A 57026-nucleotide genomic window follows, 5' to 3' on the forward strand; every position below is an offset into this window, starting at 1 on the left:
GTGGAGCCGGAACGGGGGGATGTGGCGGCGGGGCCGCAGCAGCGGCCGTCGCCGAGCGTCGAAGCCGTGACGTTCGCCGAACGCCCGTCGTCGGCCGACGCTCCCGTGGCGGCGAAAACGATCCGGCATGACGACGATGCTTGGGACGAGGCTGATCCCAAGGACGACGACGAAGGCTGGGCGGACGACTCGGCCAACCCCGTGACCGTCCCGGAGCCCGCGCCCGGTGACCGGCTCGACACGTTCCTGGCCCGTATCGCGGTCGAACGCGCCGAGAACGGGCTCACCACCAAGCCGGCGACCACGCGCGACCGTCAGGCGATCCGTCGTCTCGCCGACCGGCTCGAACACGCTGGCATGGACCCGTGGCCGCGCATGGCCGAAGTGCTCGAACACGCTCTCGGCAACGACTTCCAAGCAAAGCGGGTCGACAGCGGGCGCCGGTTCGCCCGCCTGTACGACGAGCTCGCCAACGACCTGACCCTGGACCGCCGTCACGCCATGCGAGTCAAGCTCAAGACAGCCGCCAGCAGTCCGCAACCGTCCGGACCCGACGTCAAGCCGGTCCCGTCGGACGAACGCCCCGACCACCGGCACACGGCCCGTTGCCGTCACGTGCGGGACCTGGTCGACTCGGCGGCGGCGCGCGCCGTGGAACCCTCGTACCCGAACCGGCACGAGCACGACGACCAGGTCGCCGCATGGCTTGCCGGACACACGCCCCGCGAGACCCTTGACCTGCTTACCGCGACACTGCAACACGAACGCGCCCAACACGACCGGGACATGGCCCGACTGGCCGAGATCCGCCGCGCCAACGGCGGCACCATGGCTCGGGTCAACTAGTGCGGAGGCAGGGGATCATCATGAACGCGAACACCAGCCGCACACCGCAGAAGCCCGCCAACGACATGCCGTTCGACCGGATCCCGCCCCACGACGACCAGGCCGAACAGGCCACGCTCGGCGGCATGCTCATCAGCCAGGACGCCATCGGGGAAGCGTGCGCCATCATCGGCACAAGCGACTTCTACCAGCCCCGGCACCAGACCATCCACGACGCGATCATGACCCTGTACGCGAAAGGGCATCCGGTCGACGCGGTCACCGTCGCCAACGAGCTCACCCGCACGGGCCGGCTCGACGCGGTCGGCGGCGTCGACTACCTGCATACGCTCGTCGCCACGGTGCCCACGGCCGCGAACGTCGCCTACTACGCCGACATCGTCCACCAGCGCGCCATCCTGCGCCGTGTCATCCAGGCCGGCACCAAGATCGCGCAACTCGGCTACAACGCCGAACAATCCCACGCCACCGCCGAAGACGTCGTCAACCTCGCCCAGGCAGCGGTCTACGCGACAGCCGACGACAAAAGCCAGGAGGACTACCAGCCCATCCAAAGCATCGTCGGCGACGTGCTCAAGATGATCGACGACGCCCAAAAGCACAAGAACAAGCCGGGCGTACCCACAGGGTTCCATGACATCGACCAGGCCATCCAAGGCCTCCAACCCGGACAAATGGTCGTCGTAGCAGGGCGGCCGGCCATGGGCAAATCCACGCTCGGCATCGACTTCGCCCGCGCCGCCGCCCTGCACCACCACATGACCACGATCGTGTTCAGCCTCGAGATGAGCCGAAGCGAACTGGGCCAGCGCATCATCAGCGCCGAAGCGAGCGTGCCATTGACCGCCTTGCGTCGCGCCGACGAGATCACCGACGAGCAATGGCATCGCATGAACACCCTGCTCTATGACATCGAGAACGCACCCCTGTTCCTGGACGACAGCCCGAACATGAGCCTCATGGAGATCCGCGCGAAATGCCGACGGCTCAAACAGAACAACGACCTCAAGCTCGTCGTCATCGACTACCTGCAGCTCATGACCACCGGACGGCACCTGGACAGCCGCCAACAGGAGGTCTCCGAGATGTCCCGTGCGCTCAAACTCCTCGCCCGAGAACTGAACGTGCCGGTCGTGGCCCTCTCGCAACTGAACCGCGGACCCGAGATGCGGGCCGACAAACGACCGCAGCTCTCCGACCTGCGTGAATCAGGGTCGATCGAACAGGACGCCGACGTCGTATTCCTCGTGCACCGACCCGGCTACTACGACAAGGACGACCGCAAGAACGAGGCCGACATCATCATGGCCAAATGCAGGAACGGACAACCCAACGACTTCACCCTCCGCTTCGAAGGCCAATACTCGCGATTCACCGAACCTCAACCCACTCCCGACCTCTGACCCTACAGCAACCATCAACCGGCCGCACCCCAGTCGGAAAACAACACGGACCATGCTTCACATTCATTAGGGGATAGAGGCTAGACCTCCAGTGAATCGGGGCATCACGACAGGAACATCATGAACGATAAGACCGCCGACGATCTGATCAACGAACTCAATATCATCGCACAGGAACTCCACGCGGCAAGCGACGGCATCGAACGGATCATCCACCTCGTCACCGCCATGACCCAGACGAACGAAACCGGACACGTACAGCGACAGCATGATCACAGGAACCATGGCAGGGAACCGGCCAGGGACACGACATCGGCCGAAGAGAACAAGACCGGCTGGAGTCAATACATTCACGACCAAGATTGCCATCCTTACCCGTTGTTGCCGACGGCGCCGACGCGACTGCAACTCGAGACAGGCCCCATCGAAAGACAGGAAAACATGGGAGGAAGCAATACTCAAGAGAAGGAGACCTCCAAACTGATGGGCAGTTTCTATGCCCAGATCCTCACCGACCGCATCAAAAACGACTTCTACCGGGTTCATGAGAGCATGCTTGATCTCAGGGAGGCCATCGCCGACGCATACCGAGGGCAAGCGTGGATCGCCCTTGGCTACGAGAACGGCTTCGAAGGGTGGAAACACTACTGCGAGGACAATTTCCAGCCCGCCGCCATGCGTCTAACTTCGGATGAGAAGAAGGAGCTCGTTTTCGGTTTCGACCAAGGGGTGGCGCTCAGTGCCAAGGCTCTGGCAGTGATTTTCGATGTCAATCCATCGACCATCAGTCGGTGGAGGAAACCTGGAAACAGCAGTGACGGCGCGCGCCCTGTTCAAGGGCTTGACGGCAAGATCTACACGAAGGTGAATCTCAGTCGTAAGCAGCTGCGTGAACGCAACGAGAAGATCCTCTACATGTCTGAAGTGCTGCACATGCGCGAGGTCGACATCGCGGAGGAAATGGGCCTCAGCCAGTCCCGCGTCAACGAAATCAAGCAAAACGAGCGCCGGAAACAAGGCAAAGGGAAACCGCGCCGTTCTACGAAATGAGCCGATGAACCTGTGTATCGCCGTCGGGTCGGGTGATGGAGACGAAAACCCGATCCGACGGAGTCCGGGGGAGCAGTGAAAGGAACCGGCAATGATACTGGACGAGCAAAAACTCGCGGTCATCAGGAACAACCCGAACGTGATCGAGGCAGACAGTCAGCGCATCCTCTACACCGACGAGTTCAAACGACAGGTCATGACCGCATACAGACAGGGTGAAAGCCCGACCAGAATCTTCCGTGCAGCAGGCCTCGGCCCGGAACTCATCGGACACAAACGCGTCGAACGATGCATCGCACGATGGCGCGACAGCCAACCCCAACCGCCACAGGACATGAACGGCGTGAGGGTGGACGAGAACCTCCTGCTAGGGGAACTACCTGACTGCCTCATCACGAAAACAACACACGAAGGGAACAACGACATGAAAGTGGTCGCCGCCATCACCCTCGGCCCCGAGATCGAACAACGATTCGAGGAACAACGGGCACGGCTCGGCCTGACCCGGAGCCAGGCATTCGAACAGGCCATCAGGACATGGGCGGAACACACCCAACAGGAGGAAGCATGAACACCGCAGACACCACGACCGTACGACACAACCCGTTCAGCAGGATCGGACTCTACATCCGCCAGACCATCGAGGAAACCCGCAAGACCGTCACGCCCACGGCCCGCGAATGGGCCGGATGGAGCCTCGCCGCGTTCCTGTTCGTGCTCGCGCTCATGACCCTCGTCACCGGAACAGACTTCGGTCTCGGCAAACTCACTCTGTTCATCTTCGGATAGAGAAACTCGTATCGGGGGCAACATGATGTTGCCCCCGATAGACGCTTTGATTTGATCCACATGATTTGTGTTGGTGTTTCCAGTATAGGAGGTTTGACCAGTGTTGGTGTTGGTTTTCGTGTTCAGGATCGTGTTGGTGGTGCTGAGCGTGTTGTTGTCGTTGCTGATCCTGTTGCATCGGGGCCGGGGTGGTGGCCTGTCGGACATGGTCATGTCCGGCCCGTTGGCTGACGCGGCGTCGAGCGGTGTGGCCGAACGGAACCTTGACCGTTGGACGGTCATGGTCGCGTTGGTGTGGGTTGTGTTGATCGTTGCCCTCGGGCTGATTCGTTGACAGTGAAAGGGGGATTGGGGTCATGGAGTACAGGGAAGCGGAGTTGAACGGCTGCTGTTCGATGCTGTGCAGTGGCTTGCGCGTGTGGCATCGCATGCACGAGCGCAGGGAGCTGGCCCATGCCGCGTACGCGTTGAAGCACGTGTACGACATGGAGTTCCACCAGGCCGGGTATGGCTGCGAATGGAGGAAACCCGAATGGGACGAGTCCGCGGCGAGGGCGGTCATGCACAGTCTCGGCATGGATCCCGAGGGCGATCTCGATGACGAGGCGCTGGTACTCGCCAGCATGCTCGACGGGTCTCCCGCAATGTACACGAAACTGACGGGTCGTACGCCGTCGCAGGGTGTCGACACGTACGGGCCGGTCAAGGAACGGATGCTCACGGTCGATCAATACCACAACGCGCTGCGTCGTATGATCCCGGGAACCGAATGGGACACGTTGCTTGAGCGTCAGGTCATGGACCGTAACCTCAAGCAACTTTCCATGGTCGCCGCACGGGAGATCCACCGGAACCGGACCGGCCAGGATATTGACCTTGAAGCGCTCCTCGACCTGTGTCATGACGATAAGGGAGTGGCATGATGCGGGGGCGGGAATGGTCTGACCGGTTGAAACGGGCGGCTGTCGCCTGCCGTATCCCGGTGACGGTCATCGGCGTGGGCATCCTATGCACGCTGGCGGCGGAACTGCTGCAGTCGTTGCAGGTCATGGAATCCGTGCGAACGGTGTTGTTCACGGCGGGACGGGTTCTGAGCGTGATCGGACCGATCTGGCTGGTCACCTGTCTGATCGCCAGCATCGCCCGAGACCACGCCAGACCAGTCAGCCAGGAGCCGCATCACCAAGACGGGAATGTGAGGAAGGTCGCTTCGACACCGAAGCCCTCCGACCAGCTCCGGCACGACCCCGACACCGCTCCGACCAACTCGGACATGACGCCGACGGCACCGTTTGAAACACCATCGGACACCACAAGGGAGGAGCCGGCTCGCCCGTGGGGCAGGCTCGCGTTGACCACGCCCATGGGCGTCACCCCGGTGCCCGACGGGGACGTGCTGTCCCGCTTGGGGTTCGTGCCGGAGAACGGGCATGTGCGCTGCCTGCGTCGCCCGGTCGGCCCGCCCGCATGGCACACGGTGTTGCTGGTCGAGCTTGAACCCGTGTCCGGCTTGTGGGGCGTGATGGTCCTCGACGAGGACACCGGCGCCCCGTACCCGTATCTCACCGTCGAGGAAAGCATGCGCGCCCGCTACGTGAGCGAGATCGACGAGATCATCGACGAACTGCGTGACGCCGGACTGACCGGCGTCCACACCGACAAGGAGGAGACCTCATGATGAACGATTGGATCGTGACCGAATCGGAGGGTGATCCGATGCTGGTCATCGAATGCGCCGCCTTGCATGCGCGCATCACCCGCCGGAACCAACGCCTGCCGTACACGGCCGTGATCACCACGCCCGTGGGCGAGGTATCCGCCGTGTTCGACAGTATGCCGGAGGCGATCGACTGGTGCGAGGCCACGTACAACCGGCATGCGGTCGAAACACGGGAACGCAGCCTGCGCATGGCCGCTTGGCATACGGCTGAAGCACTCGACCTTGTCGGCACGCCGGATGATGACGACACCGAGGGCGCGTACTCGCATCTGACCACCGCGCTCGGCCTGCTCGTCATCCGCCTGTATGAAGGCAACTGGGGTATGACCGGATACACGTTGCGCCCCCTGCGTATCACGGGAACGGATGGCAACACGTACGGCACTTGGGTGGACTGGCTCAAAGCGGGCGGCACGTATGCGGATCCGGAGGCCGAATGATGCACACGGCATCCACCACGCTCACGGACCTCGCCCTCACGATCCTGACCCAGAACATCCACCCGTCGACGACGGGAATGAGCCTGCCCGAGTTCCGGCCGTCCATACTGTCCATCGCGCTCATTCTGATCTGGATCGTGTTCGCTTTGACGGCCCTGCGTTCCATTGGCCACCCGCGTGACACGTTCTGCGCGCGCATACCCATGTGGAGCTTCCTCCTGCAAGGTACGGCCGGTTTCGGCGTGGACCTGTCCCGCGCCTACCGGTCCGCCGCCCGTGTCCTCCACGATCAGACCGCCATGATCATCGCATGGTGGGCGACCGTCATCTGCATGATCCTGTTCGCGATCGCGTTGTTACGCCTGGTTGTTTGGATCATCATGCTCATTCGTAACCGTCACGAATGGGATCGGCGTCGCGCGTGGAAAACCCGTCACAGTCGACTGGTCGACACCGAACGCCTGTACGGGATCCAACACCTGTCCACGTTCGATGGAAAAGACCCGTTCGCCGAAGGGGACGGCAGACGACAGGTCTGCTGGCGGTACGGGGAACGACTCGTCCAAGGCATCATCACCATCCACGGCAAGTCCGTCCGCCTGTACGGGCCGGACGGATACCCGTTGCAAACAGTCGACCCCGAACACGCATGACGAACACCGTGAACACGACACCAGCCGACACCGGCACAGGATTGACCGTGGACCTAGCCTCGTGGGTGCGGGATCAGGAAGCCAAACAGTCGATCGTCCGACTCCGTCCAGGATGGGAATGGACGCGCACCGGCACGCCCTTGACTGCGGGACTCCTGTTCCTCCTGTCCACCGCAGCGGGCCTCGCCCTCGCCACCGGCATGGACGTGCCCGCACGCGCCATCCTGTCCACGCTCACCCTGCTCGCCGGAGCCCACCTGTTTCTCATCGTCGAATCCGTCGACGACACCCCCAGCCCTGAACAACGATTCAACAAACAAATCGAACACCGCCTCCACCTCACCGCGTTCAGACTCGAGACCCGCATCCCACGCGGGGCAATTCTCCCCAGGAACGGCACCACCGCAACATGGCTCGACAGCGGCCACCCAGTCCACGGGCATGTCACCATCCAAGACACCATCGTCACCATCCTGCCGAACTACGACAACGGAAGCAGGACTGACTGACACAAAGCAGCAGCTTCTAATACTCCGATACAAGGTTTCGGGGGAGTGACCACAAGGACAGGGATTCACCATACAACGCAAGGCAAGGAGAGAACGGCCATGACCGGGACAGACCACGAGGAAAAGAACAATAAGCAGGACGACGACCAGTCGCAGGACAAGAATGTCTCAGTCACGTCTGATGCGGATACGGCAAGCGGGCAGCAGCCGTCCACGGGTGACATCGACGTGGATGACACCGTGGGACTACAGCAACGGGACAGCGAGGAGAACCGCATCCTGTTCTCCCGATTGAGAATTCCGATCCTTGCCATCGGTTTCGGACTCCTCGTAGGAGCCACGGGCACCACCTTGACCCCGACCGCAGGACAAACCGCGACCATACTCACCGGGATCGGCGAACTGTTCGGCATGGGCGGCGTCCTATGGATGTTCGTCCTCCTCGTCGTCGATAGCATCCGACGGCTCCTCCGCCTCTGGAAGGAAGTCAAGACCATCTGGCGTCGAGAACTCGCCAAGCCTGCCCCCGGATATATCCCCGACGACGATGAGAAGCGCGATGAACAAGGAAACGACGAGAATAGCCGGGACGGTGACGGGAACGGGGCTACAGCACAGTAAAGGACACTTCAGGATCGGCTTCAAGGAGTGGAATACATATGACGGTGGATCAGATGATGATGGACTATGCGGAATTCCTGATGGCTCGGGTGATTTTCCCCCTTGCAGTGGTTGCGCTGACGCTACTGCCGTTGCTGCTTGTGTTTGCGCTGATCGTGGTGGGCGTCAAAGCGGTGATGCACCGGTTGGGCGGTAAGGCGAAAGTAGCAGGAAAAACCGATAAGAACCGGAATGGCAAATGCCCGGCCAATACGATGGACGCGCCTGAAGAATCCAGCCATCATTGGCTGTCGGGAAGGATCGAAATCGATGTGGAAACCAGGACATTCATCGTGGAATATATGGATTGGGGGATCGGAACAAACGGGACGAGCATATGAATCACCTACCGAGTGACCAGCATCGGTCGGGGACAGACAAGGATACCGCCGATGATCATGGCCTTTCAGAGGGGGATAGGATTACAACGAACCAGCCAGCCGGAATATGTGCTACTTCATGGCGCGAGTATCGACCTGACCGCTGAATTCGAACTAAGAGACAGGGATTCTCCGATCGTGTTCCAGATAGACAGGAGCCTGTTGGAATAAGTGTCCGATCAACAGACAAGACAACAAGCATTCAACAACAAGGAATCCATCACGGCATGGAACGGAAGGACAACTAGCATGAACGATCCCGAAGGTAACGACATCGGCGAGAAGGCCGTTCTCGCACGCAAGGAGATCATCGACCATTCCGACTGCGAGGACGATCTCGAGGACTACGTGTTCCTCATGCGGCAGGGAGACCGACAGTTTCCGATCGGTTTGCGTACGATCCTTGCCTGTCTCGCGTTCGCCGAATATGAGGGGGCTGTCCCCAAGCTCTCCGATGAATGGTGGAACCGGATCAACAACAGATACCAATGATCGATCTCATTAAGCCGTATCATGCTACCTGCCCTGTGTACGACAACCCGATCCTTCTGGTCGGATTGTTCAAGAGCGAACAGGAATCCCATGGGAGAAAACCATACGGACGCCACTACAGGGGTGATGTCGACGGACTGGCGGTATACGACGAACTCGCGTACCAGCATTGCCCGTATGCGAATCCGCTCCATGTGAACAACGGTGACCGTCGGGAGCCGACCGATCCGACAGGTCTTGCCATGTACCGAATCATGCGCACCCAGTTCGACAGGGTAGTCAGGGCATGGGAGGTGTTTTCCGGCATCCATATGAGCGCCGCGTACGCCGAGAACATGCTGCTGGCATGGCGAAACGACGAGGGATGGCGTTACTACGACGCGACCTACCAGAATCTCCCTCAAATGCTGTTCTGGGCGGCCATGGCGCAGAACCTGGTAGGACGATACATCCTTGCGGACAGTCCTCTCGCACGAATGCTGGCCAAGATGCCGCAGGTGGATCTCATCCCCGGGCATGGTGGATACCTGCAGGTTGGTAAAACCGGCAACATGTTCCTGGAACTGGAATTCCTGCTATTGGACCGGAGAATCCACGTACAAGGAGAGCATTACACGGAATCGTTCGGACTGTCCGTGATGATCCACGGCAAACCGGCGTTCCCTGACCTGACGCTTGACGTGGACCCCGACTGGCTCGCCCATATGAAAGCGTTCGACCACGATCATAGGGACAGGCGTCTTCTGGACATCGCCGACCGGATTCTTGCCTGACATGGCATGACAGGCAAGGTTGTCCGGTACTTGTGTGGGGGTGTGTGACGACAACGAAACCACGCTTGCACAGAAGGAAGGGCGATCATGCCGAACGACAGTGTAGAAACAGGACAGGGCGTGCGCGTTTCCCAACGGTTGACGGGACGAGCACCGCAGCAAACCGGCGGGATGACGATGCATCTGATCGTGGGCGCGGTGCTCACGTTCCTTGGAATCATGACGGTCAGGATCATGATCGGCATGTTCCTTGACCTCATTCACGCTGACACTGACCTCGATGGCGAGAGCGGGGGCATGGGGGAGTGGCGGTCATGAACCAGGTCATGGAGGTCATGGACCGGATCAGAACGGTCATGGGTCGTATCATGGAGGCCATCCCCGTTCATCTGCTGCCGTATGTCACGTTGGGATCGTTGATCCTGACGATCATCATCAGCATCATCGGCATCCATGTCGAACAGCGGCGTGATCTTAATGCCCAGTTCGGATGGGTGTTCGCGGTGCAGGCCATCGGCGCGACCATCGCCGGTGTCTCGTTCGGCCTGTACCTCGCATACGGCATGTAAGGTCAAGAAAACTAGGAGCTCGCAGTCGGAGGGGAGGCGAACACGACATGACTTTAAGCAAGATCGATACGAGTCCGGCGCTGAACGGTCTCGCGGATCGGATCCTCGATCCCGGGCGGCGTAACACGATCATCGTATTGTCCGTCAGGAGCCGCAACCATGTCAGCGGCTTTGACCCGTACGAGGTGACGGACGGCGTTAAGGGCACCGACGTGGACGTGGCGCTCCTGACCGACCCGTGGTACGGGAACACGTTGTCGAACCTTGTCAACGGCAGGCTTACCGCGTTCAATGGCGCCGCGAGCGTGGTGCCCGCGTATGGGGCGGCGCGCACGTTCCTGCCTGACCGGGATTCGGTCACGCAGATTGTCGACAAGGCGTTGGAACACGCTCGGTATACGGGTGGTGGGGATCTGACGACGGTGGACCCGTCCATGGAACGCGAGATCCGACGGTTGCGCCGGGAGAACAACCGGCTCAAAGGACAGATCAAACGCAGCGGGGGCGACCCGCAGGACACGGAACAGCAGTTGCCTGCCGCGAGCCTGTTCCCGCCCGGCATGCACCAGCAGTGGCTTGACCTGTCGATCAGGGTCGCGTGGGCGTTCATGACCGGCCCCGGTGACAAGATTCAACGTCCCCTGCCGGACCACTGGTCGTACGCGGACGCGTATCCGGGTCAGGCCGCGCGATGACTGTGGGCGGATGATCTCATCCGTTGCATGACCCGTATCCTTCTAGGGCTTGACGAGGGTCACGCCTTGCATGACGGGAGCAATGGCGCTCCGATCGCGCTCGGCGAATGGGGCAGGACCATTTGGCGGTCCTGTGTCAAACAGGGGTCGCCCAACGCGCCGCGCATCCACTGGACGCGTGACGATGCGAATGATGTCGTGTTCCTTGATTTCGGCGGACACGACGACCTCATCTAACCCCTCGTGAATAAGCGTGTTCGACGGCAAGGAAGCCGCGGCACGCATGGGATTCCACCATGGGGGAAACCTGCATGGCTAATCGGCCGATAGACCGGGTGGGAGGGGTGGAACGTGTGGGAAGTCCGGTAGACGGCGGGATGATCCGCCCCGGCAGTACGCATGCATCGCATCCCATCCCGTAGACGGTTTGCGGGGGTTCGGGATGGTGTCGACGGCCGGGGCATTGGATTCTCAAGACGTCCATGACGGTAGGGACTCCCCATCACCCAGTCGGAAATCTAAGGAGCATCCCCGAATCATGATGAAACATTCCTGGTATTGCCCGAACTGCGGGCAGCCGCTTGTCGTGAAATCGGCGGTCGACAACGCGACCGCCCGCACCACCTGGTCCATCCGCTGCCTGAATCCCAGGCATTTCTCCACCGGCGGCTACCCGGATCCGGAGCACGCCGAGGAGCAACTCGAGAAAGCGTTGGCATCATGCTGATCACCGGACCGTACCTGAAGAACATGCCCCCGGTGTGGGAGCACACGCCCTCCACCCCGACCCGTCACGGCGCGGTCGCCCAGAACCCCATGGGCGGGTATGTCGCGACCCTGCGCGTCGCCCGTCCCGACGGCACCGACCAGGTGCAGAACAGGATGTTTCCGTCGCTGGACGACGCGGAACGCTGGCTGATGGACGTCGTCAACGACATGCCCGCCCCGGCCCTGCCCGGCATGCCGTACGTCACGGGAATGAGGTGAGCGTCGTTGGCTAGGAACCGGAGCAACGGCACGCTCATCGCGTTCGCCGCCGACCATCGGATCAGCGTGGACGACGCGGTCGAACTCGCCCGCCGCATGGGCGTCACCGCACCCCACCCGTACCGTACGATCACCCGCAGTGAGATCGTCGAACTCGAACGCGAACTCGACCGGTTGAAAGGACACCGCGCATGAGCAAGGGAAACAACGGCAACGGCCATGTGCTGATCACGCTCGGCGAACGGAGCGCGGCCGTATACGTGGGGCCGGACGGCATGCCCGTCACCGACCCCGATCCCATGACCGTGGATCTGATCCTCGACGCCCTGTCGCTCGCATGGGACCGGTTCACCCGTACAAGCGCCGTCACCGACCCGTCGACGAGAACGGTCCGTTGCCCCGCGTGCGGCACGGACACGCTCCTCGACGAAACCCAGGCGCGCAGGATCCGCGTCGACGGGAGCCTTGAGACGGCATGCCGCTCATGCCATGCGACCATGCTCATCGAAGCCCGCCCCCGGTACGTGGTCGATGTGAAAGGAAGAAGGATCCGATGATGAACCCGGTGCCCGACCCGCAGTCCACATCGTATCCGAGCGGGGGAGTGAAAAGCCCGGCCCGTGACGAGGCCGAGGAGTACGCGGCCGGCGTGGTCGCCATGATCGCCCGCGAACACCGTCTCCCCGACATCCAGGGGATCGCGAACATCGTGGCCGACGCGTACGAGACGGCACGCACCCGTCCGGTCCGCGGCAGGCTCCTCGAACGAGTCGCCCAAGCGCACTACGAGTACGTGACCGGCAACGTACGGCAGGCCCTCCCGTTCGAGAATATCGACCATGGGACGCGTAAGGAGATAATGGAGGCCACACAGGCCCTGCTCGACCAGTACGCGCACGTGGCCTCCACCCCCGAACCCTAGAAGGAGTCTCCCCATGAACTGGACCGACCTGCTCGCCACCCTCGCCTCCGTCATCACCCTCATCGTGGCCGTACTGCTGATCCGCCGGATCAGGATCCTGCCGTCCAACCGGCAACGGATGAAAACGCTCGCGCTCATCGCGGAAGCGGTCGTCGCGATCGTCAGCGGCCTGCTCGCCATCGCGGACATCGTCATGATCGTCGTCTACGGGATCGACCTGACAAGCCACCCCATGCGGGACATGTCCGGCCTGGTGTCGCGGTTGACGTTGCTCGCCACCGTGCTCCTGTCCATGGCCATCGCCGATACCGGAATACGGTCCGGTGACAGTGATGAAGGGAACAAGGACGATACGGGTACACGCGAGTGAACCGGTATCGGCTGGACTTCCCGGGAACACAACAGGCAGGGTATGCGCCGCTCCTGCGTCGTTCCATAGGATTCCGCCAGTATGGGGAATCCACTGGAATGCCGCGATGTCCCGAACAGGGGCGCGTGCCTGGTCTTGAACTGGTTCCCAACCATAAATCATCCTTTCGGGACCGCCGTCCGTCCCGACTAACAGGGTTCTACTCATTGCTATAGGCTAACCGGACGGCACCGCCCTTCCAGGCTCAAGACGACGACATGGATCATACGTCGGCGGGGTCCGAATCCTCGTGAGGGCACGACCGGCCACACTCCCGTGGCCAGTAAGCGCAACAGACCACAGCCGCACAAGCACGTAGCTAGAGGCCCCGAAAGCGGCGGGGGCCGGACGCCATCCCGACGGGCGTCGCGCGAAACGTCGGGAACACGTCCCCGTGGCCCAGTGGACAGGGCGCCCGCCTCCGGAGCGGGAGGACATGGGTCCGAATCCCATCGGGGACACGATGCCCGGGCGCGGGCATCCGATCAGGGGCGGCGTCAACGCCACCGGGTACGGCCGACAGGAAACCCGATTCCTTCCCCACCGCGAAGGCGGGGCCGTGACCTGGAACGATGGGCGGGGAGGAAGGTTCTCCCTTCTTCTTGACGCCTTCCCATGATCCCCCAGCGCCGACCCCGGTCGGACGCCCGCGCCCATGGCATCCACGGCCCACGTCGCAATCGTCATGTGCTTCCTTTCCGGGGATCCGCGGCGCGGGCCACCGGCCGATGTAGCTCAACTGGCCAAGAGCAGGCGCCTCGTAAGCGTCAGACCCGGGATCATGCCCCGGCATCGGCTCGACGAACCGGGCAACCGGTGCGTAAGCGCAAACGCAGCAACCAACACCGCGCCACCAGCCCCCAGACAGGCCGTCCTGGAAAAACGGCCGGGCCGGGACGCGGGCACGTCAGCCGCTGCGGCGGACACACTGCCGGACCGGGATCCGACCGGCGCGCGAAACGGATCCCAAATCCGTCCCCCGAAACCGAGGCACGGACCAGCCCCGACGACACGACCCTCTCTGTTTTCGCATTTCTTCTCTCTCGGGCCGTATCACCGGAACCAGACTGGGCCGGGCGGGTTCGACTCCCGCCGGGGACACGAGTCCGACGGGCCAGGCGTCAACGCCACCCTCCCGGCCATACAAGGCACAACCAGCCATACATGATGACACGACGGACGGGACGGGCAACGATGGCACGGAACAGCGGCACGTTCCTCTTAGCACCGCCATGACCCGGCCAGCGCCTCCCCGTCGGACCCTCTCATCGTTCACTCGCCCGCACGGACGCGGGACACACCCCACGCGACACGCCGAGACGGGAAAAACATGATGCCTTGCGAGCCCAATCCAATCGCATGCTAAAAGCATCCAATCATATCCAATCGCATCCAAATGCGTTCTACTGATCGAAAACCGACAATGAATGACGTCACCCAGACCGAACGTTATCGGGCATGGGAGGGGTGTGTACGACAGGACGCGGGGGCATGCTTCGCGTACGAGAACACTACTTACACAAGGCTTTCAGGGAGGAGCGGGACATCATGGCGGACAGCACGACGGGAACGAAGACGACAGGGGAGCTGGAACCCCGTACCGTGGCCGGACGGCAACTGCGCGACTACCAGCTCGAGGCCGTGAACGCGATGGAACAGGCTCCCGACGGCGCCCACCTCGTCCAAATGGCCACTGGCCTCGGCAAGACCGTGACCATGGCCGCCTACCACCGGAAAGGCCGTGTCCTGATCCTGTCCCACAGGGACGAACTCGTCCACCAGCCCGCGAAATACTATGACGTGCCCGTCGGGTTCGAAGAGGGCCCAGAGCATGCGGAGGACGAGGAGGTCGTCAGCGCGAGCGTGCAAAGCCTGTCACGCGAAAACCGCCTCCACCGGTTCAAGCCGGGCGAGTTCGACACGATCTTCACCGACGAAGCCCACCACGCCCTCGCCGACAGCTACCGTCGCATCATCGACTGGCTCAAACCCGCCAAGCACATCGGCCTGACCGCGACCCCGCGCCGCGGCGACCAGCGTGGCCTCAAGGATGTCTACCAGGACATCATCTTCCAACGCGACCTCAAATGGGGCATCCAGCACAACTGGCTCACCGACATCGACGCCCGCCGCGTCAGCGTCTCCTGGGACACCAGCAACGTCAAACGCACGCGCGGCGACTACGAACACGCCGCCCTTGAACAGGTCGTCGACACCGCGAGCACCAACCAGCAGGTCGTCGCCGCCTACAAGGAACTCCACCAAGGCCAGACCCTGATCTTCGCGTCCAGCGTCCAGCACGCGCACGCGCTGTCCGAACTCATCGAGTCCAGCCACGTGATCGACGGGACCACGCCGCCGGACGAACGCCGCCGCCTCATCGAAGCGTTCACGAACCGTGAATTCGACTGCCTCATCAACTTTTCCGTGTTCACGGAAGGGACCGACCTGCCGTTGATCGAGACCGTGCTGATCGCACGCCCGACCAGCAACGACACCTTGTACACGCAGATGGTCGGTAGAGGACTGCGTCCCGCCAAAGGCAAGGAGATGCTGCGGCTCATCGACTGCGTTGGTACGAGCGACGACAAGCGGCTGTGCACCCCGCCGACCTTGTTCGGTATCGACGAAAGCGCACTGCCCGAACCCGCCCGCAAGTCCAAAGTGCTTGACGGCAGTCTCACGGGGCTCGCCGAACGCATCGAGAAAGCATGCGACACCCCGTACGGGTGGGTGTTGCGCGCCCGACGCATCAACGTGCTCGACAGCCCCCTGCACATCGCATGGGTCACGTTGCCCGACGGTACACGTTCGGTGTCCGGGGACGGGTGGAAGGCGACGCTCACCGCGCCGGACCTCGTCGACCATGTCACCGCGACCGTGATCCTCGACGGCAGGAACACGATCACCCGCGAATACCCCGACATCGAACAGGCCGACGAAGCCGTCCACCGGATCCTCCTCGACGACACACGAGCGCGTAAGAGCTTGAGCCTGTGGGACAAGAACAAGGTCGGCGACTGGGGGAGCGAACCCGCCACCGACGCGCAGATGCGCTACCTACGCAAGCTGCTCACCCCGGAAGACTTCAAACGCATCACGCCCGTCAGCAAGTTCGAAGCCTGCTGCGCCATTGAAACTCACCAGCGTGAAACCCAAGGAGTCTGGGGCGCCTGTCCGAAATGCGGCGCGCCCCTCCGCCCCAGCATGAACGGCAAATCGATCCAATGCTCCACGAACCGGCGCAGGAAGAACGGATGGGAGTGGGTCCTTGTCAGCGGTTGCGGCACATGGATGCCCGCCAGTCTCGACGGCGTGAAACTCGACCCCGCACAGGTTCGCGCCCTCGTCAAGGGGGACACCATCGACGTCAACGACCTCACATGGAAACTGTCCATGGGATACGACGGCGCATGCCGCTACACGGTCGTGCCAGCCGTTGAAACCAAACCGGAACAGAAACCAGAGGATACGACAGTCGGCAAGACCACGCAGCCCGCATCCTCGGACACGGACAAGGAACAGGAGCGGACGATCTGCGAACGGTTGAGAACGCTACTCGGCCCCGTCGTCTCTGAACACGTCACCAAGATCGGCTACCGGAACGGCACGCTCACCCTGGACGTGGACCACACCATATGGGTGACCCAGTTCGAATACCTGACCCCGATGATTACCGCCGCCCTCAAAGGCGATCCCGCCACGGCCACCATCCCTGTCACGGGCATCACCGTACGAGGACCGGAACCTGCCGAAAGCATGCAAGACGAAAGAAAGGAAGCCACCGTGGAGATCAACAAAGATCGTCGACGTTCGAGATTCGCGGCCAAACACAACCCGGACGCAAGCATGCCGCCGACACGACTCACCGTCAGAAACGACGGCAAGCTGACCGTCCGCGCCACCGACACAGTGCGGGCATTGGTATTCAACATCGCCGGATGCTCCGGCGCCGACGTCATCCTCACGATCAATCACGGGCACATCACCATCACCCGCGCCGACACAGGCGAGTTGCTCGTCAGCCAACGCCTCGACCCCGAACGCACCTACCAGAAACGCCAACCCATCACCACCAATGACCAGACCATTGGGAAGGAGAACACGAAGGAATGACCATTCGCCTAGTCAAAGCCGGACCCGGAATCTACGCCGTCACCCTCGACGGCCAACCCATGGGCAGCATCAGCAGGGAACGACGAGGTCGCCACCACACTTGGAAGGCGACCGGCATCCAAGGACGTGAAACCCTCATCCCCGACCGCGATGCCGCCGCCCGATGGGTGGCCAGAACCCCATGAACACCACCGCCGCAACCCAGGGAAACCAACCAGCCAACAGCCGGAAACCAGGAACCCGCAGAGCATACTTCCCGCATACACGGGGCAACCCTAGGGTGCGCATCCTACCCGCATGCATAGGGGTGGCCCTGCCGCATCTGGAAAGTTAAGGAAAGTTAGCGCAAGGGACATCGGGATGGACAAAGGATTGAAAATCCGACGATTCACGATTCCTTTCGAACGGATGACGGCGACAAGAACACCGGAATGGAAAGTTAAGGAAAGTTGGCATCCTCCCCGCACACGCAGGGGTAGTCCTTCATCGGCGTGGATAATCTGCCCGAACCGGTTCCCCGTGGGCACGGGGATGACCCTCCCCGGGTTCCGGAATGGAGATTCAGGATCATTGGTTCCCCCACTGGTGTGGGGTGCCCGAGAAAGAAAGGAGTATTGACTATGGCGGATGAGAACGCGACGCATTGGGATCCCGTGGAACAGTACCGTCGTATGGAACCGGTGTGGGAGTTGGGCGAATTCCGGCTGCTGCGTCGCACGAAGTCCCTGCGGAACATCGCGATCATACGCGCGTGTTTCGATCCGCTCGACAGCGAACTCCCACAGGACGAGTTGCGGCGACGACTGGTCTCGGCGGTCAGGGAATACGTGGATCAGGGCATCATCGAACTGTCCGACGGACAATACGTCGAGGACAAGGCCGATGAGATCCTCCAGGATCTCACGCGCGTCGCCGAAGGCGATTACGCATGGCTCGAGAACCACCGGGACATGTACCGTCGTCAGTACACGTACCGCATCACGCTCAGGGCCATGGCCGCGATCGCGACGGTGGACGGGTTCCTGTCCGGATCGAACACGCTGTCGGGCGCGTGGAGCAACGGCATCCTGACCCTGGTCAGGGATACGGCGTTGCGGTTCAACCCGGACACGGTCCAACGCATCCGGGATCTGAAACGCCAGCGCAGGGAACTGGACGAGCGCATCCGCGATCTGGAGCGGGGCGGCGTGGACGCCGCGATGAACGAACGCGAGGTCGAGGACTCCATCAACCTGATCCGCAAGATGATCATCGGCATCCCGACAGAACTCCACGGACTCGTCCAACGCGAACGCGACGCAGGCAACGACATCCTCGCCCGCATGCAGAACGGGGACATCACCGTCGAGGAGAATCTGCGCCTGTACCAGCAGGAGGAGCGGGGCATGCGGGAATCCCGTGACGGCCAACGCTTCCAGGAAACATGGGACAGCTTCATGGAAGACCGTGGACGCGAACGCATCGACGAATGGTTCGACACGATCGAATCCTCCCCGTACATGACCGAGAAAACCAGCCGAATGTTCGCCATGACCCGCAAGGAAATGGATGCCATCTACACGGGCATCGACGCGGTCGCTGACCAACGCCGCAGGTCGGAACAGGCGAAGACACGACTACTGGGCCAACGGTTGACCACGAGATACCGGGTGAGACGGGAAGCGTTGGATCGCCTGTTCGCATTGGCCGGACAGGCCGGCAAGACCACGCGCATACCGATTCCCGTATACGACCCGGTCATCGCCTCCGAACTGGCCACGAAAACGGACCGGCCACCGACTCCGCAAACCATCCCGCCATTGACGGGACAGGAGGTCGACAAGGCCGGGGGAGAACGGGCGCTCGTCGAGATGATCGAACAGGGAGGCCCCGACTGGGTGAGGATCGCATCGCTCATCATCGCGAACCCGGTCATGAGCGACGGGCTCGTGGACATGGTCGCCAGCTTCAACCGGCTCCCGGACAAGGACCGGCGCGATTGCGAAATCATCGGACTGCTCGAACAGTTCGAAACCATCCACGACGGGGACAAGACCGTCTGGATGGGCAACACCGGTGACGGGGACAAGGCGGCATGGGCTGGAGCGCGCATGCTCATCCCCATGAACACGCTCCAACAAACGATCAAGGAGGAAGAATGACGATGATCGAGGACGAGGAAAACGAGAACGCCCTGTTCGAGGGCGACACCAGCAGCATGCCCGCGGACGCGCGCAGGGCCGCGATCAAGCTCAAAAAGGAAAGGGTCTGTTAGACCAACGTGTTGGTTTTGATTTGCAAAGTAGCTACATAGTACTTACAATGGGGCTATGGGTAGGCATAGCGGGGCAGCAAAACTGGTCAGCGGGGTTCGGGACGGCCTCGCGCTGCTGGATGACGACGAGCGCCGCCGGGCGATTGAGACCCTTCGTTCCATCGTGTACGAGGACATGTTCGGCACGGGTTCCCAGGAGCTGCCCTCCAGCGCTTGCACGCGCTGCGGTTCGATAGCGGTCCAGAAGTACGGCAGGACCCCAGCCGGAAAACAGCGCTGGTACTGCAAGGACTGCAAGCGCACGTTCACCGCGACCACGGGCCGGGTCCTCGGCATGTCCAAGCTGCCGGACGACGTGTGGATGCGGTTCATCGAGTCGTTCATCAGCCGGGATTCTCTGCGAGACTGCGCTGACAAGTGCGGGGTATGCCTGCGCACCGCATGGTTCATGCGCCACCGCGTCATGGAGTGCATCAAGCGGTACAACCCCGCGTTCAACACCGGGGCCGGCGACCGTGTGGAGATTGACGAGACGTACTTCCGCGACAGCTACAAGGGGTACGGGCACGCGAACTCGAAACTCACGATGCCCCGCCCGGCGCGGACGAGCGGCAAGAAGGCCTCGAAACGCGGCCTGAGCAAGGAGCAGGTGTGCGTCGTCACCGGCATCGATGACAAGGGCGCGTCGTTCCTCGTGGTCGCGGGGCGCGGGCTGCTCGGCAAGGCGCGCGCCCTCCGCGCGCTCACCGGTCGAATCGGTGCCGGAGCGCTCGTGGTCACCGACAAGGCCGGCTCGTACCCCGCCGTGCTCAAGCGGCTCGGGGCCGAGTTGAAGCAGACCGACGCGACGGAGCACGGCATCAACCGGGTCAACTCCCTGCACGCCCGGCTCAAGGACTTCATGAAGCCGTTCAAGGGCGTATCCACGAAGCACCTCCAGTCCTACCTCTCGTGGTTCCAATGGACTGAGGTATTCAAGAGCAGGCCCACCGAACAGCAGCGCACGATGGGCCGTCAGGTCAGGGGCGGCACGTACCGGCGCACCCGCAGTGCCTACATCAACATGCCCATGCCCATCTGACCCATCGTTTGGCTACCCGCGTTTTCTTAGATATGCGCACTCCAGTTGGTAGCATGACCAGCATCATCCAACCGTATGTACTACGATGTAGCTACCACACGATTGGAGGACAACCCTATGAGCGTGCCGACCACCACCATGAGAATCGACCCAGAGTTGAAGGACGAGGCCAACAAGGTGCTTGGAGAACTCGGCCTGAGCCTGTCCGGGGCCGTCACCATCTTCCTCAAGGCCGTCGTGCGCGAACAGGGACTGCCCATCGACATGAGCATCAAGCCGGACAAAACCGACGAGAGCAACCGATAGAAGGAGTAGGCTCCCCATGATGATAAGCAAGCGGGGGGGGGGCAAGCGATAACGGCCTGCTGACCCCGATCAGAAAGCCCATCACTATCACCAAAGAAGGTGATAAGTGATGTCTGGGAAAAGCGTACTTAGCGCTGCGGCAAAGGCCAAGAAGGATGAGTTCTACACACAGCTCAGCGACATCGAGAATGAAATGCGACACTATCGTGCACACTTCAAAGGCAAGACGGTATTCTGCAACTGCGACGATCCGTTCGAGAGCAACTTCTTCAAGTACTTCGTGCTGAACTTCAACAAACTCAAGCTGAAGAAGCTCATTGCGACATGTTATGACGGTTCACCGATAGCCAATCGGCAGTTGTCTCTATTTGACGTTCTCAAACTTGATACGGCTCAGGATGAGGGGAAACGGGGCAAGCCTTACAAGGCCGTGGTTACCACGGTTCACGATACCACCGGTAACGGTGGTATTGACATGCTGGACGTGAAGAATCTATTCAAGGACGGGGAGAACCAGCTCACTGAGCTTGAGGGGAATGGTGACTTCCGTTCGAAGGAATGTGTGGCTCTGCTGGATGAGGCTGACATCGTGGTGACTAATCCACCATTCTCCTTGTTCCGCGAGTATGTGGCTCAGCTCATGGAGCATGACAAAAAGTTCATCATAATCGGTAGTAAGAACGCTATTACGTACAAGGAAATCTTCCCGTACATCATGAATGGAGGGCTATGGCTCGGGTACGGATTCGCTAACGGCAATTCGTACTTCAAGATTCCCCCGCAAAATGCGCGCGCTTTCGCTAATGGGGTGTATGACCCGGAAAAAGGCCTTGTCCATTTCCGAAATGTCACATGGTTCACGAATTTGGACATCGGTAAGCGTCACGAAGAGATGATTCTCGTCCGGAAATATGCTGGGCACGAGTCGGATTACCCAAAGTATGACAACTATGACGCTATCGAGGTGAGCAAGACAGCTGACATTCCGGAGGATTATGCCGGGCTGATGGGTGTTCCAATCACGTTCCTTGATAGGTACAGTCCTGACCAATTTGACATCGTTGGTATCGCTAAGGCCGGTGCTGGTGACATGTCCCTCCGCACGAAGGTATATCCCCGGCAGATTCAAATCAGCAAGATGGGTAAGGAGTCGTTAGTAACGAAGCTGAATGATGGCCCGGCGTTGAAGGTGAGGGAAGCTCCGGAGGATAGTACCTACTACCGCATCGACGATGACATATTTGTGCAGGTCTATGCACGTATTCTCATTCGAAACAAGCATCCGCAGGGCGTTTTTGACTGTTTCCCCCTCAACCCGGATGAGACCGACAAAGGAGCATTGAATGCAGATTGAGCAGCGCACCGTCACCGTCCGTGACGTGACCGACGATTATTTCAACAACGACGAGGAAGGTGTCAGAGGCTATCATGCTCGGCTCGACATCCGGCCTCCGTACCAGCGTGAGTTCGTGTACAAGGACAAGCAGCGCGACGAGGTTATCCGCACGGTTCTCAAGGGTCTGCCGTTGAACGTGATGTACTGGTGCAAGACCGGCAAGAATGAGGATGACGAGGAGACCTACGAGGTGCTGGACGGACAGCAGCGTACCATCAGCCTCTGCGAGTACGTGGACGGTAGTTATTCCGTGGATGACAAGTACTTCGACAACCTCCCGCAGGATTTGAAGGACAAGATACTCGACTACGAGCTGTTCGTGTACGTGTGCGATGGCACGGACAGCGAGAAGCTGGACTGGTTCAGAATCATCAACATCGCGGGTGAGCAGCTCACCGACCAGGAGCTACGCAACGCGGTGTACGCCGGCCCATGGGTCAGCGACGCTAAACGCTACTTCAGTAAGACCAGCGGCCCCGCATACAAAATCGCTGGCGACTACCTGAAAGGTGACGCTATCCGGCAGGACTATCTCCAAACCGCGATTAACTGGGCCGCGAAAGCCGAGAACGTCAACATCGAGCAGTACATGGCACAGCACCAGTACGACGCGAACGCAGTAGCCCTTTGGAACTACTTCCGCTCCGTCATCGATTGGATTCCCGCGACCTTCACCAAGTACTATAAGGAAATGAAGGGCTTGCCGTGGGGCATCTACTACAACGAGAACAAGAACCGCACCGACCTTGACCCCAAGAAGCTGGAGAAAGCCACGGCCAAGCTCATGGGGGACGAGGACGTGACAAACAAGCGAGGCATCTTCCCGTTCCTACTGACCGGTGATGTGAAGAACCTTTCTATCCGTCAGTTCGACCGTGCAACTAAGCTTGCTGCTTACGAGAAACAAGGGCATAAGTGTCCTACATGCGGTAAGACGTTCGATTTCAGCAAGATGGACGGCGACCACATCATTCCGTGGTCCAAGGGCGGAAAGACCGTTCCGGAGAACTGCCAGATGCTCTGCAAGGAATGTAACCTCAAGAAGAGCGCTCAGACCTCCGCAAGCGAGAAGGCCACTGGTTGGACCAGTTGGCTCCTCGATGTGCTTCTCTGACCTGCATAACCAGAGGTAGCTCAAACGGATAAGACAAGGTGTGCCCACCGGCGCGTAACCGGTGGGCACACCTTATTTGAATCAAAACCAACACGTTGGTCTAACAGCCCCAAAGGAAAAGTACATCGACGGCGACCTGTACGACATGGCCGAAACATACCATGACGAGGTCGTCCGCTCGCTGCACGACGACCTGCTCGAATTGCATGTCAACCGCAAATACAAGGTCATGACCGCCCACCCGGTCGACGTGCCCGGACTCGGCATGCCCAGTCTGAAAAGGCGTCAGAGACTCCGTCCCGAGGAGTTCCAGATGCTGATACTGCTCGCGGAACGCTACGACGAGCATGACGGCGACGGGCCGGTCACGGTCGACTTCGACGAACTGTTCGAAGGCATGACCAGGGGCGCGGGCGCGTTTTCTGGGCGCAGCGACATGAAACGGGCCGAGAAACGCATCAGGACCATCATCCAAGCCCTGGTGAAAAACAAATACCTCACCGAAATGAAAGAGGTGGAGGACCGGTGGACGGTGACGGTGCTCGTGCCCGTGGCACTGTCCGACGAAACACTCGAAGCCGCCAGGAAAACCCTCGAACAAGGAGGCCTCACCCCGACCACAGGCGACATGGACGAGGACGACAACGACCTCGACGACATTGACGACGACGACAACCAGGACGAAACGGAGGACATGCGATGAGCGGGGAAACCATCCAGACGATGATCGGCGACCAGTGGCGGCTGGAAAGCACCCAACTGGTCAACTGGGGTTGCTATGACGGCTACCATGAGTTCACGCCCGCGTACGATGATGGCGCCATCATGACGCTCGTCGCCGGCGACAGCGAATCAGGCAAATCCACGCTCCTCGACAGCCATACCGCGGTCCTCTATCCGACGGGATACGGGTACAACCGGGCGTCGAACGGTGGCCGGTCCGAACGCGGCATCTACTCGTACCTCAAAGGCGCGCTCGGCAACATGTCCAATAACGGCAAGGAGACGGAATACCTGCGCGGCAGTCTCAACGGCGAACCCGCACCCGTGTGGGGTGCCGTCATCGAAACATACGAGAACAACGATGGTGCCATCCTGTCGTTCGGCATGTTCCTCACACTGCCGGCGGGCGGCGCGGTCAACGAACTGAAAAGAACATGGCTGTCATGGGATTCGAGGATCGACCCTCGGATCATGGACGCGTACCGGGGCACGAGCATCACCCCGTCGAAACTGGCCGACGCGTACCCCGGATGCCGCACCTACGAGTCCGGCGAGAAATGCCACGACTATGTGTGGGGCAGGCTTGGCCTGACCAAGAAGGCATGCCGACTGCTCGCCAAGGTCCAATCATCCGAAGCGACCGGCAACGGCGACGGCGTGTTCAAGTCACTCGTCCTCGAGGTGCCGGACGCGATCGGCAAGGCCGAACAGACGGTCGGTGACTATGACGCGTTCAAAAACAACCTCGACTCCATGGAACGCAGCGTCCGCCAGCTCGCCGCATTGGACCGGCTCCACGACCGTCTCGCCCGTTACGACGAGGCCGCGACCCAGGCCGGCGCGTACACGGGCATCGACCCGGACGACACGGAAGGCGCCCACACCATCGACACCATGGTCACACGCCGCCTGCGGGGCGAGGTCGTTGACGGCCGGCGCATGTTGGACACGGAACTGGCCGACGCGCAGTCGAAATCCCAGACGGCCGAAACCCGCTACCGGGACGAGACCACCGCGTACGAGGAGCTCGCCCGCGAATACGAGGAGCGTGGAGGCGGCGAGGTCGACCGGCTCAACGCGAAACTCGAGGACGCCCAGGCCCAGGCCGATCGCATCCACAGGGAACACGAACGCGTTGCCCGCGCGTTCGACCAGGCAGGCAGGACCATGCCCATGGACGGGGACGCGTGGAACAGGGACATCGGCATGCTGCAGCATGACGAAACCGGCTACACGACCCGGATGGAGGAGATCGAGAACCGGCTGACCGGCCTGCGCGTCAAGTCAAGGGACCTGGCCGCGAACCTCGACCAGCTGCGCGGCGACTACCAGGTGCAGGCCGCCGGTGACAGCCGCGTCCCCGCGGACATGGAGGAGACCCGCCGCACCATCGCCGGCATCCTCGGCGTCAACGTTGAGGACATCCCCTACGCCGCCCAGCTCATGGACGTCGCGAAGGACCAGGAGCGTTGGCGTACTGCGGTGAACGCCGTCTACCGGGAACTCGGCAGCACCATCCTCGTGGACGCCGCGTTGAAGGACACGCTCGCGCCACGCATCGCCGCCATCAAGCCCAACGGGCTGCGCCGTGTCAAGGTCATGTTCGCACGCACCGGCATGCCCGTCGACCCGAAGCCCCGCGACGGGTGGGCCAGCGGCACGCTCGTCTACCGGACCGGATCCCCGTACGCCGGATGGCTCGCGACCATAACCGGGGGAGCCTGTGACGCCCGCTGCGTCGACACCATCGACACCAGCGACAACGGCCGGCAGGTGCGCGACGACGGATTCCTCTACGACGGTGCGGCGACGGTCTCCCACGGGTTGAAAACCCGCGACAACCGGCCCATGGAGTCGATCATCGGCTTCGCCGACGAACAGTACCTGCGTGAACTGCGCGAACGCATCGACACCGCCCAACAGCAGGTCGACCAGACCAGCGGCGAAATCCAGGCCGCACTGGACCAGCGTCGATCCCTTGAATCGGCGCACACCCTGACGACCCTCATCGAGGGCGTGACATGGACGGACGTGGACGAACAGTCCGCCCTCGAACGCGTCGACAGGATCGAAACCATGATCGACTCCCTGCAATCCGACCCGGACGTCATCCGCTTGGGACACATGGTCGAGGAAGCCAGGATCAGGCAGCGCAACGCGTCCGACGAGGCCGCCCGCGCCCGCGACCTAGTCGCCGCGACCCAGAACACGATCCATCAGGCCGGCGAATGGCTCGAACGCCATCCCGAAACCAGTATGGAAGGGACGGAGACCATCCTCACCAAGGAGACGGGCATGATTCTCGACGCCGCATACAAGGCCGTGCCCATGACCGGTGACGGGGGAGCGGCCGACCGGACCCGGTACATCATCGGCACGCATGACGGCGCCATCAACCGTATGATCGCCGACACGATCAGGAAAGGAAAACGCGACGCCGACCGCGACAGGGACGCCCAGCGCGAAACCGTCGAAACCCTCATGGACGCCTACCTGCGGGAATACGAGCCGGACGAGAACCGGGTGACCGCGACGGTCGGCGACCGGAACTATTTCACAAGGGAACGCGACATCGTGAGCACCCAAGCGGCGCCCGGCGTGCTCGGCGAGGAATACAGGAGCAAGGTCGACGACCTGTACCGTGACTTCGTCAGCCTCAACAACGCGTTGCGACGCGACAAGGAGGACGTCATCGACAAGCTCGCCCTCATCAACCAGAAAATGAGCCAACTCCGCTACGGGGCGAAACACGGCCGGCTGACCATCCAACCGGAAGTGAACGATCCCGACAAGACGTTCAGGGGAGCGTTGACGCGCATCATCAACAGGCTCACCGACGCGCAACGGAACCCGGATCGCAGCGACGACGAAACGAAACGGTTGTTCGCCGAATGCCGTCCCATGGTCGACAAGCTTCGCCAGGAATTGGACAGCATCAACGACAAGCAGGGCCCGTTCGAACGGTACGGGGCCAGGAACCTCGACCCTCGCTGTAGGTCACGATTCCCCGCGATCGTGGAATACGAGGACGGCGTCATCGAACGCATCGAATCGACCGGTGGCAAAAGCGGTGGCGCGCTCCAAGAGTTCACGAGCTTCGTGTACGGGGCCGCGCTCGTCTACCAGCTTGGCGGCGGCGACATCGACGCCCAACCAAGCTATACGACGCTTTTCCTTGACGAAGCGTTCACCAAGGCCGACCGTCAGTTCACCCGCCGCGCCATGAAAGTGCTGTCCGCCCTAGGATTCCAGATCATCGCCGCCACACCCAACAGCAAGGTCAGCGAAATCATGGCCCTCTCCAACAAGGCGTGCGTCGTCCGCAAAAACCTGTCGACCGGCAAATCCCGGATCGACCCCATCGAAGCCATCGCACTCGGACGGGAGGAACCCGACGGTGAAAACCACGCATGACATCAAGAACATGACCGCCCGCCGGCTCGAAGCGCACGCCTACGACCCGGCCGGCGCATGGCCGTACGACATCCCCGTGGGACTCCCGTCCCGAAACACCTTGGAACAGGACGCCGTCACCTACCTGACGGCGGACCGGGAGCTGCGCCGGATGGCCGAACAGGCGGGATGCACGCTGTCCGTGAGAAACCGGATGATCGGCGTGCCCGTGGAACTGGTCGAACGGGTCACCATCCCCAATGAGGACACAGCCCTACGACTAACGGCCGGCGACGAGCGCGCGGAACGTTACCTGACCATCCGCCATCGCATCGCACAGGTCAAGGAACGATTCCACACATCCTTCGAGGAGGCGGCGACGTTCGTCAGGACACTCAAACCCTCGGACCGGGACGATGACACCGCGTTCATCCTCGACATGGACGCCGCAGCCTATTTCGCAACCCACGACGTGACCGGCATGGACCCCCGCCAAGTGCCGTTGGCCGGGTTCAGCGGCAAATTCCTCGACGGTGACGGCAACCGACGCGAAAAAGCCATCACACGGCTCATTGGCAAGGACACGCTCGGACTGCGGCATCCAACGGGCGAACGGTTCCGGTTCCGTCTGCTCGACCCCATGTATGCCAGCGAACCCGACCTGATCGTGGAAGGCCAACCGTGGGATAGCGGCCGTGACCTAGGCCTCGAAACGGCGATCATCATCGAGAACAAAGCCACTTACAGAATGATGCCCGCCATCAGGAAAGGCCTGTGCATATGGGGACACGGATACACGGCGGCGAACATCACGAACGCGATACCATGGCTCGACCATCTGCATGTCGTCTACTGGGGAGACATCGACGCGGACGGATTGCAGATCCTCTCCGATCTGCGCGTCCACACCGGCATCGACTGCGAATCCATTCTCATGGACATGGACGCCTACAACGAATACCAGCACTACGGCACGACGCTTGACCCGTTCAACAAGCCGATCCGCAACCGGGAACCAAACCCCGTACCCGGACTGCACCCCAAGGAGCGGCGCCTCTACGAACACCTCTGTAATCCAAGGAAAGGATACCCGCCCAGAATCGAACAAGAACGCATCCCCCTCGACAGGGCCATGCAGGAACTGACCAGACTCGGCATACAAAAACCATTATCGCCCGGAAGCCCCGTGTACTGAATGAAGCCTCCCCGCACACGCAGGGATAGCCCTCCCTTCCAGTATGGTCACTAAAGCCGGCGAAAATCAACGGATCTTCCTCGCATTCGTGGGGATAGGCCTGGAGAGGCACGACAGCGGACTGGTCCACAGCACACTTCCCCGTACACGCGGGGATAGGCCGGAGGCTGTCAGCTTGGAAGTGTCACCTGCTTCCCCGTATACGCGGGGATAATCCGATGGTCTGAAACCCTCTAACCTTCCCCGCACGCGCAGGGATAGCCCCTACAACCGCATCGCAGGCACGGACAACACTTAAACCTTCCCTGCACGCGCAGGGATAGCCCTCTCGGCACTAGGGAGTTTCCAGCCGAACCCTCCCCGCACACGTGGGGATAGCCCGAATCCAACCCGGACCGACCTCGGCAAAGCCGACTCTTCCCCGCACGCGCGGGGATAGACCCTTGACGGCCGATATCGTAGCCGAAACCTGACAACCTTCCCCGCACGCGCAGGGATAGACCCATCGACCAGCACATCATCCGATGCGGCCACAAACCTTCCCTGCATACGCGGGGATAGACCACCCGTACCGAGAGCCCGCTCCCTCCCCGCACACGCGGGGCCACTCCAGCTACAACCTCTTTTTAAGGGAAAGGAATCATTCATGAGCGACCACACATACGAGACACCACTCGCGTTGAACCTGTTCACCCGCTGCCACGTCACACTCACGGGAAACGACCGGTTCCTGTTCACCACAGGCAACCGCTCCTACCAGGCAAGCGAAGCCATCATCGACTACACATGGATCCCGGAACGCGCCATCACCCCGAACGGCACGGAACTCCTCGCATTGGACGCGCCCACGCCCTCATGGATGCGGGTCGTCTGCCGACACATCCGCAAGGACGGACGACCCTCCGCCCAAGGTTCGGTCACGAAAACCATCAACCTGAACGACCCCGGCATGGACGGCGCCCGCCGCATCGCCGACACATACAAACCCCATGCTCCCGAAGGCGGGGCGCCCGCAAGGATCAGCATCCCCGCATGGATGAACACCAGCGCAGGCGCCGGGAACCCGTTCCGGGAACGCGTCGAACGCACCGACCCCGTGGTCCGCGTGTTCGACACCGAAACCACCGGCACCGGCCCAGACGACGAAGTCCTCGCCCTCGCCATCACCGACGAACAAGGCCGCGTCCTGTTCAACCACCGGTTCAAGCCCGTCACCCACACAGCATGGCCTGAAGCACAGAAAATCCACGGCATCACACCCGAGGATGTGGCCGACGAGAAACCCCTGTACTCGTACAAGACGGAACTCGACGGGATCTTCCGTGACACGGACGTTCTCGTCGGCTACAATCTCCGGTTCGACGAACGACTCCTCGAACAATCCGGCTACGTGATCCGCGACATCACGAACGCCCCATGGCGCAGCGACGTCATGCTCGAATACGCGCCCATCGCCGCCGTACCCGACACCAAACACAACGGGTTCAAATACCAGAAACTCGTCGACTGCGCCACCCACTACGGGTACCGGTTCCACGCGCACGACGCACTCGAGGACACCAAGGCCACCGCCTACTGCTGGCTGCGCATGGGCCTCGACCAACGCTTCCGTGCTCTCAAGGACGCGACCGTCAACACCCGACCCAACAGTGCGCCCACGGGATCCGATGCCGTCGACCAGCCGAACACGGGGGAGTGACCCTCATGACCACAACCAACAACATGCGATCACCGGACCCGGACCCAGTCGACGACCACGGGTTCAACAAGCAGGACCGGCAGCTGCTCCGCAAGTTCAACATGACACCGGCATATGTCATACGAGCCGCGGAGCAAGCCGAGGACGAACACACGCCCGACCCGTTGACCGGCCGGATCAACGACCGGCTCCACCTCACGCAACACAGGGGAGAAGCCGCCACGAACCCCGACGATCCACAGGATCTGAAGGACTGATGCCCACACGCCCGGGCGACTCCACCACGACTACGATCGAAACCACCCACGAAAGGACCCTCATCATGACCACCACCGACACCGACGTTCAACCGCGTTGGCGGCTCCTCATCCCCGACCCCGCCCACCACAGCGAAGGTGAGATCATCGCGGAATTCACCCCCGGACAGATCGACAGGACGATCCTCACCCTCTGGGACTACGCGAAACTCTACGGGCCCATCTGGCTCTCCTACGAGGAGGAAGGCGAACTCGACCCCCACGACCTGCGTCCCGCCCTCGAAATCGCGAAAAACCGGATCCCCGACGCGATCGACCAAGACGAACACGACGGACTCACCCTCCTCTCCAACGCGCTCAATACCGCGATCGACCGGCGCACATCCCTCGCGTTCGAACTCGACGAACAACCCGACATCACCCGTCCCACACCCGCCAAACCCACAGGCGACCGACGCATCCTCGTCATCACCCCCAAAGACGTCGACGACATCCTCGAACAACCCGGCGCCCTCTGGACCCTCACCCACCACATCATCCCCGACTACGACATGGCCGTCATCCACACCCACACCACCAACACCCCGCTCGACGACATGGAACACTACCGCGCCGAACTCATCAAAGACATCATCCTCGCCCACAACACCTGGGCCGAAACCACCACCCAAACCAACTAGCCACACAACCACACAACCACACGCCACCAAAGGGGCCCGCCAACACGGGCCCTTTCCTTTTACCCATCCCCGACAAAACGAGACACGGGACAACGACGCCCCAAAACCGCCCACACGCGACCGCATCAGCCACCCCTCACGGGGCGGCCTCGCGAACCGCGGCCTCCGGCGGGCCAGGGGCTCACGCCCCCGGCACCCCGCCCGGGGACACCCCGGACCCCAAGCCGCCACACCCCTCACGGGGCGCGGCGGACACCCCGCGCCACGCGCGGGGAAACGGAGCGCCGCCAAGCGGCGCACGACAACACATTGTTTTGCCTTCTTCGGCGGCGAGAAGCATACCCGATTCGCGGAACCCGTCAACGCCCCCACACGACCAAAGGTCGGTGGGTTCTTATGACGGAACCCGCTCGGTCGGGTAACGCTTTCGCTGCCCGAAGAGGGCAAAAACAAAATCGGCGCCCTCCACAAGCCGATACCGGAAAGCGGGGGGGTGCATGAGACAGGAACGCATGATCCCCGCAACCGCAGGGCGAGACCACATGAAAGGACGACAACATGCCCACCTACAACCTCGTCGACAGGCAATGGCTCCCAGTCACCACCAGCAAAGGCGCAAGAACACTCGCCAGCCTCGACGACATCGCGAACCACGCCGACAGCATCCGACGCGTCGACCTCGCCGACCCCCTCGAACGGTTCGCCACCCACCGCATCCTCCAGGCCCTCTGGCTCGCCTCCCAGGGTGACATGCGCGCCTACCTCGACACCCACCGGGACCTGTTCAACCTGTACGACAAGGACAGGCCGTTCCTCCAAACCCCCGGACTCGAACCCCGCAACGACCCCGACAACGGGCTCGCGCCACTCCATCCCCTCATGCGCAGGACCATGTGGCAGCCCCGCGACCCCCACCAGCCCATCACCCCGGACAAGGCCGCCATCCAGCTCATCACCTGCATGATGTACGACGTCAGCGGCGTGCACACCGGCATGAAAAACGACCCCCGGTCCGTGAAAGACAACAAATCCCGCCCCAAAGGACCTACCCAGGCCGCACGCCAGTTCCTCACCCTCATTCAGGGCGACACCCTCGAGGACACCCTCCGGCTCAACACTCTCACCCCGCGAACCGGTGACAGGCCCGTCTGGGAACACCCCGCCATGACCCCGGACAGCAGCGGGATCACCCCCACCGGGCCCGCCCTCGCTGCCACATGGCCTTCCCGGCGCATCCGCCTCGCCCACGACACCAACGGCTACACCACCGCCGCCTACGTCGCCGCCGGCGACAACGCCGACGAACAACCCCAGGACGAACCCTGCGCGTTCCACAACAACGGCAAGCCCATCCACCGCAACAGTTACGAACCCGGTGACGGCGGCACCCTCGTTCAACCATTCTGGACCGGATGGGACAAACTCATGAAACCCGGCAACCGGCCCGCCACCATCGACCACGCATACGCCACCGGGCGGGACGTGATCACCATCGAGACCCTCGACATCGCATGGTCCGTCGGCCAGGGCGCCATCCAGGGATTCCGCAACGACCACCTCACCATCACCCGCGAACGCGTCGACGACTACCAGCACACCGCCGACATCGCCAGCCGCCTGCGCGACCACGCATGGCCCCGCTACCTGCCGCCCCGTAAAACCAAACCAGTCAACTTCAACAACCCCGACGCATGCACCACCGCGGCCTTCGCCCCCGAAGACAAGGCCATGCGCGCATGGCTCGCCGGAGGCCCCGAACCCGAAAGGAACTGACCATGGGCGTCTACACCGACTACCGTGAATGGGCCGGCCGACGCCTCTGGAAACTCCAGGACGCCTACCTCAACGACACCTACACGCGCGGACCCCTCGCGATCCTCGCCCGCAGCATCACCAAGGAACCCGGCACCGACCCCAAAGCCGCCATGTGGAGCATCAAAGGCATGCCCGACACCACCAGCCATCCGACCAACTACCACACGCCCCTTGAACAAGGCAGCTGGAACGCGTTCGCCCTCTACGCGATCCACCAACGCACGGCCGGCCACACCCAAGGCATGTACACGCGCGGCGTCACCGTCGAACAGGCCCTCGCCCGACTCGAACAAGCCGACCCTGACAGCCGCCGCCGCATCCGGAAACTCACCAACACCCGAACCATGAAGGAAGCCGTCACCATCCTCAAGGAACTCATTAGAACCATGGGCGACCACCACATCACCCTCGACCACACCATCCTCGCCATCGACCTCGCCCGACTCGAGAACCCCAACCTCCGCCAACGCGTCCTCGGACGATGGGCCAACCACCGGCCCGACACCACCGACAAACACCAGATTTAGGCCCCGGCCGGCACCACCGGATGGAGCCGACGGCAACCGCCGCGAACACGACGGAAACCAACCAACCAACAACCAATCAAACCGAAAGGAAACAACCATCATGTCCACCTACGTCGAAGTCCACATCCTCCAGAGCCTGCCGTCCAACGTCCTCAACAGGGACGGCGAGAACAGGCCCAAGACCGCCTGGTACGGCAACACGCCCCGCATGCGCGTCAGCAGCCAGGCATGGAAGAAAGCCGTCCGCCGCGAGTTCACGACCATGCTCGACCCCGACAAGCTCGGCCTCCGCAGCCGTGAATTCGCCGGCATGATCGCCGACCGACTCCACCTCGACCCCGACAACGAGAACGTCATCAAAGCCGCCATCACCGTCATGGGCGCCCTCGGCCTGCCCGACGACAAGGAACGCCCCGGCTGCACCAAAGCCGTCCAGTTCTTCGGCGAACCCGAATGGCGGCTCATCGCCCGCGTCGTCGGCCAAGCCCTCGACAGCAGCGACCCCGAACAGGCCATCAAAGCCCACACCAAGGCCCTGAGGAAATCCATCGACATGGACCACGCCGTCGACATCGCCCTGTTCGGCCGCATGAGCGCCAGCGATGAAAAGAACGACACCAGCAAATACGTCGTCGACGCCGCCTGCCAGTTCGCCCACGCCATCGGCGTCAACCGCACCGAGGTCGAAAGCGACTACTTCACCACCGTCGACGAGGCGCCCAACGCCCCAGCGTCCGCCATGATCGGCGAGACCGGCTACGTCAACGGCACCGTCTACCGGTACGCGAACATCAACGTCCAGGCGCTCGAACGCAACCTCGCCCACGACCAGGACGCCGTCCGCGCCACCATCGACGCGTTCATCCGCGCCGACGCGATCAGCCTGCCCACAGGCAAGACCAACTCGTTCGCGCCCATGACCCTGCCCGCGTTCATCCTCACCACCATCCGCGACGACCGTCCCGTCAACCTCGTCGACGCGTTCGAAGCGCCCGTCAAAGGCACCGACGTGACCCGCACCGCCAGCAGGCTCCTCACGGAACGCTGCGCCGCCCTCGATGAAGCCTTCTCCATGACGCCCTCCGGCGTGTACGCGCTCACCACCATGGGCGCCGACCCCGAACTCGACGCCGCGCTCCAGCGCATCAACGCCCAGACCTGCGACAGCCTCGACCAGCTCGCCGCGCGCACCGTCGCCACCACCCTCGGAAAGTGAACCATCATGAGCACCGTACTCCTCACCCTCAAAGGGCCCCTCCAATCATGGAGCCTCGGCATCTACCAGCATCATCCCGCCCAGCCACGCCCCACGAAAAGCGGCGTCATCGGCCTCATCGCCAGCGCCATGGGACTCGAACGAGACCACTACAACGGGCTCGAACGACTCCGCTACGGTGTACGCGTCATCAAGGCCGGCCGGCCACTGACCGAACTGCAGACCACCGGCATGAAAAACAAGAAGGACCGCAACCCGCTCACCTGGCACGGCTACATGATGGACGCCGAATACCTCGTCGGCATCGAAGCCCAGGACAAAGCCTGCAAGCTCATCGAACACGCCATCAGACACCCCGTATACGCGCCCTACCTCGGCCGCAGAGACTGTCCACCGGCAGGACCCATCCCCGTAACCACCACCCAACAAACCCTCGAACAAGCCCTCCAAGGACCCGGCGACACCTACCTCGAAACCCCCGACGGCCAACCCGTATGGGACCAACCCCACGACGGACGCGACTTCGGATCCCGAGGAGAAACCCACATCCACACCAACCCCCAACCCGACCCCTTCGACACCGCAAAGAAAGCCAACCAAGCATGAAACTCGCACGCATCACCCTCGACCTCAATGACCCCCGCAACACCCACGCCACAGCCAGCCGGCAACGACTCCACGCCATCATCGCCGCCGCCACCGGCGAAGGACGACAACTCTGGCGCCTCGAACACAACCGCATCTACCTCGCGGCCAACACCATCGACAACACCCAACTCCAAACCAGATTCGGCCGCTGCACCATCGAAACCACCGACTACGACAACCTTCTCAACACCCTTCAAACCGGCCAACACTACCGGTGGGCCATCCAAGCCAACCCCACCACCACCAAAAGCCATGACCCGCACAAAAACCGAATCCCCCTCAAAACCAACCCCGAACGCCTCGCATGGATTCACCGGCAAATCACTAAAGCCGGATGCACCCCCATCACCACAACCATCACCACCGCCCACGCCGAACGATTCAAACGAGGAACAGACACCATCACCATCCAAAACGTCTCCTACCACGGAGAACTCGAAATCAACAACCCCGACCAACTCCGCCAAGCCCTCACCCAAGGACTCGGCCCAGGCAAAGGATACGGACTCGGCATGCTCCTCCTCAACTAAACCCAACCCTCCCCGCACACGCAGGGATAGACCTCCCCGTGGGCGCTGCTTGCATCAGTGCTCATGACCTTCCCCGCACGCGCGGGGATAGACCCGAGGTACGACTCACGGTCGAAGCCGATTCCATACCTTCCCTGCACGCGCGGGGATAGACCAGCCAACTCGTCCTCGTCCCAGTCAATGTGCATGCTTTCCCCGTACGCGCGGGGATAGACCAAATGTGCATGAAATGGAGGTGTGACATGAGTACCTTCCCTGCATGCGCGGGGATAGACCGTGGTGTCCAGAGACCCCACTTCCAACACCGTAATCTTCCCTGTACGCGCGGGGATAGACCAAGTCCAACGAAAGCGCCTTCGCTCACGATTACATCTTCCCCGCACGCGCGGGGATAGACCCGTCTCTTTCGCATCGACATGTGCAAGCCGTCTACCTTCCCCGTACGCGCGGGGATAGACCGTTACGATGAGCAGTCTGCTGCAGACGCGTCACCTTCCCCGTATGCGCGGGGATAGACCAGGCTTTCACCGTACTTGTTGTTACTTCGCATCACCTTCCCCGCACGCGCAGGGATAGACACCTGGGATGCCTCATCCGCTACCGCAAAACGGGATCTTCCCTGCATGCGCGGGGATAGACCGGAAAGTTAGATTTTCCTTGCGAGCACGGGGATAACCCCGGATGGAGACAACGAAAACACCGAAATGGAAAGTTAGATGTTCCCTGCACACGCGGGGGTAGGCCAGCCTGCGGGTTTTCTTCCTTTCTTCCCAATATCGGGGGAGGGGAGGGTGTGAAGGATAGCGGCGGCGCACGAAGCGACCGTCAAACGCATTACTACTGGCGAGGTGGAATCCCATGGACGATAACGGCAAACGCAAGGGCGCCATCCTGATCGGAGCGTGCGTGTGCACGATCCTGCTGCTCCTGCTCGAAATCCGGGTCACGCCCCAGTTCACCGGCCTGTGGGCCGCGCTGATCGTCCTGCTCGTCGCACTGGCAGGCATCGCGGCATGGCTCATGACCCGACGCCCCGACGACCGGTGACCATACGGGAATCCCACGTTTCCCGCTCACGATGATTGGAGGAACAAGCCGACCATGAACGAAGACAACCAGCCACGCACCGTGCTCAGCTCGGACGCCGCGCAACTCATCCGCGCCACGGACGCGGCCACCACGCCCCTGACCCTGGACCTGCCCAAGGCCGGGTTCGGCGGGTACGATCGCAGGGCCGTCGAGGAACTCGTCGCCAAACTCAACGACATGCTGTCCGCGGAACGTCGCAGCAACGAGGAACTCGCCCGCTCCCTGGACTGGATGAAACAGGAGCGCGGACGCCTCAGCCAGCAGATCAGCGACCTGACCGACTAGAACAACCGTCTACGCCACCAGGCCGAGAACCCGGTCGAAACATTGGGCAAAATGGGCCAGGAAGTCATCAACGGCGCCAAAGGCCAGGCCGAGGAGATCCGCGCCAAGGTCCGCGAGGAGGAACGCCAGCGTCTCGCCGACAGTCGCGCCAAAGCCGACAAGCTCGTCAGGGACGCCGAACGCGACGCCGCCATCCAGGTCCAGCAGGGCGTCGACCGCAGGAAACAACTCGAAGAGGAAGCGAACCGGCTCATCAGCCAGGCACGCGCCCAAGCCACGGACATCGTCGCGCAAGCCAAAACCCGTGCGGACCAGCTCGAACTCGACGCGCACGACCGTGTCGTGAACGCCGACCGGGTCGAGGCCCACGCCCGCACCACTGTGGTACAGGCCTACCAGACCCTCGCCAAAGCCGCGAAAAGCCTCGCCGACGACTCCGACACCCTCACCCAGACCGTCCGGCCCGGCGCGCACAGCGCCCCCCGCACACCAACTGTCCCCGCAACGCCCGCCGTCACCCCAGCGACGACTGCCGTCACCCCGACGACAGGCCAGACGCCTACGACGGGTGTAACCGTCAATACCAACCCTGATCCGGCCGCGACGCATCCTGCTCCAGCACCGGTACAGGTCCTGCCCAGTGAGACTGTCCCGCAATCGGCGTCCACGCCGGTCGAGGGGACCGAGGACACCGGCCAGCAGCCTGCGGTAGTGGGGGAGACGGCATGAACGCGCGCCGTATCACCGGTATCGTCACCACGGTCGTGGGATTCACCTCCCTGACCGGCTACATCGCCTACCAGTGGGAGTCATGGCCCAGCCACCTGCTCATGTACCAGAGCATCCTCACCCACCTGCCGTCCAGTCTCATGAACCTGCCCGCGCACGTATGGGTCACGCCACTGCCGGTCATCCTGTCCACGGTGATCCTCATCTGCGGGATCCTCGCGATCATCCACGCCGGCCCCACCAGCCGACACGACCCGCATCCCGGCACCAGCCGTCACGAGGACAAACGGCGCGAACACAAGGAACTCGACGAGCATCAGATGGAAGGCTACGACATGACCGGCATCGGCACACGGGGGAGCAACGCATGAACGATCCCACTCGCAGCGCGTACGCCGCGATCATGCCCGACATCAAACAGCTCGGCTACCGGTGCGACCTGCGCGCCGGCTTGAGCGCGAGCGAACTGTTCGCCATGGTCGTGTCCGGCCGACCCACCGTGCACATCCACCGTAACGGGTGGGAACGCGACGACGGGCCGGAAGGCGACGACCCCGCCTCCCTCCTCGACATGATGACCCGCGAACGACTCGACCTCGCCGAACACCACCTCGCGGTCGGCGATTGGAAAGGCGTCGCCATGGACGTGCTCACCCTCGTCCGCCACGAACCCCCGTCCGCGATCGTAAGCGCATCATACCGGCCCGGCACCGACCTGCTCGCCGTCACCATCCGCCCCCAACGCGGCATGCCCGACACCACCACCATCAGCCACCCCGAACAACAGGTCCGCGAAGCCATCACACACAGGCGGGCCCTGCTCGAACGAAAGGAACCAATCGTATGACCGACACCAAACCCGACATGCTCCTGTGGGTCGACATCGAAACCACCGGACTCGACCCCAACATCGCCGACATCCTCGAGATCGGCATGATCCTCACCGACGAAACCGCCGCCCACGAAACCGGCCGGTTCATCCGCATCACCAACCCCGGCCTGATCGAGGTCGACAAGGACGCTCTCACCGCCATGCGCATGCACCTGGCCAACGGGCTGCTCGACCAGGCGCTCACCGCGCCCGTGCCGGAACACGCGTACGAACCCGTCGCAATCGAACTGCAAGACTGGCTTGCCTCGATGGCCGACCGGTACACGCTGCACGCGGCCGGCACGAACGTGCGCCGGTTCGACCTGCCCATGCTCCAGGAGACCATCGCTGACACCGTCGAGGGGTTCACGATCAGCGACTACCTGCACTACCGTGACATGGACATGAGCGGCCTGCGCCGGCTCGCGCACTCCCTCGGCCACGACCCGTACAAAAACAACCACAAGGGCACGCACCGGGTCGTCGACTGCCTGTCCCGCGACATCGCCGAATACCGCCGCTACCGGCGCATCCTCGACGCCGGATACAAGACGGTCGGCTGCGAATACGGCGTACTACGCCACCCTGCGGCGGGACGGGGCGTGCTATGACGGAACCGTTCTGGCAGCACGCGCCCATCCGCACGCTCGTCGACCGGGCCGTACGCGTCACCTACGCCAGCCACGCCGTCGCCCACGGCGTCCTCGAATTCAAACCGGTCTCCACCGATCGCGGGTCCGGGATCTTCATCCTCGTCGTCGAAAACAACCGGGACGCCATCGTCACCCTGCCCGTCGTCACCGTGCACACGGACGGCCGGAGGGATCTCGCCGATCCGAACATCGTGTCCGTCATGATCGAACCCGCCAACCGGATCACCCGCGTCGAACGCGTCGACGACCCCGCCAAATGGGAATCGGGCGACATCATCGTCCTGAAAGACGGCGGCGAATGGACCGTCATCGACGCCGACCCCGGTCAGGGCGGCACCCTGCACGCCAGCTACCCGATGCTCGGCATCGAAGGCACCATCCCCAAAGCGTACGTCGACCACGCGCTACGCCCGCACCCGATCCTGCCTGACAAGCCCGGACTCTGGCGCAGCCTCGTCGACGACGGCCTCTACATCGTCGCCCCCAACGACAACCGGCTCATCGCACGCGCCATCCGCGACTCGCACGGCGACTGGACGATCGGCCCCGGCATCCCCGTCGACTCCGACCAGGCCACGCACCTCGCCCCGTTCCTCCAATTGAACGGCCGACTGGACGGCGACTGGATCGACACCGACACGCAAGACACCACCACAGGGAAGGAACAATGACGGTCATGCACGACAGGACGCTCGCCCCGTACCGGCCCATCCACCTCGAACGCGACACCAGCGGCGACCACACGCTCGACCAGGAGACGATCCGCCGCATCGACTTCGCCGCCGGCTACTACCAACGGCCCGACCTCACCATCGGCGAAGCCATGACCGTCATCACCCTGCTCAAAGGCGTCACCCACATCGACGACCATCCCACCGGGATCGGAAACCCTTGGGCATGACACCCGACGAAATCCGGCGCTCCATCATCGAAGCCCGCCCCGGCTTGCGTGAACCACTCGAACTGGTCGACGACCCGACCCTCGCCGCGCTCTGGCACAAGCTCGAACGCTCCTCCGAAGGATTCCACATCGACCTGACCATCAACGGACACCGCACCCCGTTCGTCGACATCAGCCGCATCCGCCTCGAACCCGACAACGACGACTGTGGAAGCCCCCTCCTCGAGGAAGCCCACCTGTGCGAGGACTACGTGCGCAAGATCACCGACCGCACAACCCCCGGCACCGCGCAACGCACCGTCGACCAGGACGCCGTCCGCAGACTCGAACGACTCCGCGACTCGATCGACGACCTCATCCACGACATCAACAACGAAACGGACACCCCATGACCCAGGAAACCCTGCACGCCGACTACACGATCCTCATCCACGACACAACCGAGGACGACGACGAGATCCTCGCCATCCTCGAAAACCCCGCCCGCTACCACGGTGATGACGACCCCAATTCGACCGGCGTCGCATGGTACGGGACCCTCCTCGCCCGCCACGCCGACCAGCCCCGCGCCAAACAATTCGAACTCGCCACCCACGACCAGCTCACCGCGCTCAAGGATGTCCGAAACAGGATCGACCAGCTCATCGCCGTCCTCGAAAGCTAACCTCGCCCACATGACAGCGCACACCAGTCACACGCAAGACAATAGGAGAACACAAGCAATGAGCAACGCATGGCCCTACGTCACATGGAGGGACTCCGCGCACGAACTGCCAGAAGGCATCGACCACATCGCGTTCAACATGGTCGCGTCATCACTCCCATGGACGAAATACAATCTCACGGACGACGGGGGATACCGGTGGGCGACATTCGACGACGTAGACACAGAATCCGTGGAAACGAAGAGTTTCCTAGAGGCATGCTGTCCGTTGACGGTCGAGAAGAAGCACTGCAGAACGGCGGTCCTGTTCGAAGGACACGGAACAGAAGACCTGCCCGTCGTATACGCCACATTCGATGAGGATGCAGACATAGAGGCCGGTGCCATCCTCCGGGAAGTCTCATGGATGGGCGAGGGGTTCATGGACCGGATATTCCATGACGACGTTTACTCCCTGAGCGTCGACACCATCCACGACATGATCAAACACGACATGGCGCTCATCGCAGACCCCCTAGGCTATGAGTTCACAGACGGGGGCGACGCTCGCCTCATACACAGTCCCGAAGTGTTCATCAATAAGCTCCAAGCCGGTGACCTCGCGCACATCGACGGCAGGACATGGATTCTCGAACGGGACAGTCGTTGGAAAACCGAAATGCTGCAGGAATGGAGAGAACTTCTGTCCGGCACGGTCATCGACCACTCACTATTCATGAGCATCTTCAATGCGGCATCTCATCGCGGCACCGCTTCGATAGAAGGGCTCACCGAAGCGCAGAAGGAACTGATCCGGCTCAACGGCCAGCCGGTCGAACTCGGCTGGAACTGAACAACCAACGCAAAAACACAGGAAAGACAACGGGGAAAGGGATACGACACATGGACGCCAGCGAGATCAGACAACGACTCCTCGACTACGACGAGAACCTCGACGTACGGCTCAGAAGGATGAATGACGACGAGGTGCAACACCTGTGGGAAAGCATCAAAACCGACCGCAGGGGATTCATGGTGCTCCTAGTCGACGGGGACTGCCTGATCCCGTTCTTCATGCACGTGAACACTCCGTTGGATGGTGACGACCCGCTCAATGTCCAGTCATTCGCCAGCGAATCAGGCTTCTGCGAGGAATTCGTCGCCATGCTCGCAGACGAGGACAGCCCCGAAACCGTCGTCGACCAGCGGATCCGCGAGGTCGGCACAGGCATGCTCGAAGAACTACGCGACGTCATCGACGAACAACTGCAGCACCTACACGAACAGAACAAGGAACAGAAGTGACCCAGCCGATGGGGAAAGACATGGAATCCCGTTTCCCGAAAGGACTGCCGCAGCTGCCGAAGATGGCGCTGTCCGTATGGGCGAAAAGCAACATGCGCGACCCAACAGACCCGTCACATCTCCAGGTGTGGCAGCATCTCGAGGACACGGGCGCCATCGCCGGATACGTGTGGGACCTTTTCCTGCCTCGTCATGTGCGCGATCTGATCGCGGCCGATTGCGGGTCCGTGTATGACGCCCGTGTCCTGTTTGTTTTCCTCGCGTCGGTTCACGACGTGGGCAAGTGCTCGCCCGCATTCCAGTGTATGGTGCCCGAGTTGGCCGATCGAACGCGAATGAGCGGCCTTCAGGTTCCCCGCGATCTCAAAGACGACACGAAGGGACGTCGCCTGTTCCGTCATGAAATGGTCGGCGGCCGCGCTTTGCGTGACTGGCTTGCCGGTAGAGGATTGCCGACAGGTCCGGGATCGTTCGCGCATGGAATGGAGACGGTGATCGCCGGACACCATGGGAGCGTGTATTCGAATGAGAAGGCGAAATCGTTGGACGGGTGGCGAGCAACCCGGTATGTCGGCGACGGGATGTGGAAGACGGCGAGGAAGGCGTTGATCGACCACATGGCCAAGATCACGGGTTTTGACGCGATCATTGATGTGTTGGGGAACCGACCGTTGCCTCGCCGTACGTTGGTGTTGTTGACGTCGGCTGTGGTTGTGGCTGATTGGATGGCATCCAACTCATACCTGTTCCCGCTGTCCCTCACCGAATCGGATGAGTTCCGATTCGACCCTGAGAAACGTGCAGAGCGGGCTTGGCCCCGCCTTGCGCTTCCAAGCCCGTGGATGCCTGCGGAACCGGTCGCGGATCCGGGCGACTTGTTCAGGAGAAGGTTTTCGTTGCCGGGCGCGACGATCCGGCCCGTTCAGACGGAAACGGTTCGCGCCGCCGAGTCGATGACGTCGCCGGGATTGCTGATCGTCGAGGCGGCGATGGGCGAAGGCAAGACCGAAGCGGCGCTTATGACAGCGGAGATACTGGCATACCGGTTTGGTTGCGGGGGAGTGTTCTACGGACTGCCGACCATGGCGACAGCGAATGCGATGTTCGATCGTGTGCGCGAATGGGTGGAGTCCATGCCGGCCAACGGTAGGCCTGAGACGTCGATGTATCTTTCCCACAGCCGGAACCTGTTCGACGATGCGTTCGCAGCGCTTCCATCCTCCGGGTCGACCGACGAGGATGCCGGGCCGGAGGAGATCGACAGGATGGAGGCGACCATCGCCGACTGGTTATGCGGGCGACGACGGGGCATGCTGTCCGATTTCGTGGTCGGCACGATCGATCAGCTGCTTATGGCGGGGCTTCAGTCGAGGTATGTGGCGTTACGGCATCTGGCGATCGCCGGCAAAGTCGTCGTTTTGGACGAGATCCATGCGACCACCGCGTATATGAACGTGTATCTGGAGACGGTGCTGTCATGGTTGGGCGAATACCGGGTGCCGGTCGTCATGCTGTCCGCGACCTTGCCCCCGGCCCGCCGTGCGGCGCTGGTCGCCGCCTACAATGCCGGTTTGACTGGCGTGCGAGTGGACGATGCCGTTCCCATGTTCGCAGGATACCCGTTGCTGACGGTTTGCGACACCGCAGGAGTACGTTCCATTACTCCGGCTTCGTCCGGGCGGACCCGTGGCATAGACATGACACTGGTCGATGATACGGATGAGACGCTTGTGCGTATCGTCCGGAAAGCATTGGATTCAGGTGGCTGTGTGGTGGTGATCCGTGACACGGTGACACGTGCCCGACACGCATACCGGTTGTTGCGGGATAAGCTCGAGACCCCGGTCACGCTCTGTCATTCACGGTTCATGGCTGCGGATCGTGCGGAGAACGACCGTATGCTGCTTGAACGGTTCGGGGCGGATTCCACTCCGGAAACCCGTTGCGGGGTGGTCGTTGCCACACAGGTCGTGGAACAGTCTTTGGATGTGGATTTCGACGTGATGGTCTCGGACATCGCCCCCGTCGACCTGCTACTCCAACGCGCCGGACGATTGCAACGCCATGACCGAACCCGCCCCGTAGGCATCGGCGGCCCCAGGCTGTACGTGACGGGTGTCGGATCATGCGATCCAGACACGGCCCCGACGTTTGCCAAAAACCTTGAACGGGTTTACCCCCGCGCGCACCTCATGCGCACGCTTGCCGCCATGGGATTGCGGCCGGAGTACACGCGACAAGTGACTATCCCGGACGATCTGCCGGGCTTGGTCGCCTCCGTATACGGCGAACAACCGATCTGCCCTCCCGGATGGAGGAACGGCAAGAACGGCGAGACCGTAGCATGCGAGGCGCTTGCGCGGCGGATCGCGCACGACAGCGCGACAGCGGCCCAATGGCGCATCATCCGCCCGGACGATCGAAAAGGAGACCCGTATGCGTTCGAGGAATGGGCATCCGATCTCGATCCCGAATCCGCCAACGCCCATAAAACCATGACCACCGTGCGCGGCGGCATCGACTCGTTCGAGATGATCCTGCTCGAATCAGACCGGTCCGGCCGACTAGTTTTGCCGGACCGTCCGGCATTCGCTTCAATCAGGGACCTGCCGGACGGCCCCGAACCGCAGATCGACCCGCACCGTCTATGGGCCATCATGTCATGCACCGTGTCCGTGACACCCGCCACAGTGCCGGGCATCGGCCTGACCCCATTGATCAAGATCCTGGAACAGGACACGCCAAGCCAGTGGCATGCGATCCGGAAGGCGAATCCGATGCTACGCGGCAAGCTCATCGGCGTCGCTGACGACCAAGGGCGCATACGAATAACTGCGGACGAAATACATATCACCCTCGACTACACAAGAAAGGAAGGATTGTACGGCCATGTCGACTGACAACACGTCATTCGATCTCACGGAACGCCCATGGATGCCCGTGATCCTCAAGGACGGAACAAAAACCGAACTGTCACTCAAGAAGGCGTTCGCCTTCTCGCGGGACATCGTCGGCTTCGATGACCGGATCGGCGTCACGCCATTCGCGCTCACCCGACTTATGGAGGCCGTGCTCTACGGCGTCTACGGGCACTCGTTCGACGTCGTCGAATGGGATCATCTGCTCCAGAACGGGCCGGACTTGTTGCGTATCAATGATTACCTTGACGCGCGACGGCGTCGCTTCGACCTGTTTGATCCCGTCACGCCGTTCTACCAGTGCGCCGGTCTGCAAGGCAATGGCGAACAGCAGACATTCGAGCTGACACGGCTGACCGTCACCAACGAGGCGCGACCCGTACGCCACACTGATGGCACCTTGGGATTCGCGGAAGCCGCACGATGGCTTGTGGTCGCACAGGCATACAACATCAGCGGCATCAAGACCGGAGTCAAAGGCGGCGGGGGAACCAAGCCGATTGGTGTCGGATGGGCTGGGGGCATCGGCGGACTGGTCGTCGAAGGTCCGAACCTGTGGTCCACGCTCATCCTCAATTTCATTCCCGAACTGGTTCTCGACCAGAACGACGCGGGTGCCACATGGGCTGACGACAGACCCGTATGGGACCGTGAACAGCCCGGCTCCGCGCCGACCGCCGGCTATACGATGACCAAGAACGACGAGGGGGATCCCACGTCGTTGCGCGGTCCGGCCACCCTGTACACTTGGCAGTCACGACGCATCCTCCTGCACCATGATGGTCAAACCGTCACGGGATGCGTGGTCGCCAACGGCGACCGCACCCGTGCCGACAACGCCATGGCCTATGAGCCAATGACGGCATGGGTACGTAATGATAAGCGCGAGAAAGCCCTCAAGTTGCCAATGGTGTTTATCCCGGCCAGACATGCGAAGGAACGCGCCCTCTGGCGCGGCCTGTCCGCCATCATCACGGCCAAACGAGACCAAGGGCGAGGTCCCTACACGTTGCGGTGGCTGGCGAAAACCGGGTTCATCGGGGCGGTCCGTCTGCACGCCTACGGCATGGCATATGGCACACGGGACTCCATCTATGACACATGCATCAGCGACAGTGTCGACGCGCCGATTGCCAACCTCACCGCCACCGACCCCCTGTGGGCCGACATGGCCACGGATGCGATAGCCAAAGCCGACGAGGGGGTGAGCGCGGTAGCGAATCTCGTCTCCGATATCTGTCACGCGGCAGGTGTTGAAGCTGAGAAGCCTGACCGTAAGGGGCCTCGTTATAAAGCTCGGGCTGATGCGTATGCCGAACTCGGGCCGGCATTCCTCGCATGGTTCGGTCAGACGCATGCTGATCCGGAATCCGCATACCAGTCATGGCTTGCCACGGCGAAACAGGTGATCGCACGAGTGGCGGATCGGATCGAAGCTGATGCGCCACTACACGCTGTCATCGGCCGAGAAGTCGAGGAAGGCAAGGGAGCGAAGAAAAAGACCGTCTACATGACGGCGGCTCTAGCCGGCATGCGGTGTCGCGGCAACCTCGACAAGATCTTCGGAAAGGACACGGAATGAGCGAACCGACGCAACCACGTAAACTGTATCGTCGCAGTCTCGGCGCTTGGGTGGCGAACGAGGCCACGGTCCTTGCCACGGGAGGGAGGTACCCGGACGGTACCGACCACGGAGGGTATGTGGACAAGGATCCTGCTGCAAGATATGCCGTAGCAATACTCGCACATACCGCCGGGCACAGGCCGGGCGACGATCCAGACATACTCCCATGGACGATCCCGCCCGAAACCATCGACCCATGGGACGGCACCGGCATCTCCAACGCTGAATGGTCAGCGTTCGCCACGCTCACACTGTTCGCCGTACACCAGAAAGGGAAAGATATGCCCATGCACGTGAACGACGGCACCAGCATCGGACGAGCATTGGGCACGCTTTGCTGGAACAACCAGCAAAGGGAGCCCGGTATCCGCCGCGCCTTCGCCAGACTTGAGAACGCGCGTGAATGGCCGGCAACCGTACGCCACGCGCGCAGCATCGTCAGACTGCTGGCACGAGAAGACATCCCCATGGACTACGGCACGCTGGCCGATGACCTCAATGCACTGCGTTATGGCGGCGACAGCAAACGTAAAGTCCTTGTGAGATGGAGCCGTGACCTGCAACGTGGCTATGCCACCGCACGGGACGCATCAAACACCACAGATAACACCACTGACAAGTAAAGGAAACCACCATGAGCCGCACCATCATCGACATCCACATCCTCGAAACCATCGCCACCGGCAACATTAATCGCGACGACACCGGGACCCCCAAGACCCAGGAGTATGGGGGAGTGGTTCGCGCCCGCGTCTCCAGCCAGTCATGGAAACGTCCCACGCGGTTTCTGTTCGACGAACGATTCGACGACCATGACCTCGGCGTGCGAACCAAGCGATGCATCGAACTCCTCGCCGATGCCGTCGAAGCCAAGCGTCCCGACATCGATCATGACACCGCGATGAAGTACTCTGAGACCCTGCTGGGAGATCAATACGCCGGAATCAAAAAAAACGAGAAAGGAAAGATCGATAAAAAGACCGGACAGATTATCCCCCCGCGCAGCCCGTACCTGCTCTACATGGGTCGCGCCCAGTATGACCGCCTCGCGGACATCGCCATCGAAATGACCGACACGACAAACGCAGCCAGTAAGACAAAAAGCGAATGGAAGAAGCGCGTCAAGAACATCATCGAAAACGATCGCGCCATCGACGTGGCCCTTTTCGGCCGCATGTTCACCGACGACGCGAAACTCAATATCGAAGCTGCTGTTGAAGTCGCCCACGCGATCAGCGTGCATGGCGTCGAAACCGAGTCGGACTACTATACCGCTGTCGATGACATGAAATCCGTGTCCGGGGATGAGGATAGTGGCGCCGCCATGATCGGGGACATCGAATTCAGCTCCGCCACCTTCTACAGGTATGCGAACGTCGACGCGAACCGTCTGAACGACACGCTGGCCGATCCGAAGGCATCCGCCCGTGCGGCGGCGGAATTCGTGCGCGCGTTCGCCATGAGCATCCCCACCGGCAAGATCCACGGGTTTGCCCAGCGCGCCCTGCCCGATCTGATCGTCGTCAGCCTGCGGGACACCCAACCGGTCAACTTGGCCACCGCATTCCGAGTCCCCGTGAAGCCCGATTACGTCAAGCACGCGACCGAACAGCTGGTCGCCCAAGAGAAAGCCTTTGACGAGGCGTTCGACGTGACGCCGATCCGCACATGGGTGATCCGCGCGGACGACGCCGCGAAAGACGCCGACCAACTCGGCGAGGTCACGACCCTGAAGGAGGCAGTCGACGACATCGAAACCACCGTGCGCGATCGCCTCACCAACGAAACGGAAGCCTGAACATGCCGACGCTGATCATCCACCTATCCGGCGCGCTGCAGTCCTGGAGCGTCGATGAGGGGCTGAAACACCGCACGACCGGAGCAGCTCCGTCGAAAAGCGGTGTCATAGGCCTCATCGCCGCAGCTTTGGGACTGAGCCGAGACGAAGCGCCCGGACCTCTCGCCGACATGAGGTTCGGCGTGCGTTCGGATCGCCCGGGAAAACCACTCACCGACTTCCATACCGCCGAAGACAAATCCGGGACTAAGAGCCTCTCATGGCGAGGCTATCTGATGGACGCCGCGTTCACCGTCGGTCTGGAATCAGACGACCGAGAGCTGCTTGACCGGTGTTCGAAGGCGTTGGCACACCCTTATTACATCCCGTTCCTAGGGCGTAAGTCGTGTCCTCCTGACGAACCGTTGCGAGGAGTTATCGTCGATACGACACTCGAGGAGGCGTTGCGTCTCGCGCCCTTCGACAGTAAAGGAACGCCGATGATCGAAATCGAACCTAAGCCAGAGGACCCGGCCGGCTACCCATTCGTCCAAACAGTACGAGACCAGCCTGTCTCATACGCGATGGATTCACGCGACTGGCGTACCCGTAGAGTGGTCACGATCCAGCCGGCCGACAATGCGGATGCCCGCAACAAATTCGAGGATGATCCGTTCGAAACGATCGCCTCGTCGAACAACAGCATGAAGGACTAGATCGATGACCAGTTTCACCAAGGTCGACATCGACATGCGGCGACGGCACACCCGTTGGGTGCTCTCCAATGAGGAGCGCGTTCACGCGGTTGTCATGGCCGCAGTCAATCCCAAGGAAGGGCACCGACCGTTGCACCGGATCGACATGACAGGCGACGGCCGGACAGTGCTCTACATCGTTTCCGACGATGAGCCGAACCCATACGTGCTCGCCCGAGAACTGGGCCCCAGCCGCACCACCGGATACGAAGCATTCTTGGCACGACTCGATAGGGGGCAGGAATGGCGGTTTCGTCTCAAGGCTAACCCCACCACATCACCCGACAGTCATGAGAAAGGCGTACGTGGAGCACACCTGCCGGTTCTTGACATGGACGGTCAACTTGAATGGCTGGAACGCCGCGCACGCATCAATGGATTCCACATTCCCACAGGAAGACTCGGCCAGCCGGAGACGGTCATCTTGGACTCATCGAAGACCACATTCCATCGCAAAGGTCATGCCGTGACTCTGGCGTCCATGACCGTTCGGGGAATCCTCGCCATCGACGACCCCGACAAGATGCGAAACGCCTTGACACACGGCATTGGACGAGGTAAGGCATACGGGTTCGGACTCATCACTCTTCTACCGGTTGGCGGCAACTGATGAAAGAGTCGAAACCACTCACGGACCTACCTCGTCTGGAGGACCGGTTCACATACCTGTACGTGGAACACGCAACAGTGGGACGCGATGACGGTGCGGTCACATTGACCGACGATTCCGGAATTGCATCAATGCCAGCAGCCATGCTTACTCTGCTTATGCTGGGGCCGGGAACACGAATCACGCATGCGGCCATGAGCCTGCTTGCCGAGACCGGTACGAGTGTCGTCTGGACAGGTGAAATGGGAGTCCGATGCTATGGGTCGGCAATGCCAACCAGCAGGTCCTCTCGTCTGCTGATCAAACAGGCCACACTCGCATCCAACGAGCGTGGGCGGCTTGCAGCGGCCCGACGCATGTATTCGAAACGGTTCCCGGGTGAGGATATATCCGGGCTGACCATGCGCGCGCTACTAGGTCGGGAGGGAACCCGTGTCAGACGGGCCTATGAACAGGAATCAGCCCGGACCGGTGTGCAATGGAATGGGCGTTCATACAAGGTCGATGATTGGGATGACGCCGACGACATCAACAAGGCGTTGACCGCCACCGTGCAATGCCTTTATGGTGTCGTCCACGCCGCCATCGTCGCGCTGGGACTCGCACCAGGTCTCGGGTTCGTGCACACGGGGGAAGCCCGGTCCTTCGTATACGACATAGCCGACCTGTACAGGACGGAAATCGCAGTGCCTCTTGCGTTCGATCTGGTCGCGACCGGTGTGGACGACATCGGTACAGCGGCACGACAAGCAATGCGTGACCGGTTCGCTGAAACACGGATCATGGGACGGATAGTCAACGACATCCGATCCATCCTAGAACCGGATGCACCCCCGCTTGATATCGACGACGAGACCATGCACATATGGGCGGGACGAGGCGTAATGCTCGAGCAAAGTGTGAACCGGTCACCGGAGTGGAAGCGATGATCATCATCGTGCTCACACTCGCGCCAGCCAGACTACGTGGAGACCTTACAAGATGGCTCATGGAAATAACACCATGCGTATACGTAGGCAAGGTATCAGCCCGTGTCAGAGACCGACTCTGGGAACGTATCACCGATGAAATTGGCGACGGAAAAGCTGTGATGATTCATCCAAGTAACAACGAACAAGGGTATAAAATCAAAACGTACAACAGCGAATGGAGTACACGAGACTACGACGGGTTGACACTCATGGTAAAACCCCGCAGAATAGAAAACAAGGAGGAGGGGAGGACAGGGTGGAGCGACGCAGCACGATGGAGACGATTCCTGAGTCGGTAAGAGACATTGTCAAAATCGGTTTTTCTCAGCTCGTTGAAAGCATCAAAACCCTTTGATTCCCGTCTGAACGCCCCGCAGGTGCGGGGATGAAGCCTGGCTGGTCAGGTCGTTCAGCAGGAACGCGAAGAACGCCCCGCAGGTGCGGGGATGAAGCCGCGCTTATTGAGGTTCGTGGTGCTGTCGGCGAGAACGCCCCGCAGGTGCGGGGATGAAGCCTGAGGATATCGCGGCACCATCAGGCCGATTACGAACGCCCCGCAGGTGCGGGGATGAAGCCGATGTTGCCGGAGTCGTGCAATGGCAGGTGCGGAACGCCCCGCAGGTGCGGGGATGAAGCCCGTGGTCCGATGAACGGCGGGTTGCCCATCACGAACGCCCCGCAGGTGCGGGGATGAAGCCGAAGTCGACCGTTCGGCAACCGCCGAGCGACGGAACGCCCCGCAGGTGCGGGGATGAAGCCTGGACCTTCGTATCGCCGATGACTCGGGGCCTGAACGCCCCGCAGGTGCGGGGATGAAGCCACCTATTTGCCACCCCGATTGCGGTGTTTACCGAACGCCCCGCAGGTGCGGGGATGAAGCCGGCGCGTGGATGGCGGTCGGTCTGGACGGACGGAACGCCCCGCAGGTGCGGGGATGAAGCCGCCTGAGAGCGCCTGAGAGCGCCTGAGAGCGCGAACGCCCCGCAGGTGCGGGGATGAAGCCGCCGAGCGCACGGACGGCGCGTGGATGGCGGTGAACGCCCCGCAGGTGCGGGGATGAAGCCAATCGCCATTCCCCAGTACTGACCCGGTTGGCGAACGCCCCGCAGGTGCGGGGATGAAGCCATTCGAACAGGCCGGCCCAGAGGAGGCTGTCGGAACGCCCCGCAGGTGCGGGGATGAAGCCCATGTCGCGTTCCCGCTCGGCCCGCTCGGCCGGAACGCCCCGCAGGTGCGGGGATGAAGCCACGCCACTCAGTGTCTCGCCGCGCTGGACGACGAACGCCCCGCAGGTGCGGGGATGAAGCCGGCGATCACACCCAGCAGGACCGAGACACCGAGAACGCCCCGCAGGTGCGGGGATGAAGCCGATATAGGAGAGTGCGTCGGTCGTCATGCGCCGAACGCCCCGCAGGTGCGGGGATGAAGCCAGCTTCTGCGAAGTAGCAGTAGATATGAAAACGAACGCCCCGCAGGTGCGGGGATGAAGCCGCACAGGCGGCGCTGGCCGTCCGGGCACGGCAGAACGCCCCGCAGGTGCGGGGATGAAGCCACCGGTGCGCGCATGCACGCGGTTCACGAACAGAACGCCCCGCAGGTGCGGGGATGAAGCCGGGCGCGTGGCGTCGGCTGGCTGTCGGGGTCGGAACGCCCCGCAGGTGCGGGGATGAAGCCTTCTGAGGGCCGATGTCGCCCGGATACCAGAGAACGCCCCGCAGGTGCGGGGATGAAGCTTTCCCATGAGAGGGGTAGGGGAGAGTTACTGGGAACGCCCCGCAGGTGCGGGGATGAAGCCGTACCCTGTCCGCCAAGTTCGGCATACAGCGCGAACGCCCCGCAGGTGCGGGGATGAAGCCGCGCGGGCGTCCCGTTCGTGCTTGCTGGTGGTGAACGCCCCGCAGGTGCGGGGATGAAGCCTGAGAACACCACCGGCGTATCGTCCTCTCGGAGAACGCCCCGCAGGTGCGGGGATGAAGCCCCACCGCATGATCCAGCCGAACAGCCCGAAAAGAACGCCCCGCGGGTGCGGGGATGAAGCCTGGTTCACATGGTTCACTGGTTCACATGGTTCGAACGCCCCGCAGGTGCGGGGATGAAGCCCCCGGTGGTGCCGGCTGGGCCGGCTCCGGGGGGAACGCCCCGCAGGTGCGGGGATGAAGCCGACGTGGTGACGGCGTTCCGCAGCGTCATGGTGAACGCCCCGCAGGTGCGGGGATGAAGCCGGCTAAGCAGCTCCGCCGGAAACGGAGCTGCGGAACGCCCCGCAGGTGCGGGGATGAAGCCCAGACAGAAACGCCAGAGGTGCCCAGTTCCAGGAACGCCCCGCAGGTGCGGGGATGAAGCCATCGGCCGGCGTATCTCGTGGCATGACGCGTGGAACGCCCCGCAGGTGCGGGGATGAAGCCGGCGGCTACCTCAACCAGGACGGCGTGACCAAGAACGCCCCGCAGGTGCGGGGATGAAGCCCCGTGTGTGAACCAGCTGTGTGGGGGTGTGTGGAACGCCCCGCAGGTGCGGGGATGAAGCCCGGCGACTCCGCGGCACCACGGCTGGCACCGCGAACGCCCCGCAGGTGCGGGGATGAAGCCGAAGCGCGCGAACGCGATACGGACGTGGAAATGAACGCCCCGCAGGTGCGGGGATGAAGCCTGGTGCGGGCCCAAAAGCGATCTTCGAGCGGCGAACGCCCCGCAGGTGCGGGGATGAAGCCTACTTTCGGTGATCGTTGGGTTGGGTAGGGAGGAACGCCCCGCAGGTGCGGGGATGAAGCCTGGCCAGCGGCCAGCGTGGTAGTGATCGTAGTGAACGCCCCGCAGGTGCGGGGATGAAGCGGGTACGCGCGGTGCGGCTGGTACGGCGACGCGGAACGCCCCGCAGGTGCGGGGATGAAGCCGGTGGTATCGCGCAGGTACGGGTATCGTACGAGAACGCCCCGCAGGTGCGGGGATGAAGCCTAGTTAATGATGCCTGTGGTCTAGGTTCTCTTGAACGCCCCGCAGGTGCGGGGATGAAGCCGGTTTGGTATTTGCCCCGGTGTGGGGTGTGTGGAACGCCCCGCAGGTGCGGGGATGAAGCCTGCGCTGGGTGGTATCACGCAAACCTGGTCTGGAACGCCCCGCAGGTGCGGGGATGAAGCCCCACTCCCTACGCGCGCGTAGGGAGTGGTAGAGAACGCCCCGCAGGTGCGGGGATGAAGCCGCCATGATAGCCGGCAATTGCGACGCTACCCAGAACGCCCCGCAGGTGCGGGGATGAAGCCCCCCTATAGGCTCGCACGCCAAACGCCTTATCGAACGCCCCGCAGGTGCGGGGATGAAGCCGCGGGTCAGGCCGGCGGGCGCTCCATATCCGAGAACGCCCCGCAGGTGCGGGGATGAAGCCGAGATCACGGAGACGCGCCTCGCCCTAGGCATGAACGCCCCGCAGGTGCGGGGATGAAGCCATGATCGACAAGCACCACATCAGCGAGTAACCGAACGCCCCGCAGGTGCGGGGATGAAGCCGCGCTCCCGATCGTCCAGCAACTCGCCGACGGGAACGCCCCGCAGGTGCGGGGATGAAGCCGGGTATCCAGATCATCGTCAAATTGGCGATGGGAACGCCCCGCAGGTGCGGGGATGAAGCTCGTTTCTGCAATCAAGTCGGGATGTGCTATAAGAACGCCCCGCAGGTGCGGGGATGAAGCCTACGATGCATGCGGCGATGTCGGCGGGGGTTGGAACGCCCCGCAGGTGCGGGGATGAAGCCCCGCCTTCACCAACGCCCCCTGCAACGCCATCGAACGCCCCGCAGGTGCGGGGATGAAGCCCAAACCCATCCGCGCCGACATCATGGTAGGGGGAACGCCCCGCAGGTGCGGGGATGAAGCCCGGGCGCGCACCGGGGTATCGCGTACGAGCGTGAACGCCCCGCAGGTGCGGGGATGAAGCCGGTCACCTCACCCGGCAGACCATAGTGCATAGGAACGCCCCGCAGGTGCGGGGATGAAGCCGGGCTGAGAAACCCGAACCGCATCTACCCCGGGAACGCCCCGCAGGTGCGGGGATGAAGCCGCCGTGTGCGGCGGCAGGCAGAGTCGCGTAAGGAACGCCCCGCAGGTGCGGGGATGAAGCTTCTGCGTACGTGGGGCTTGATCGCATCCGCGTGAACGCCCCGCAGGTGCGGGGATGAAGCCGTGCGGATCCAGTTGCTGTCGCCCCATGCGCGGAACGCCCCGCAGGTGCGGGGATGAAGCTCCCCATGGGCGTGCAGATGGTCACGACGCTCGGGAACGCCCCGCAGGTGCGGGGATGAAGCCATGCTCTGGAGCGTGGGGTCCGGCGTGTGTTGGAACGCCCCGCAGGTGCGGGGATGAAGCCGAGTTTGACTACAACGCGTGAGCTCAATCGTCGAACGCCCCGCAGGTGCGGGGATGAAGCCTTCTACCGGGTGGGCGTGGACTCCGCGTCGGCGAACGCCCCGCAGGTGCGGGGATGAAGCCTCCCGCGCCGAAACAGCCCTTAGCGTGAACACGAACGCCCCGCAGGTGCGGGGATGAAGCCGACTGGTTCATGCTATCGCATCGGCTATTATGGGAAGTGCGGAATGACGGCAGTATCACCCATCCGGTTCTAGGCGGGTGTACAACGACTTTTCGGATGGTGCCGATTCCGTGGGGTGCTTCCAGATGCATCCCCCGTAAACGTGGAGGCCCCGACGTGCTGAGCGTCGGGGCCTTTTCGCATTCCTGCTAGTGGAGGAACGCCCCGCAGGTGCGGGGATGAAGCCCCGCGACCCTCGTCCTTCCTCTCCGTTCAGCGGAACGCCCCGCAGGTGCGGGGATGAAGCCTGGACCAGGCCAGCCGGGAACGTGCGCTGAAAGAACGCCCCGCAGGTGCGGGGATGAAGCCCCTACAAAAACAACTCGGCCACACCACCGCCAGAACGCCCCGCAGGTGCGGGGATGAAGCCGATCACCACTCGAAAGGGAAAAGCTAACATCATGACCCCTGCAGAATTCAAATCGATCCGTGAGCATATGGGGCTTCCGCACCCGTGGCTGGCCGCCCTCTGGCAAGTCACCGAGCTCACCGTCAAAAGGTACGAAAGAAAGGGCGTGCATGTACCCCCCGAGTATGCGGAGAGACTGCTCAGTCTTCTGCGTGGATACCTGCATATGGTGGAGAAGATGCATGCAAAGGCGATCGCTGACGATGGGATCATTCGAGTGTCCTTCCGAGATCCGATCGGACACCCCGTTCGTCCCTCAATTGACACGGGTACCATCGACTACCCCGCATCATACTGGCGAGCCGTTGCATGCGACACCATGCTACTTGGCGGAAACATCCGCATCGTCTATGCCGGGGACGAGGATAGCGCGGCTGATAACAGAATGCCCCCGAAGATGTGGGAATGAAACAGAAAGGCCCCGACATGTCGGGGCCTCACGCTAACGAGGGGCGCTCTCAGAAGCACCCGCCGGTTTCGGCCAACCCCTAAAAGTCGTGTCGACCCGCCTTGAAGTTCGGGGAAGTTTGCGGTGCTTCAACCGGTACTATCCATCATAGTTTGTAGGATTAACGGCGTCGAGAAACCCCTTAGCACGGGCGAAGCGATTGTTTGGCAACCGTCAGGTGACGTTGCCGCGCGAACTCCCCATAGGTGCG

The 57026-nt window shown here is 62.1% G+C and carries 63 protein-coding genes, 2 tRNA genes, 1 pseudogene and 1 CRISPR repeat array; all 66 genes and pseudogenes read left to right on the forward strand.

Annotation, left to right across the window (positions count from 1 at the left end; genetic code table 11):
* Positions 1-846: pseudogene (locus tag CSQ85_RS13200) on the forward strand (hypothetical protein); the annotation flags it as partial.
* A 20-nt stretch (positions 847-866) separates the two neighbouring features.
* Positions 867-2249 (forward strand): replicative DNA helicase, encoded by a 1383-nt coding sequence (gene dnaB, locus CSQ85_RS11780; protein WP_150384162.1) that lies wholly within the window; start codon positions 867-869, stop codon positions 2247-2249.
* A 120-nt stretch (positions 2250-2369) separates the two neighbouring features.
* Positions 2370-3299, forward strand: a complete 930-nt coding sequence (locus CSQ85_RS11785) for a hypothetical protein (protein WP_150384163.1) — start codon at positions 2370-2372, stop codon at positions 3297-3299.
* 91 nt (positions 3300-3390) lie between these two features.
* Complete coding sequence (locus CSQ85_RS11790) at positions 3391-3870, forward strand: ribbon-helix-helix protein, CopG family (RefSeq protein WP_150384164.1); 480 nt, start codon at positions 3391-3393, stop codon at positions 3868-3870.
* Positions 3867-4088 (forward strand): preprotein translocase subunit SecE, encoded by a 222-nt coding sequence (secE, locus tag CSQ85_RS11795; protein ID WP_150384165.1) that lies wholly within the window; start codon positions 3867-3869, stop codon positions 4086-4088. Before CSQ85_RS11790 ends, secE begins: the two co-directional genes overlap by 4 nt.
* Positions 4089-4188: 100 nt before the next feature.
* A complete protein-coding gene (gene secG / locus CSQ85_RS11800; protein ID WP_150384166.1) occupies positions 4189-4422 on the forward strand; it encodes a preprotein translocase subunit SecG in 234 nt (77 codons plus the stop codon).
* Between the two features lie 22 nt (positions 4423-4444).
* A complete protein-coding gene (locus CSQ85_RS11805) occupies positions 4445-5011 on the forward strand; it encodes a hypothetical protein (protein WP_150384167.1) in 567 nt (188 codons plus the stop codon).
* Entirely contained in the window at positions 5008-5766 is a 759-nt protein-coding gene (locus CSQ85_RS11810) for a hypothetical protein (protein ID WP_190973031.1), read from the forward strand. The genes CSQ85_RS11805 and CSQ85_RS11810 overlap by 4 nt, the downstream gene beginning before the upstream one ends.
* A complete protein-coding gene (locus CSQ85_RS11815) occupies positions 5763-6248 on the forward strand; it encodes a hypothetical protein (protein WP_150384169.1) in 486 nt (161 codons plus the stop codon). The genes CSQ85_RS11810 and CSQ85_RS11815 overlap by 4 nt, the downstream gene beginning before the upstream one ends.
* Entirely contained in the window at positions 6245-6901 is a 657-nt protein-coding gene (locus tag CSQ85_RS11820) for a hypothetical protein (RefSeq protein WP_150384170.1), read from the forward strand. Before CSQ85_RS11815 ends, CSQ85_RS11820 begins: the two co-directional genes overlap by 4 nt.
* Positions 6898-7410 (forward strand): hypothetical protein, encoded by a 513-nt coding sequence (locus tag CSQ85_RS11825; RefSeq protein WP_150384171.1) that lies wholly within the window; start codon positions 6898-6900, stop codon positions 7408-7410. The genes CSQ85_RS11820 and CSQ85_RS11825 overlap by 4 nt, the downstream gene beginning before the upstream one ends.
* Positions 7411-7509: 99 nt before the next feature.
* Positions 7510-8031: a hypothetical protein gene (locus tag CSQ85_RS11830; RefSeq protein WP_150384172.1), complete on the forward strand. Its 522-nt coding sequence runs from the start codon at positions 7510-7512 to the stop codon at positions 8029-8031.
* A gap of 38 nt (positions 8032-8069) precedes the next feature.
* Positions 8070-8411, forward strand: a complete 342-nt coding sequence (locus CSQ85_RS11835; protein WP_150384173.1) for a hypothetical protein — start codon at positions 8070-8072, stop codon at positions 8409-8411.
* 288 nt (positions 8412-8699) lie between these two features.
* Complete coding sequence (locus CSQ85_RS11840) at positions 8700-8942, forward strand: hypothetical protein (protein ID WP_150384174.1); 243 nt, start codon at positions 8700-8702, stop codon at positions 8940-8942.
* Positions 8909-9715 (forward strand): hypothetical protein, encoded by an 807-nt coding sequence (locus CSQ85_RS11845; RefSeq protein WP_150384175.1) that lies wholly within the window; start codon positions 8909-8911, stop codon positions 9713-9715. Before CSQ85_RS11840 ends, CSQ85_RS11845 begins: the two co-directional genes overlap by 34 nt.
* Before the next feature lie 87 nt (positions 9716-9802).
* Positions 9803-10033, forward strand: coding sequence for a hypothetical protein (locus tag CSQ85_RS11850; RefSeq protein WP_150384176.1), 231 nt, complete (start codon positions 9803-9805; stop codon positions 10031-10033).
* Complete coding sequence (locus CSQ85_RS11855; protein ID WP_150384177.1) at positions 10030-10284, forward strand: hypothetical protein; 255 nt, start codon at positions 10030-10032, stop codon at positions 10282-10284. Before CSQ85_RS11850 ends, CSQ85_RS11855 begins: the two co-directional genes overlap by 4 nt.
* A gap of 47 nt (positions 10285-10331) precedes the next feature.
* Positions 10332-10979 (forward strand): hypothetical protein, encoded by a 648-nt coding sequence (locus CSQ85_RS11860; protein WP_150384178.1) that lies wholly within the window; start codon positions 10332-10334, stop codon positions 10977-10979.
* Between the two features lie 27 nt (positions 10980-11006).
* The gene (locus CSQ85_RS11865) at positions 11007-11216 is read left to right on the forward strand and encodes a hypothetical protein (RefSeq protein ID WP_150384179.1); all 210 of its coding nucleotides are present in this window, start codon (positions 11007-11009) and stop codon (positions 11214-11216) included.
* Positions 11217-11517: 301 nt separating this feature from the next.
* Complete coding sequence (locus CSQ85_RS11870; protein ID WP_223846971.1) at positions 11518-11706, forward strand: hypothetical protein; 189 nt, start codon at positions 11518-11520, stop codon at positions 11704-11706.
* Complete coding sequence (locus CSQ85_RS11875) at positions 11700-11966, forward strand: hypothetical protein (protein ID WP_150384180.1); 267 nt, start codon at positions 11700-11702, stop codon at positions 11964-11966. The genes CSQ85_RS11870 and CSQ85_RS11875 overlap by 7 nt, the downstream gene beginning before the upstream one ends.
* A gap of 6 nt (positions 11967-11972) precedes the next feature.
* Positions 11973-12161, forward strand: coding sequence for a hypothetical protein (locus CSQ85_RS11880; RefSeq protein WP_150384181.1), 189 nt, complete (start codon positions 11973-11975; stop codon positions 12159-12161).
* Positions 12158-12523 (forward strand): hypothetical protein, encoded by a 366-nt coding sequence (locus tag CSQ85_RS11885; RefSeq protein ID WP_107040896.1) that lies wholly within the window; start codon positions 12158-12160, stop codon positions 12521-12523. The genes CSQ85_RS11880 and CSQ85_RS11885 overlap by 4 nt, the downstream gene beginning before the upstream one ends.
* Entirely contained in the window at positions 12520-12888 is a 369-nt protein-coding gene (locus CSQ85_RS11890) for a hypothetical protein (protein ID WP_150384182.1), read from the forward strand. Before CSQ85_RS11885 ends, CSQ85_RS11890 begins: the two co-directional genes overlap by 4 nt.
* A 13-nt stretch (positions 12889-12901) precedes the next feature.
* Positions 12902-13258 carry a hypothetical protein gene (locus tag CSQ85_RS11895; RefSeq protein WP_150384183.1) on the forward strand — a complete coding sequence of 119 codons (357 nt, stop codon included), beginning with the start codon at positions 12902-12904 and terminating at the stop codon, positions 13256-13258.
* A 427-nt stretch (positions 13259-13685) separates the two neighbouring features.
* Positions 13686-13758: transfer RNA gene (locus CSQ85_RS11900), tRNA-Arg, on the forward strand.
* 263 nt (positions 13759-14021) lie between these two features.
* A tRNA-Thr gene (locus CSQ85_RS11905) sits at positions 14022-14095 on the forward strand.
* A gap of 750 nt (positions 14096-14845) precedes the next feature.
* On the forward strand, positions 14846-17413 hold the full coding sequence (locus CSQ85_RS11910) for a DciA family protein (protein ID WP_190973032.1): 2568 nt from the start codon (positions 14846-14848) through the stop codon (positions 17411-17413).
* Positions 17410-17598, forward strand: a complete 189-nt coding sequence (locus CSQ85_RS11915) for a hypothetical protein (protein WP_150384185.1) — start codon at positions 17410-17412, stop codon at positions 17596-17598. The genes CSQ85_RS11910 and CSQ85_RS11915 overlap by 4 nt, the downstream gene beginning before the upstream one ends.
* 435 nt (positions 17599-18033) lie before the next feature.
* A complete protein-coding gene (locus CSQ85_RS11920; protein WP_150384186.1) occupies positions 18034-19554 on the forward strand; it encodes a DUF3375 family protein in 1521 nt (506 codons plus the stop codon).
* Between the two features lie 168 nt (positions 19555-19722).
* Entirely contained in the window at positions 19723-20748 is a 1026-nt protein-coding gene (locus CSQ85_RS11925; protein ID WP_150384187.1) for an IS1595 family transposase, read from the forward strand.
* A gap of 117 nt (positions 20749-20865) precedes the next feature.
* Positions 20866-21054: a type II toxin-antitoxin system RelB/DinJ family antitoxin gene (locus tag CSQ85_RS11930; RefSeq protein WP_093960443.1), complete on the forward strand. Its 189-nt coding sequence runs from the start codon at positions 20866-20868 to the stop codon at positions 21052-21054.
* A 109-nt stretch (positions 21055-21163) separates the two neighbouring features.
* Positions 21164-22408: an adenine-specific methyltransferase EcoRI family protein gene (locus CSQ85_RS11935; protein ID WP_150384188.1), complete on the forward strand. Its 1245-nt coding sequence runs from the start codon at positions 21164-21166 to the stop codon at positions 22406-22408.
* Positions 22398-23564, forward strand: coding sequence for an HNH endonuclease family protein (locus CSQ85_RS11940; RefSeq protein ID WP_093960445.1), 1167 nt, complete (start codon positions 22398-22400; stop codon positions 23562-23564). Before CSQ85_RS11935 ends, CSQ85_RS11940 begins: the two co-directional genes overlap by 11 nt.
* Before the next feature lie 61 nt (positions 23565-23625).
* Positions 23626-24267 carry a DUF4194 domain-containing protein gene (locus CSQ85_RS11945; RefSeq protein ID WP_263390574.1) on the forward strand — a complete coding sequence of 214 codons (642 nt, stop codon included), beginning with the start codon at positions 23626-23628 and terminating at the stop codon, positions 24265-24267.
* The gene (locus CSQ85_RS11950) at positions 24264-27701 is read left to right on the forward strand and encodes an ATP-binding protein (protein ID WP_150384190.1); all 3438 of its coding nucleotides are present in this window, start codon (positions 24264-24266) and stop codon (positions 27699-27701) included. Before CSQ85_RS11945 ends, CSQ85_RS11950 begins: the two co-directional genes overlap by 4 nt.
* On the forward strand, positions 27685-28875 hold the full coding sequence (locus tag CSQ85_RS11955) for a DUF3322 and DUF2220 domain-containing protein (RefSeq protein ID WP_150384191.1): 1191 nt from the start codon (positions 27685-27687) through the stop codon (positions 28873-28875). The genes CSQ85_RS11950 and CSQ85_RS11955 overlap by 17 nt, the downstream gene beginning before the upstream one ends.
* Before the next feature lie 646 nt (positions 28876-29521).
* Positions 29522-30574, forward strand: coding sequence for a 3'-5' exonuclease (locus CSQ85_RS11960; RefSeq protein ID WP_150384192.1), 1053 nt, complete (start codon positions 29522-29524; stop codon positions 30572-30574).
* A 5-nt stretch (positions 30575-30579) separates the two neighbouring features.
* The gene (locus tag CSQ85_RS11965) at positions 30580-30831 is read left to right on the forward strand and encodes a hypothetical protein (RefSeq protein WP_150384193.1); all 252 of its coding nucleotides are present in this window, start codon (positions 30580-30582) and stop codon (positions 30829-30831) included.
* A gap of 65 nt (positions 30832-30896) precedes the next feature.
* Complete coding sequence (locus CSQ85_RS11970) at positions 30897-31511, forward strand: hypothetical protein (protein ID WP_150384194.1); 615 nt, start codon at positions 30897-30899, stop codon at positions 31509-31511.
* Positions 31512-32069: 558 nt separating this feature from the next.
* Positions 32070-33284, forward strand: a complete 1215-nt coding sequence (locus CSQ85_RS11975) for a type I-E CRISPR-associated protein Cse1/CasA (protein WP_150384195.1) — start codon at positions 32070-32072, stop codon at positions 33282-33284.
* 2 nt (positions 33285-33286) lie between these two features.
* On the forward strand, positions 33287-33853 hold the full coding sequence (gene casB / locus CSQ85_RS11980; RefSeq protein WP_190973033.1) for a type I-E CRISPR-associated protein Cse2/CasB: 567 nt from the start codon (positions 33287-33289) through the stop codon (positions 33851-33853).
* 100 nt (positions 33854-33953) lie between these two features.
* The gene (cas7e, locus tag CSQ85_RS11985; RefSeq protein WP_150384197.1) at positions 33954-35069 is read left to right on the forward strand and encodes a type I-E CRISPR-associated protein Cas7/Cse4/CasC; all 1116 of its coding nucleotides are present in this window, start codon (positions 33954-33956) and stop codon (positions 35067-35069) included.
* Between the two features lie 6 nt (positions 35070-35075).
* On the forward strand, positions 35076-35675 hold the full coding sequence (gene cas5e, locus CSQ85_RS11990; RefSeq protein WP_150384198.1) for a type I-E CRISPR-associated protein Cas5/CasD: 600 nt from the start codon (positions 35076-35078) through the stop codon (positions 35673-35675).
* Positions 35672-36247 carry a type I-E CRISPR-associated protein Cas6/Cse3/CasE gene (gene cas6e / locus CSQ85_RS11995; RefSeq protein WP_181281791.1) on the forward strand — a complete coding sequence of 192 codons (576 nt, stop codon included), beginning with the start codon at positions 35672-35674 and terminating at the stop codon, positions 36245-36247. Before cas5e (CSQ85_RS11990) ends, cas6e (CSQ85_RS11995) begins: the two co-directional genes overlap by 4 nt.
* Before the next feature lie 858 nt (positions 36248-37105).
* A complete protein-coding gene (locus CSQ85_RS12000; protein ID WP_150384199.1) occupies positions 37106-37294 on the forward strand; it encodes a hypothetical protein in 189 nt (62 codons plus the stop codon).
* Positions 37295-37348: 54 nt separating this feature from the next.
* Complete coding sequence (locus tag CSQ85_RS12005; protein WP_150384200.1) at positions 37349-37621, forward strand: hypothetical protein; 273 nt, start codon at positions 37349-37351, stop codon at positions 37619-37621.
* 51 nt (positions 37622-37672) lie between these two features.
* On the forward strand, positions 37673-38350 hold the full coding sequence (locus tag CSQ85_RS12010; protein ID WP_150384201.1) for a hypothetical protein: 678 nt from the start codon (positions 37673-37675) through the stop codon (positions 38348-38350).
* Positions 38347-38721, forward strand: a complete 375-nt coding sequence (locus tag CSQ85_RS12015; protein ID WP_150384202.1) for a hypothetical protein — start codon at positions 38347-38349, stop codon at positions 38719-38721. Before CSQ85_RS12010 ends, CSQ85_RS12015 begins: the two co-directional genes overlap by 4 nt.
* Entirely contained in the window at positions 38718-39197 is a 480-nt protein-coding gene (locus tag CSQ85_RS12020; protein WP_150384203.1) for a hypothetical protein, read from the forward strand. The genes CSQ85_RS12015 and CSQ85_RS12020 overlap by 4 nt, the downstream gene beginning before the upstream one ends.
* Complete coding sequence (locus CSQ85_RS12025) at positions 39194-39832, forward strand: 3'-5' exonuclease family protein (RefSeq protein ID WP_150384204.1); 639 nt, start codon at positions 39194-39196, stop codon at positions 39830-39832. Before CSQ85_RS12020 ends, CSQ85_RS12025 begins: the two co-directional genes overlap by 4 nt.
* Entirely contained in the window at positions 39829-40545 is a 717-nt protein-coding gene (locus CSQ85_RS12030; RefSeq protein WP_150384205.1) for a hypothetical protein, read from the forward strand. The genes CSQ85_RS12025 and CSQ85_RS12030 overlap by 4 nt, the downstream gene beginning before the upstream one ends.
* Positions 40542-40775 (forward strand): hypothetical protein, encoded by a 234-nt coding sequence (locus CSQ85_RS12035; protein WP_150384206.1) that lies wholly within the window; start codon positions 40542-40544, stop codon positions 40773-40775. Before CSQ85_RS12030 ends, CSQ85_RS12035 begins: the two co-directional genes overlap by 4 nt.
* Positions 40772-41167, forward strand: coding sequence for a hypothetical protein (locus tag CSQ85_RS12040; RefSeq protein ID WP_150384207.1), 396 nt, complete (start codon positions 40772-40774; stop codon positions 41165-41167). Before CSQ85_RS12035 ends, CSQ85_RS12040 begins: the two co-directional genes overlap by 4 nt.
* Entirely contained in the window at positions 41164-41439 is a 276-nt protein-coding gene (locus CSQ85_RS12045) for a hypothetical protein (RefSeq protein WP_150384208.1), read from the forward strand. The genes CSQ85_RS12040 and CSQ85_RS12045 overlap by 4 nt, the downstream gene beginning before the upstream one ends.
* Positions 41440-41497: 58 nt before the next feature.
* Positions 41498-42271: a hypothetical protein gene (locus CSQ85_RS12050; RefSeq protein WP_150384209.1), complete on the forward strand. Its 774-nt coding sequence runs from the start codon at positions 41498-41500 to the stop codon at positions 42269-42271.
* A gap of 50 nt (positions 42272-42321) precedes the next feature.
* Positions 42322-42723 (forward strand): hypothetical protein, encoded by a 402-nt coding sequence (locus tag CSQ85_RS12055; protein ID WP_150384210.1) that lies wholly within the window; start codon positions 42322-42324, stop codon positions 42721-42723.
* Positions 42724-42785: 62 nt separating this feature from the next.
* Positions 42786-45623: a CRISPR-associated helicase Cas3' gene (gene cas3 / locus CSQ85_RS12060; RefSeq protein WP_263390575.1), complete on the forward strand. Its 2838-nt coding sequence runs from the start codon at positions 42786-42788 to the stop codon at positions 45621-45623.
* Positions 45613-47223, forward strand: coding sequence for a type I-E CRISPR-associated protein Cse1/CasA (gene casA, locus CSQ85_RS12065; protein WP_150384212.1), 1611 nt, complete (start codon positions 45613-45615; stop codon positions 47221-47223). The genes cas3 and casA overlap by 11 nt, the downstream gene beginning before the upstream one ends.
* A complete protein-coding gene (gene casB / locus CSQ85_RS12070; RefSeq protein ID WP_150384213.1) occupies positions 47220-47888 on the forward strand; it encodes a type I-E CRISPR-associated protein Cse2/CasB in 669 nt (222 codons plus the stop codon). The genes casA and casB (CSQ85_RS12070) overlap by 4 nt, the downstream gene beginning before the upstream one ends.
* An 11-nt stretch (positions 47889-47899) precedes the next feature.
* Positions 47900-49063, forward strand: a complete 1164-nt coding sequence (gene cas7e / locus CSQ85_RS12075; RefSeq protein WP_150384214.1) for a type I-E CRISPR-associated protein Cas7/Cse4/CasC — start codon at positions 47900-47902, stop codon at positions 49061-49063.
* Between the two features lie 2 nt (positions 49064-49065).
* A complete protein-coding gene (cas5e, locus tag CSQ85_RS12080; protein ID WP_190973035.1) occupies positions 49066-49758 on the forward strand; it encodes a type I-E CRISPR-associated protein Cas5/CasD in 693 nt (230 codons plus the stop codon).
* 4 nt (positions 49759-49762) lie between these two features.
* Positions 49763-50407 carry a type I-E CRISPR-associated protein Cas6/Cse3/CasE gene (gene cas6e, locus CSQ85_RS12085; protein ID WP_150384216.1) on the forward strand — a complete coding sequence of 215 codons (645 nt, stop codon included), beginning with the start codon at positions 49763-49765 and terminating at the stop codon, positions 50405-50407.
* Entirely contained in the window at positions 50407-51336 is a 930-nt protein-coding gene (cas1e, locus tag CSQ85_RS12090; protein ID WP_150384217.1) for a type I-E CRISPR-associated endonuclease Cas1e, read from the forward strand. Before cas6e (CSQ85_RS12085) ends, cas1e begins: the two co-directional genes overlap by 1 nt.
* Complete coding sequence (cas2e, locus tag CSQ85_RS12095) at positions 51333-51677, forward strand: type I-E CRISPR-associated endoribonuclease Cas2e (RefSeq protein ID WP_150384218.1); 345 nt, start codon at positions 51333-51335, stop codon at positions 51675-51677. Before cas1e ends, cas2e begins: the two co-directional genes overlap by 4 nt.
* A 65-nt stretch (positions 51678-51742) precedes the next feature.
* Positions 51743-55920: a CRISPR direct-repeat array (repeat unit 29 nt; unit sequence GAACGCCCCGCAGGTGCGGGGATGAAGCC).
* A gap of 400 nt (positions 55921-56320) precedes the next feature.
* Positions 56321-56776, forward strand: a complete 456-nt coding sequence (locus tag CSQ85_RS12100; RefSeq protein WP_449495018.1) for a helix-turn-helix domain-containing protein — start codon at positions 56321-56323, stop codon at positions 56774-56776.
* Positions 56777-57026 lie beyond the last annotated feature (250 nt).

The sequence above is a fragment of the Bifidobacterium rousetti genome (assembly GCF_008698235.1).
GTDB lineage: Bacteria > Actinomycetota > Actinomycetes > Actinomycetales > Bifidobacteriaceae > Bifidobacterium > Bifidobacterium rousetti.

Excerpts from the sequence above, each read along its gene's own strand:
- dnaB (WP_150384162.1), top strand. The coding sequence starts at position 867 with ATGAACGCGAACACCAGCCGCACACCGCAGAAGCCCGCCAACGACATG.
- CSQ85_RS11785 (WP_150384163.1), top strand. The coding sequence starts at position 2,370 with ATGAACGATAAGACCGCCGACGATCTGATCAACGAACTCAATATCATC.
- CSQ85_RS11790 (WP_150384164.1), top strand. The coding sequence starts at position 3,391 with ATGATACTGGACGAGCAAAAACTCGCGGTCATCAGGAACAACCCGAAC.
- secE (WP_150384165.1), top strand. The coding sequence starts at position 3,867 with ATGAACACCGCAGACACCACGACCGTACGACACAACCCGTTCAGCAGG.
- CSQ85_RS11805 (WP_150384167.1), top strand. The coding sequence starts at position 4,445 with ATGGAGTACAGGGAAGCGGAGTTGAACGGCTGCTGTTCGATGCTGTGC.
- CSQ85_RS11810 (WP_190973031.1), top strand. The coding sequence starts at position 5,008 with ATGATGCGGGGGCGGGAATGGTCTGACCGGTTGAAACGGGCGGCTGTC.
- CSQ85_RS11815 (WP_150384169.1), top strand. The coding sequence starts at position 5,763 with ATGATGAACGATTGGATCGTGACCGAATCGGAGGGTGATCCGATGCTG.
- CSQ85_RS11820 (WP_150384170.1), top strand. The coding sequence starts at position 6,245 with ATGATGCACACGGCATCCACCACGCTCACGGACCTCGCCCTCACGATC.
- CSQ85_RS11825 (WP_150384171.1), top strand. The coding sequence starts at position 6,898 with ATGACGAACACCGTGAACACGACACCAGCCGACACCGGCACAGGATTG.
- CSQ85_RS11830 (WP_150384172.1), top strand. The coding sequence starts at position 7,510 with ATGACCGGGACAGACCACGAGGAAAAGAACAATAAGCAGGACGACGAC.
- CSQ85_RS11835 (WP_150384173.1), top strand. The coding sequence starts at position 8,070 with ATGACGGTGGATCAGATGATGATGGACTATGCGGAATTCCTGATGGCT.
- CSQ85_RS11840 (WP_150384174.1), top strand. The coding sequence starts at position 8,700 with ATGAACGATCCCGAAGGTAACGACATCGGCGAGAAGGCCGTTCTCGCA.
- CSQ85_RS11845 (WP_150384175.1), top strand. The coding sequence starts at position 8,909 with ATGGTGGAACCGGATCAACAACAGATACCAATGATCGATCTCATTAAG.
- CSQ85_RS11850 (WP_150384176.1), top strand. The coding sequence starts at position 9,803 with ATGCCGAACGACAGTGTAGAAACAGGACAGGGCGTGCGCGTTTCCCAA.
- CSQ85_RS11855 (WP_150384177.1), top strand. The coding sequence starts at position 10,030 with ATGAACCAGGTCATGGAGGTCATGGACCGGATCAGAACGGTCATGGGT.
- CSQ85_RS11860 (WP_150384178.1), top strand. The coding sequence starts at position 10,332 with ATGACTTTAAGCAAGATCGATACGAGTCCGGCGCTGAACGGTCTCGCG.
- CSQ85_RS11865 (WP_150384179.1), top strand. The coding sequence starts at position 11,007 with ATGACCCGTATCCTTCTAGGGCTTGACGAGGGTCACGCCTTGCATGAC.
- CSQ85_RS11870 (WP_223846971.1), top strand. The coding sequence starts at position 11,518 with ATGATGAAACATTCCTGGTATTGCCCGAACTGCGGGCAGCCGCTTGTC.
- CSQ85_RS11875 (WP_150384180.1), top strand. The coding sequence starts at position 11,700 with ATGCTGATCACCGGACCGTACCTGAAGAACATGCCCCCGGTGTGGGAG.
- CSQ85_RS11885 (WP_107040896.1), top strand. The coding sequence starts at position 12,158 with ATGAGCAAGGGAAACAACGGCAACGGCCATGTGCTGATCACGCTCGGC.
- CSQ85_RS11890 (WP_150384182.1), top strand. The coding sequence starts at position 12,520 with ATGATGAACCCGGTGCCCGACCCGCAGTCCACATCGTATCCGAGCGGG.
- CSQ85_RS11895 (WP_150384183.1), top strand. The coding sequence starts at position 12,902 with ATGAACTGGACCGACCTGCTCGCCACCCTCGCCTCCGTCATCACCCTC.
- CSQ85_RS11910 (WP_190973032.1), top strand. The coding sequence starts at position 14,846 with ATGGCGGACAGCACGACGGGAACGAAGACGACAGGGGAGCTGGAACCC.
- CSQ85_RS11915 (WP_150384185.1), top strand. The coding sequence starts at position 17,410 with ATGACCATTCGCCTAGTCAAAGCCGGACCCGGAATCTACGCCGTCACC.
- CSQ85_RS11920 (WP_150384186.1), top strand. The coding sequence starts at position 18,034 with ATGGCGGATGAGAACGCGACGCATTGGGATCCCGTGGAACAGTACCGT.
- CSQ85_RS11925 (WP_150384187.1), top strand. The coding sequence starts at position 19,723 with ATGGGTAGGCATAGCGGGGCAGCAAAACTGGTCAGCGGGGTTCGGGAC.
- CSQ85_RS11930 (WP_093960443.1), top strand. The coding sequence starts at position 20,866 with ATGAGCGTGCCGACCACCACCATGAGAATCGACCCAGAGTTGAAGGAC.
- CSQ85_RS11935 (WP_150384188.1), top strand. The coding sequence starts at position 21,164 with ATGTCTGGGAAAAGCGTACTTAGCGCTGCGGCAAAGGCCAAGAAGGAT.
- CSQ85_RS11940 (WP_093960445.1), top strand. The coding sequence starts at position 22,398 with ATGCAGATTGAGCAGCGCACCGTCACCGTCCGTGACGTGACCGACGAT.
- CSQ85_RS11950 (WP_150384190.1), top strand. The coding sequence starts at position 24,264 with ATGAGCGGGGAAACCATCCAGACGATGATCGGCGACCAGTGGCGGCTG.
- CSQ85_RS11960 (WP_150384192.1), top strand. The coding sequence starts at position 29,522 with ATGAGCGACCACACATACGAGACACCACTCGCGTTGAACCTGTTCACC.
- CSQ85_RS11965 (WP_150384193.1), top strand. The coding sequence starts at position 30,580 with ATGACCACAACCAACAACATGCGATCACCGGACCCGGACCCAGTCGAC.
- CSQ85_RS11970 (WP_150384194.1), top strand. The coding sequence starts at position 30,897 with ATGACCACCACCGACACCGACGTTCAACCGCGTTGGCGGCTCCTCATC.
- CSQ85_RS11975 (WP_150384195.1), top strand. The coding sequence starts at position 32,070 with ATGCCCACCTACAACCTCGTCGACAGGCAATGGCTCCCAGTCACCACC.
- casB (WP_190973033.1), top strand. The coding sequence starts at position 33,287 with ATGGGCGTCTACACCGACTACCGTGAATGGGCCGGCCGACGCCTCTGG.
- cas7e (WP_150384197.1), top strand. The coding sequence starts at position 33,954 with ATGTCCACCTACGTCGAAGTCCACATCCTCCAGAGCCTGCCGTCCAAC.
- cas5e (WP_150384198.1), top strand. The coding sequence starts at position 35,076 with ATGAGCACCGTACTCCTCACCCTCAAAGGGCCCCTCCAATCATGGAGC.
- cas6e (WP_181281791.1), top strand. The coding sequence starts at position 35,672 with ATGAAACTCGCACGCATCACCCTCGACCTCAATGACCCCCGCAACACC.
- CSQ85_RS12000 (WP_150384199.1), top strand. The coding sequence starts at position 37,106 with ATGGACGATAACGGCAAACGCAAGGGCGCCATCCTGATCGGAGCGTGC.
- CSQ85_RS12005 (WP_150384200.1), top strand. The coding sequence starts at position 37,349 with ATGAACGAAGACAACCAGCCACGCACCGTGCTCAGCTCGGACGCCGCG.
- CSQ85_RS12010 (WP_150384201.1), top strand. The coding sequence starts at position 37,673 with ATGGGCCAGGAAGTCATCAACGGCGCCAAAGGCCAGGCCGAGGAGATC.
- CSQ85_RS12015 (WP_150384202.1), top strand. The coding sequence starts at position 38,347 with ATGAACGCGCGCCGTATCACCGGTATCGTCACCACGGTCGTGGGATTC.
- CSQ85_RS12020 (WP_150384203.1), top strand. The coding sequence starts at position 38,718 with ATGAACGATCCCACTCGCAGCGCGTACGCCGCGATCATGCCCGACATC.
- CSQ85_RS12025 (WP_150384204.1), top strand. The coding sequence starts at position 39,194 with ATGACCGACACCAAACCCGACATGCTCCTGTGGGTCGACATCGAAACC.
- CSQ85_RS12030 (WP_150384205.1), top strand. The coding sequence starts at position 39,829 with ATGACGGAACCGTTCTGGCAGCACGCGCCCATCCGCACGCTCGTCGAC.
- CSQ85_RS12035 (WP_150384206.1), top strand. The coding sequence starts at position 40,542 with ATGACGGTCATGCACGACAGGACGCTCGCCCCGTACCGGCCCATCCAC.
- CSQ85_RS12040 (WP_150384207.1), top strand. The coding sequence starts at position 40,772 with ATGACACCCGACGAAATCCGGCGCTCCATCATCGAAGCCCGCCCCGGC.
- CSQ85_RS12045 (WP_150384208.1), top strand. The coding sequence starts at position 41,164 with ATGACCCAGGAAACCCTGCACGCCGACTACACGATCCTCATCCACGAC.
- CSQ85_RS12050 (WP_150384209.1), top strand. The coding sequence starts at position 41,498 with ATGAGCAACGCATGGCCCTACGTCACATGGAGGGACTCCGCGCACGAA.
- CSQ85_RS12055 (WP_150384210.1), top strand. The coding sequence starts at position 42,322 with ATGGACGCCAGCGAGATCAGACAACGACTCCTCGACTACGACGAGAAC.
- cas3 (WP_263390575.1), top strand. The coding sequence starts at position 42,786 with ATGGCGCTGTCCGTATGGGCGAAAAGCAACATGCGCGACCCAACAGAC.
- casA (WP_150384212.1), top strand. The coding sequence starts at position 45,613 with ATGTCGACTGACAACACGTCATTCGATCTCACGGAACGCCCATGGATG.
- casB (WP_150384213.1), top strand. The coding sequence starts at position 47,220 with ATGAGCGAACCGACGCAACCACGTAAACTGTATCGTCGCAGTCTCGGC.
- cas7e (WP_150384214.1), top strand. The coding sequence starts at position 47,900 with ATGAGCCGCACCATCATCGACATCCACATCCTCGAAACCATCGCCACC.
- cas5e (WP_190973035.1), top strand. The coding sequence starts at position 49,066 with ATGCCGACGCTGATCATCCACCTATCCGGCGCGCTGCAGTCCTGGAGC.
- cas6e (WP_150384216.1), top strand. The coding sequence starts at position 49,763 with ATGACCAGTTTCACCAAGGTCGACATCGACATGCGGCGACGGCACACC.
- cas1e (WP_150384217.1), top strand. The coding sequence starts at position 50,407 with ATGAAAGAGTCGAAACCACTCACGGACCTACCTCGTCTGGAGGACCGG.
- cas2e (WP_150384218.1), top strand. The coding sequence starts at position 51,333 with ATGATCATCATCGTGCTCACACTCGCGCCAGCCAGACTACGTGGAGAC.
- CSQ85_RS12100 (WP_449495018.1), top strand. The coding sequence starts at position 56,321 with ATGAAGCCGATCACCACTCGAAAGGGAAAAGCTAACATCATGACCCCT.